Origin of the sequence: Corynebacterium sp. HMSC073B01 (genome assembly GCF_001838255.1) — a bacterium.
Classification (GTDB): Bacteria; Actinomycetota; Actinomycetes; order Mycobacteriales; family Mycobacteriaceae; genus Corynebacterium; species Corynebacterium jeikeium_D.
Genome location: NZ_KV836142.1, coordinates 1 through 54483, shown reverse-complemented (window position 1 = coordinate 54483; position 54483 = coordinate 1). Strand labels below are relative to the sequence as shown.

Annotated in this window: 46 protein-coding genes and 1 pseudogene; 37 read left to right on the top strand and 10 right to left on the bottom strand. The window is 58.7% G+C overall.

Features of this window, described 5'->3' with window-relative positions:
* Positions 1–100 precede the first annotated feature (100 nt).
* From HMPREF2849_RS02725 to HMPREF2849_RS02710, 4 genes are all read right to left on the bottom strand, one after another.
* On the bottom strand, positions 101–4147 hold the full coding sequence (locus HMPREF2849_RS02725) for a Pls/PosA family non-ribosomal peptide synthetase (protein ID WP_070862572.1): 4047 nt from the start codon (positions 4145–4147) through the stop codon (positions 101–103).
* On the bottom strand, positions 4144–4962 hold the full coding sequence (locus HMPREF2849_RS02720) for a MarR family winged helix-turn-helix transcriptional regulator (protein WP_070862571.1): 819 nt from the start codon (positions 4960–4962) through the stop codon (positions 4144–4146). The genes HMPREF2849_RS02725 and HMPREF2849_RS02720 overlap by 4 nt, the downstream gene beginning before the upstream one ends.
* A 157-nt stretch (positions 4963–5119) precedes the next feature.
* Complete coding sequence (locus tag HMPREF2849_RS02715; protein WP_016421494.1) at positions 5120–5416, bottom strand: rhodanese-like domain-containing protein; 297 nt, start codon at positions 5414–5416, stop codon at positions 5120–5122.
* Between the two features lie 153 nt (positions 5417–5569).
* Entirely contained in the window at positions 5570–6043 is a 474-nt protein-coding gene (locus HMPREF2849_RS02710; protein ID WP_005510088.1) for an inorganic diphosphatase, read from the bottom strand.
* A gap of 124 nt (positions 6044–6167) precedes the next feature.
* Here HMPREF2849_RS02710 and dacB point away from each other — a divergent pair, with 124 nt between their 5' ends.
* The 26 genes and pseudogenes from dacB (at position 6168) to HMPREF2849_RS02580 (ending at position 35748) form a co-directional block, all read left to right on the top strand.
* Positions 6168–7652 carry a D-alanyl-D-alanine carboxypeptidase/D-alanyl-D-alanine endopeptidase gene (gene dacB, locus HMPREF2849_RS02705; RefSeq protein ID WP_246822092.1) on the top strand — a complete coding sequence of 495 codons (1485 nt, stop codon included), beginning with the start codon at positions 6168–6170 and terminating at the stop codon, positions 7650–7652.
* A gap of 48 nt (positions 7653–7700) precedes the next feature.
* The gene (locus HMPREF2849_RS02700) at positions 7701–8981 is read left to right on the top strand and encodes an amidase family protein (RefSeq protein WP_016421492.1); all 1281 of its coding nucleotides are present in this window, start codon (positions 7701–7703) and stop codon (positions 8979–8981) included.
* Positions 8974–10047, top strand: coding sequence for a tRNA lysidine(34) synthetase TilS (gene tilS, locus HMPREF2849_RS02695; protein WP_246822091.1), 1074 nt, complete (start codon positions 8974–8976; stop codon positions 10045–10047). Before HMPREF2849_RS02700 ends, tilS begins: the two co-directional genes overlap by 8 nt.
* Before the next feature lie 121 nt (positions 10048–10168).
* Complete coding sequence (gene hpt, locus HMPREF2849_RS02690) at positions 10169–10753, top strand: hypoxanthine phosphoribosyltransferase (protein ID WP_016421490.1); 585 nt, start codon at positions 10169–10171, stop codon at positions 10751–10753.
* A 269-nt stretch (positions 10754–11022) separates the two neighbouring features.
* A complete protein-coding gene (gene ftsH / locus HMPREF2849_RS02685) occupies positions 11023–13701 on the top strand; it encodes an ATP-dependent zinc metalloprotease FtsH (RefSeq protein ID WP_069358994.1) in 2679 nt (892 codons plus the stop codon).
* Positions 13702–13710: 9 nt separating this feature from the next.
* Positions 13711–14286 (top strand): GTP cyclohydrolase I FolE, encoded by a 576-nt coding sequence (gene folE / locus HMPREF2849_RS02680; protein ID WP_016421488.1) that lies wholly within the window; start codon positions 13711–13713, stop codon positions 14284–14286.
* A gap of 86 nt (positions 14287–14372) precedes the next feature.
* Positions 14373–15314, top strand: a complete 942-nt coding sequence (gene folP / locus HMPREF2849_RS02675; RefSeq protein WP_016421487.1) for a dihydropteroate synthase — start codon at positions 14373–14375, stop codon at positions 15312–15314.
* A gap of 5 nt (positions 15315–15319) precedes the next feature.
* Positions 15320–15724 carry a dihydroneopterin aldolase gene (gene folB / locus HMPREF2849_RS02670; protein WP_016421486.1) on the top strand — a complete coding sequence of 135 codons (405 nt, stop codon included), beginning with the start codon at positions 15320–15322 and terminating at the stop codon, positions 15722–15724.
* Positions 15721–16233, top strand: coding sequence for a 2-amino-4-hydroxy-6-hydroxymethyldihydropteridine diphosphokinase (gene folK, locus HMPREF2849_RS02665; RefSeq protein ID WP_070429765.1), 513 nt, complete (start codon positions 15721–15723; stop codon positions 16231–16233). The genes folB and folK overlap by 4 nt, the downstream gene beginning before the upstream one ends.
* Positions 16234–16235: 2 nt before the next feature.
* Positions 16236–16742, top strand: coding sequence for a DUF3180 domain-containing protein (locus HMPREF2849_RS02660; protein ID WP_049190665.1), 507 nt, complete (start codon positions 16236–16238; stop codon positions 16740–16742).
* Positions 16739–17998: a DUF6779 domain-containing protein gene (locus HMPREF2849_RS02655; protein WP_070862569.1), complete on the top strand. Its 1260-nt coding sequence runs from the start codon at positions 16739–16741 to the stop codon at positions 17996–17998. Before HMPREF2849_RS02660 ends, HMPREF2849_RS02655 begins: the two co-directional genes overlap by 4 nt.
* 64 nt (positions 17999–18062) lie before the next feature.
* Positions 18063–18983, top strand: coding sequence for a Rossmann-like and DUF2520 domain-containing protein (locus tag HMPREF2849_RS02650; protein ID WP_070653291.1), 921 nt, complete (start codon positions 18063–18065; stop codon positions 18981–18983).
* 97 nt (positions 18984–19080) lie between these two features.
* Positions 19081–20022 (top strand): annotated as a pseudogene (gene panC / locus HMPREF2849_RS02645) (pantoate--beta-alanine ligase); the annotation flags it as partial.
* 314 nt (positions 20023–20336) lie between these two features.
* Entirely contained in the window at positions 20337–20759 is a 423-nt protein-coding gene (gene panD, locus HMPREF2849_RS02640) for an aspartate 1-decarboxylase (RefSeq protein ID WP_016421480.1), read from the top strand.
* Positions 20760–21006: 247 nt separating this feature from the next.
* Positions 21007–23184 carry a PhoX family protein gene (locus HMPREF2849_RS02635; RefSeq protein WP_049171890.1) on the top strand — a complete coding sequence of 726 codons (2178 nt, stop codon included), beginning with the start codon at positions 21007–21009 and terminating at the stop codon, positions 23182–23184.
* A 170-nt stretch (positions 23185–23354) separates the two neighbouring features.
* A complete protein-coding gene (locus HMPREF2849_RS02630) occupies positions 23355–23969 on the top strand; it encodes a DUF4178 domain-containing protein (RefSeq protein WP_168157921.1) in 615 nt (204 codons plus the stop codon).
* Positions 23970–23980: 11 nt separating this feature from the next.
* Positions 23981–24520 carry a DUF2617 family protein gene (locus HMPREF2849_RS02625; RefSeq protein WP_083280594.1) on the top strand — a complete coding sequence of 180 codons (540 nt, stop codon included), beginning with the start codon at positions 23981–23983 and terminating at the stop codon, positions 24518–24520.
* A 4-nt stretch (positions 24521–24524) separates the two neighbouring features.
* Positions 24525–24989 carry a DUF4247 domain-containing protein gene (locus tag HMPREF2849_RS02620; RefSeq protein WP_069358987.1) on the top strand — a complete coding sequence of 155 codons (465 nt, stop codon included), beginning with the start codon at positions 24525–24527 and terminating at the stop codon, positions 24987–24989.
* 2 nt (positions 24990–24991) lie between these two features.
* The gene (locus HMPREF2849_RS02615) at positions 24992–25513 is read left to right on the top strand and encodes a DUF350 domain-containing protein (RefSeq protein ID WP_083276369.1); all 522 of its coding nucleotides are present in this window, start codon (positions 24992–24994) and stop codon (positions 25511–25513) included.
* Complete coding sequence (locus HMPREF2849_RS02610; protein ID WP_070862568.1) at positions 25514–27076, top strand: polyamine aminopropyltransferase; 1563 nt, start codon at positions 25514–25516, stop codon at positions 27074–27076.
* 70 nt (positions 27077–27146) lie between these two features.
* The gene (gene lysS, locus HMPREF2849_RS02605) at positions 27147–28679 is read left to right on the top strand and encodes a lysine--tRNA ligase (protein WP_016421478.1); all 1533 of its coding nucleotides are present in this window, start codon (positions 27147–27149) and stop codon (positions 28677–28679) included.
* Positions 28680–28976: 297 nt separating this feature from the next.
* On the top strand, positions 28977–30311 hold the full coding sequence (locus tag HMPREF2849_RS02600; RefSeq protein ID WP_246822089.1) for a metallophosphoesterase family protein: 1335 nt from the start codon (positions 28977–28979) through the stop codon (positions 30309–30311).
* Positions 30312–30433: 122 nt separating this feature from the next.
* Positions 30434–31840, top strand: coding sequence for an acyl-CoA dehydrogenase family protein (locus HMPREF2849_RS02595; protein WP_016421476.1), 1407 nt, complete (start codon positions 30434–30436; stop codon positions 31838–31840).
* Positions 31841–31882: 42 nt separating this feature from the next.
* On the top strand, positions 31883–33094 hold the full coding sequence (locus tag HMPREF2849_RS02590) for an acyl-CoA dehydrogenase family protein (RefSeq protein WP_016421475.1): 1212 nt from the start codon (positions 31883–31885) through the stop codon (positions 33092–33094).
* A 219-nt stretch (positions 33095–33313) separates the two neighbouring features.
* Entirely contained in the window at positions 33314–34771 is a 1458-nt protein-coding gene (locus HMPREF2849_RS02585; protein WP_070546620.1) for a purple acid phosphatase family protein, read from the top strand.
* 149 nt (positions 34772–34920) lie between these two features.
* Entirely contained in the window at positions 34921–35748 is an 828-nt protein-coding gene (locus HMPREF2849_RS02580) for a hypothetical protein (protein WP_070862566.1), read from the top strand.
* Between the two features lie 112 nt (positions 35749–35860).
* Here the strand turns inward: HMPREF2849_RS02580 and HMPREF2849_RS02575 are convergent, their stop codons facing one another.
* Positions 35861–37579, bottom strand: coding sequence for an AMP-binding protein (locus tag HMPREF2849_RS02575; RefSeq protein ID WP_070439713.1), 1719 nt, complete (start codon positions 37577–37579; stop codon positions 35861–35863).
* A gap of 364 nt (positions 37580–37943) precedes the next feature.
* Here HMPREF2849_RS02575 and HMPREF2849_RS02570 point away from each other — a divergent pair, with 364 nt between their 5' ends.
* The gene (locus HMPREF2849_RS02570) at positions 37944–38276 is read left to right on the top strand and encodes a hypothetical protein (protein WP_070546626.1); all 333 of its coding nucleotides are present in this window, start codon (positions 37944–37946) and stop codon (positions 38274–38276) included.
* A 279-nt stretch (positions 38277–38555) separates the two neighbouring features.
* On the opposite strand, the gene HMPREF2849_RS02565 is transcribed toward HMPREF2849_RS02570, so the two are convergent.
* Positions 38556–39209, bottom strand: a complete 654-nt coding sequence (locus HMPREF2849_RS02565; RefSeq protein WP_070439709.1) for an NAD(P)-dependent oxidoreductase — start codon at positions 39207–39209, stop codon at positions 38556–38558.
* On the bottom strand, positions 39206–40105 hold the full coding sequence (locus HMPREF2849_RS02560) for an EamA family transporter (RefSeq protein ID WP_070439707.1): 900 nt from the start codon (positions 40103–40105) through the stop codon (positions 39206–39208). Before HMPREF2849_RS02560 ends, HMPREF2849_RS02565 begins: the two co-directional genes overlap by 4 nt.
* Before the next feature lie 58 nt (positions 40106–40163).
* Here HMPREF2849_RS02560 and HMPREF2849_RS02555 point away from each other — a divergent pair, with 58 nt between their 5' ends.
* Positions 40164–41078, top strand: a complete 915-nt coding sequence (locus HMPREF2849_RS02555) for a LysR family transcriptional regulator (protein ID WP_070439705.1) — start codon at positions 40164–40166, stop codon at positions 41076–41078.
* 42 nt (positions 41079–41120) lie between these two features.
* On the opposite strand, the gene HMPREF2849_RS02550 is transcribed toward HMPREF2849_RS02555, so the two are convergent.
* Positions 41121–41837, bottom strand: a complete 717-nt coding sequence (locus HMPREF2849_RS02550) for a hypothetical protein (protein ID WP_070439703.1) — start codon at positions 41835–41837, stop codon at positions 41121–41123.
* Positions 41838–41839: 2 nt separating this feature from the next.
* On the bottom strand, positions 41840–42589 hold the full coding sequence (locus tag HMPREF2849_RS02545) for a hypothetical protein (RefSeq protein WP_224784054.1): 750 nt from the start codon (positions 42587–42589) through the stop codon (positions 41840–41842).
* A 193-nt stretch (positions 42590–42782) separates the two neighbouring features.
* On the opposite strand from HMPREF2849_RS02545, the gene HMPREF2849_RS02540 reads away from it, so the two are divergent.
* From HMPREF2849_RS02540 to HMPREF2849_RS02510, 7 genes are all read left to right on the top strand, one after another.
* Positions 42783–43541, top strand: coding sequence for a hypothetical protein (locus HMPREF2849_RS02540; RefSeq protein ID WP_070546633.1), 759 nt, complete (start codon positions 42783–42785; stop codon positions 43539–43541).
* On the top strand, positions 43538–44872 hold the full coding sequence (locus HMPREF2849_RS02535) for a hypothetical protein (RefSeq protein WP_070862565.1): 1335 nt from the start codon (positions 43538–43540) through the stop codon (positions 44870–44872). The genes HMPREF2849_RS02540 and HMPREF2849_RS02535 overlap by 4 nt, the downstream gene beginning before the upstream one ends.
* Positions 44859–45773 (top strand): hypothetical protein, encoded by a 915-nt coding sequence (locus HMPREF2849_RS02530; RefSeq protein ID WP_070862564.1) that lies wholly within the window; start codon positions 44859–44861, stop codon positions 45771–45773. The genes HMPREF2849_RS02535 and HMPREF2849_RS02530 overlap by 14 nt, the downstream gene beginning before the upstream one ends.
* Before the next feature lie 115 nt (positions 45774–45888).
* A complete protein-coding gene (locus tag HMPREF2849_RS02525; RefSeq protein ID WP_016421465.1) occupies positions 45889–47508 on the top strand; it encodes an Hsp70 family protein in 1620 nt (539 codons plus the stop codon).
* The gene (locus tag HMPREF2849_RS02520; protein ID WP_016421464.1) at positions 47508–48101 is read left to right on the top strand and encodes a hypothetical protein; all 594 of its coding nucleotides are present in this window, start codon (positions 47508–47510) and stop codon (positions 48099–48101) included. Before HMPREF2849_RS02525 ends, HMPREF2849_RS02520 begins: the two co-directional genes overlap by 1 nt.
* Positions 48098–49693 (top strand): serine/threonine-protein kinase, encoded by a 1596-nt coding sequence (locus HMPREF2849_RS02515; RefSeq protein WP_016421463.1) that lies wholly within the window; start codon positions 48098–48100, stop codon positions 49691–49693. The genes HMPREF2849_RS02520 and HMPREF2849_RS02515 overlap by 4 nt, the downstream gene beginning before the upstream one ends.
* 46 nt (positions 49694–49739) lie before the next feature.
* The gene (locus HMPREF2849_RS02510; protein WP_224433510.1) at positions 49740–50540 is read left to right on the top strand and encodes a hypothetical protein; all 801 of its coding nucleotides are present in this window, start codon (positions 49740–49742) and stop codon (positions 50538–50540) included.
* On the opposite strand, the gene HMPREF2849_RS10925 is transcribed toward HMPREF2849_RS02510, so the two are convergent.
* Positions 50537–50731 (bottom strand): DUF4236 domain-containing protein, encoded by a 195-nt coding sequence (locus HMPREF2849_RS10925; protein ID WP_016421461.1) that lies wholly within the window; start codon positions 50729–50731, stop codon positions 50537–50539. The two genes, HMPREF2849_RS02510 and HMPREF2849_RS10925, sit on opposite strands and share 4 nt — an antisense overlap.
* A gap of 231 nt (positions 50732–50962) precedes the next feature.
* Here HMPREF2849_RS10925 and HMPREF2849_RS02505 point away from each other — a divergent pair, with 231 nt between their 5' ends.
* Positions 50963–51421 (top strand): hypothetical protein, encoded by a 459-nt coding sequence (locus HMPREF2849_RS02505; protein ID WP_038626607.1) that lies wholly within the window; start codon positions 50963–50965, stop codon positions 51419–51421.
* Between the two features lie 254 nt (positions 51422–51675).
* Positions 51676–54393, top strand: coding sequence for an ATP-dependent Clp protease ATP-binding subunit (locus tag HMPREF2849_RS02500; RefSeq protein ID WP_070549855.1), 2718 nt, complete (start codon positions 51676–51678; stop codon positions 54391–54393).
* The last annotated feature ends 90 nt before the right edge of the window (positions 54394–54483 follow it).

Sequence of the window (54483 nt, the reverse complement as noted above, 5' to 3'; positions counted from 1 at the left end):
CCTGAACCTACCGGCTTGAAAGTGTCATAAACTCTCACAGTTTCACATTTGCAGCCCGTTGTGCCTACCAGGCTCCTACCTAAGCCCCGCTCAATCCGGGCTACTTCTTGGCCACCACTGGCTCAATTGGGTTACCTCGCCAGGAGGTGTGCGCAGGAACGTGGTCACCGCGCATGACGAGAGAACCGGGTTCGACGCGGCAGCCGTCGTCAAGCACAGATGCCGGCAGTGCGACTGAGTGCGGTCCTAGGACGGAGCCGTGTCCGATGTGGACGGTGTCGAGCGTCATCACGCGGTCGGTGAATAGGTGCGTCTGGACGACACAGCCGCGGCCGACAGAGGCGCCCCGCGCGATGGTGACCAGGTCGGTCTCGGGCAGCCAGTACGTCTCCAGCCACACCCCGTGGCCAACGTTCGCGCCGAGCAGTCGCATTGCGCGTGCGATGCCGCCGGTGGCCATCGCCGGGTTCAGGTACCACGGCGCGGCGACCATTTCGACGAACGTATCCTGCAGCTCATTGAGCCAGACGAACTTGCTCCACAGCGGGTGATCACCCGGCTTGTGCTTGCCGACGCACACCCACTTGGCCACGACCGTGATGAGCAGCCCCAGCACACCAACAATCAGTAGCGCGGCAGGGGAGAGCAGCCACGCAACCACCAGGCCGAGCAGGGCAGCGCCAACGCCACCTGCAGTGACCAGCTCCGCGGTGAACATAACAATTCCCTGCAGGCTAAACAGCGTGATCGTCGCCAGCATGAGAGAGACCATCGGTGCCAGGACGCGCAGTGTCTCGACGATGCCGCGGGCGACCTTCAATCCCGTAGTCGGACGGTAGGTCTGCGCCGACTCATCGCTGGAGACAGTGCCCACACGGCGCATGCGCTCTGGCGGCGAACCCCACCAGTTGGAGCCGGACTTGGTCTTCTTCGGAGTAGAGGACAGCACGGCCACCAGTGAGTTCTTCGCCAGCTTGCGTTCCGGAAGCGTGATGCCGGAGTTGCCCAGGAAGGCGCGCTTGCCGATGCGGGAGTCGCCCACCAGCAGCCAACCGCCGCCGAGCTCGTAGCTGCCGACCATGGTGTCGTCAGCCAAGAAGGACTCGTCCTTGACGTGCAAGAACTTCGGAATACCAATCGCGGTGGAGACCTCGCTGTCGCGACCAATCTGGGCACCCAGCGCACGCAGCCACAGTGGAGTCAGCATGGAGGCGTAGATGAAGAACAAGTCATGACGAGCAGCGTCCATCAGGCGAATTGTCGCCCAGGACTGCCAACCCACGCGCGAACGCACCGGGAACACTCCCGACTTCAGGCCGATGCTGAACAGGCGCACGAGAATCAGCGTCAGCAGGGCATACACCGCAACACCGACGAAGGTGGCGGGAATAGCCCACAGCACGGCGCTGCCCAGCGTTGGCCAGAGATTCGAGGTGGTTAGCTCGGTGGTGCCGTCGATAAGTCCCGTGCCCCAACCGATGACAGCAGCCATCGCGACCGCAGCGGACAGCGGCACCAGCGTCAGTAACACCGCGGTAAGACCGTAGATAGCCACCCAGTGGCGACGCGCCGGCGGGACTTCCTCCGGGAAGCGGTGCTTGGACCGGCCGACCTTGCGAGCCGGGGAACCCGACCAGCGCGCACCAGCCTTGACCTTCTTTTCACCGGTGACGGTGGAACCCGCCTCGATGTGAGCGTCATTGCCGATACGCGCGCCGGGCAGCAGCGTTGAACGGGCACCGATGCGGGCGTGCTTGCCAATAGTGACCTCGCCGACGTGGACGACATCACCATCGACCCAGTATCCGGACAGGTCTACCTCCGGCTCGATCGAGCAGTAATCATCCAGTTTGACCAGACCCGTCACCGGCGGCAGCGCGTGCAGATTCACGCCCTTACCAATGCGGGCACCCAGCATGCGGGCATACCACAGCACGAACGGAGCGCCCGCCACTGAGTGGGCGCCGGAGCTCTCTGCCAGGCGTTCAGCCGCCCATAGGCGCAGATGCACCGAACCGCCACGCGGGTAGTCGCCCGGGGTGATGTTGCGCGTGAGCAGGCGTGTCGTCGCCGCGTTGATGGGCATAACCCCCAGTGGGGTCAGGAACAACAAGGCCAGTACGGCCACCAACCAGCCTGGTAGTGCCAGCGGCCCGCCAATAACCCAGTTGATAATCGCAAGCCACGTTACCCAGCGCATACCACGTGCCCACTGCAGCGGCACCATGAAGCCGACCTGCGCCCAACGGGTCTTGCGGGAGACAGGCGTCGGCTCGGGCACCTTTTCCAGGTGAGCGGTGGGGTCGCTGGCGTCGTCGGCAAGCATGTCGTCGCTGATGAAACCGCGCGCGACTAGCTCTTCGGCGAGATTGCCCAGGCGCGGGTGGTCGTAGAGGTCGCGCACGGCGACTTGCGGGGCGCGCTGACGAATGCGCGCGATGACGCTCGCCGCCGCCAGGGACGTGCCGCCCAGGGCAAAGAAGTCCGAGGCCGCGCCGGGCGCAGGTACGGACAGCACGTCCGCCCAGATATCGGACAGCCACTTCTCCACAGGGCTCAGCTTGTCGACGTCGCCCTCACCCGCACGCGCAGGCAGTGGCCACGGCAACGCCGCCTTGTCGACCTTGCCGGAGGTACGAACCGGCAGCTCATCCATGATGTGCAGGCGTGGCACCATCGCGGCTGGCATGGCATCGCGGAGGGTGTCCATGCACTTGTCGTAGTCCATGGCTGCGGCGTCGCCACCGGCGCCGACGTAGCCGACCAGGATGGAGTCGCCAGCACCGGTCTTCTGCACCACGACAGTCGCCTGAGTAGCGCCGGGGAGGGCAGCCAGGTGCGCCTCGACCTCGCCGAGCTCAATACGGCGCCCGCCGATTTTCACCTGATCGTCGACGCGGCCGGTGAAGTACAGTCCGCCCTCATCCATGATGACGTGGTCGCCGGTGCGGTACGCGCGCTCCCAGCCCAGGGCTGGCAGCGGCGCGTACTTCTCGGCGTCCTTCTCCGGATCCAAGTAGCGCGCGAGTCCCACACCGCCGATGACTAGCTCACCCTTCGTGCCCGGTGGGACGGGGTTGCCCTCCTCGTCGATAACGGTGAGGTCCCAGCCGTCCAGAGGAAAACCAATGGTCACGGGCTTGCCAGGCTTCAGCTCGATGCCGGAGGCCACGACGGTGGCCTCGGTGGGGCCGTAGGTGTTCCACATCTCGCGCTCAGGGGTGGACAGGCGCTCGACCAGCTCTTGCGGGCAGGCTTCGCCACCGACGATGAGTAGGCGCACGCTGTCGAGTGCTTCAGCGGGCCACAGGCCGGCCAGTGTTGGGACCGTGGAAACGGCCGTGATGTGGCGGGAAATCAGCCATGGGCCCAGGTCTACACCGGAGCGCACCAGCGAACGTGGGGCCGGCACCAGGCAGGCGCCATTTCGCCAGGCCAGCCACATTTCCTCACAGGAGGCGTCGAAGGCGACGGACAGGCCGGCGAGAACGCGGTCGTCCGGGCCGAGCGGCCCTTCCGGGTGGTTGGCCAAGAACCAGCGGGCCTCCGCATCGACAAAAGCGGCGGCGCTGCGGTGGGTGACCGCCACGCCCTTGGGCTTACCGGTGGAGCCAGAGGTGAAAATAATCCAGCAGTCATCGTCAGGAGTGGGCTCCTGCGAGATGATCTCGCGTGCGTTCGGCGGCGTCGGTTCCGTCTCTTCCTCGTCGGAGTCGGTGTCGGAGTCCAGCGGGCGGGGGCGATTACGCGCCGTAGAGCCAGCCAAATGTAGGCCTTCAGCATCGAAGTAACCGGCGATACCGGCCTCGCCGAAGACCATTTCGGCACGCTCGTCGGGGTCGTCCGCATCCACCGGAACGTAGGCGGCACCGGCAGCCATGATGGACAAAATTGCCAGGTAGAGCTCGCGGCTTCCCGACGGCATCCGCACACCAATGCGGTCGCCGCGACGGATGCCCTGTTCGTAGAGCCACGTAGCTGTGGAATCAATCTCGTTGATCAATTCCGCATACGTGACGACAACCTCGCCGTCATCGATGGCCTCAGCCTCAGGGAACCTTCGCGCGGTCGCCCGGACAATGTCAATGAGTGTGCGCTCAAGCGGCTGTTCCGTAGCACGTAGGAACTTCGCTTCAGTGGTTGTCACTTGAGAGCCCCCTTCTTATTCTTCTTGCGCTTTTTCTTCTTCTTCGACTTCTTCCGTTTAGGACGCTGGGAATCGCTTGACGACGTCGCCTGCGTCTTATTCTCCGCCATGTCCTTGGTGTCTGTCTCAGTGGCCGTGACCTCTGGGGTAGCGGTCTCAGGGTTTTTCGCGCCGGAGTCAGTTTCGGGGCTTGCAGCGGAGTCGTCGGCAAGCGATGCAAGCAGCGCGCGTACCTCGGGTGCGCATTCGGCGACGGCGGCGCGCTCGGCTCTGCGGAGTGAGCGTCGCAGAGATGCGCGGGTAGTGTTGCCCGTTTCTGTCAGTGCGATGAGCTGGCGGCGACGATCCTTGGAGTCTCGGGTGCGCTCGACTAGATTTGCCGACTCCAGAGAGTCAATCAGGCGAACCATGTCCGAGCGGTCCATGCCGAGCAGCGCGCTCAGCTCGGTTTGAGCCATGTCGCCGCCATCGGCGATGGCCTCCAGAACCCAATAACCGCGGATGGAAATCGACTCAATCTGAGTGCGGCCAAGAGCCGCGTTGACGCTGGCACGGACAGCCGCATCGAGCTGTGCCAGGCACCAGGACGCGGATTTGCGCAGGGCGGCCGGTGCGACGGCGGGTTCGCTTGCGGAGCCGGGCTTGCACTTGGACTTAGCGCTGGCCTTGTTTTTGGCTTTCGCTCCCTTGCGAGCCTTCTTCGCCTTGGTGCCGCTCTGTGCGTCGACAGCAGACACCTTCGCGTCTACGTCGGCTGCCACACCACCGCTGGTGTCGGCTGAGTCCGCCGAGGAAAGTACGGATGAATCAGACATACTTCCCATACTAGACAATCTGGGGAACCGTCAATAATGGGACATGGCCAACTAATAATGTCCCTGTTTGCCTGCGGATTGTTAGAAGGTCTGTGCTTTGGGGTGGGTAGATAAAAGAAAAACTGCCCTGCGGGTAGGCAGGGCAGTTGTAGTTGGTTTAGTTGGCCTTCTCCATTGGGCGGCCGAAGTGCTCCCAGTCGATCATGCCGCCGGTGATGACGATGGTGTCGATACCGTTCTTCTCCAACCAGGAAGAAACCTGAGCGGCACGTCCACCGGAGCGGCACATCAGGTAAATGTCGGAATCCAAATCCAGCTCGCCGTAGCGGGACGGAATCTCTTCCATGGGGATGTGAACGGCGCCGGTGGCGTGGCCGTCATCCCACTCCATCTGTGAGCGGACGTCAATGATCTGTGCGTCTTCGGGTACTTCGGATACGTTTACGGTTTCCATAGTGCGCACTATACGCAATCTGGCCTTATCGCCGGAAGCACAAAGGCCGCCGGAGGAAAACTCCGACGGCCGTAGCGCTGAATCACGGGAACTGCGTCAAAGGTGCGAGCCCCAGAAAGGGAGATTGGCTAGCGCAATTTTTACTTGTGGCTCTTACTTGTGGCGCTCGATAGCCTCAGCCAGGATGCGCTCAGCCTCAGCCTTGTCGCCCCAGCCCGAACCGGAAACTTCCTTGCCCGGCTCCAGGTCCTTGTAGTGGACGAAGAAGTGCTCAATCTCGTCCTTGGTGAACTGGGAAACATCGTCGATGTCCTGGTAGTGGTCGAAGCGGACATCATCCAGGACGCACAGCAGCTTGTCGTCGCCGCCGGCCTCGTCGGTCATCTTGAAAACGCCGAGCGGACGAGCCTTGACAATAACGCCCGGGAAAACCGGCTCCGGCAGGATCACGAGAGCGTCCAACGGGTCGCCATCCTCGCCGAGGGTTTCATCGATGAAGCCGTAGTCGGCCGGGTAGGCCATTGGGGTGAACAGGTAGCGGTCGAGGTAGACCTTGCCGGTCTCGTGGTCGACTTCGTACTTGTTGCGCTGACCCTTCGGGATCTCAATAGTGACCTCAACGCTCACGGCGATGACTCCTTATAATCGGTGTACACTTCTCTGACGGCTATCTTATGCGAAACCCGCTCAAAACCGTTTATTTGTGCACCTTAAGTGAGGTTTTGTTTTCAGGAAGAAGGTGTTTGTGACCGTGGGTAGTACCGACTCTGACAGCTCCAAAACCGCCGCTAAGGGCACGCAAAAATCGCCCAGTTCCGTAAAATCCGGCAAATCCAAGAAGTCGCGCGGACTGAAAATCGGCGGTGCCATCGCCGGTGTTCTCGTTATCGCAGCGGGCAGCGGCGTAGCGGTTGTCGTCAATAACAATCGTCAGATTGTTGTCGATGCACCGCCCGCGGTCAGTCATGTCTCTGCTCCTGTGACGGCGGCGCAGTCTTCGCTTGACGACGGCGCTCTGGCCCAAAAAGTCAGCGCCATCATGGACGCTGCTGCGGCCGATCCAGCCTTCGGTGAGCTGCATGGAATTGTTAGCGATGCTACTACCGGCCAGAAACTGTGGGGGATCAATGACACCGCGGTGGCCATGCCGGCGTCCAGCATGAAGATTCTCACTGCGGCTGCCGCACTGTTGGACTTAGGTGAAGATCATCGGGTTTCCACCCGCGTCTCCCGGGTTACGGGGACTAACGACATCGTTTTGCACGGCGGGGGTGACCCCACCTTAAGCAAGGACGGGGAAGGGTTCTTCCAGGACTCGGCTTCAATCGCTGAGTTGGCGAAAAAGATTTCCGTGGTCATTCCGGAGGGGGTCGGCAAGGTTTATCTCGACAACTCTCTATTCACCGAGAGTTTCCACGAGACCTGGGAGCGTGCGGGGCTGGAGGACGGCTACATCGCACCGGTGGAGTCGGTGATGATGGACGCCGGTCGTATCGATCCGACGAATGAAGAATCGCAGCGCAGCGCCACGCCCGCCGCGGATGCCGCTGATGCACTGGCCAAGGCGCTTGGTGCGGAAAACGGAGGCAGCCTGAGGGATGCGGCCAAGGATGGTCAGTCACTGCCTCTGGATCCAGACCCCGTCGCGCTCGTGCAGTCGGCACCGCTGGTTACCCGTGTGCACGAGATGATGAACTATAGCGACAACGTGCTTGCCGAGTCCATTGCCCGTGAGGTGGCTATCTCTCGCGGTCTGCCGCCGACCTTTGAGGGGGCCGCACGTGCCGTGCGTGACACTCTCTCGGAGCACGGTTTTCCTCTCGATGGCGCGGTGCTGTCGGACTCCAGCGGCCTGAGCACGGATAACCGTATTTCTCCGCAGCATCTCTCCGAGGTGCTCAATTCGGCCGCGGGTCCGGTGGAATCGGCCGAGCAGGGGGGACTGGCGGAGTCGCAGGAGTCGTCGGAAAGCACTGCGTTGCGGTTGCGCCCACTGTTGGATAGCTTGCCAGTGGCGGCGGTGTCCGGCACTCTGGCGACGCGCTTTGCTGGTCAGTCCGGGGCGGGCATCGTCCGTGCGAAGACAGGCACGCTGAATAAAGCCTCGGCGTTGGCGGGATATGTGGTGACGAAGTCGGGACAGGTACTGACGTTCGCACTGATTTCCAACGAGGCGAGCCTGTTGCCGGCAAGAGCTGCGTCCGATAAGGCAGCGAGCGCCCTTGCGGATATCTAAACTGAGATTCATTTGCCACTGAAAATAATTTGAGGAGATGAATCCGCAATGGCCTCTCACACTTCCGCGATTAGGAACTTGCCAACCGTTCACGAGATTGCCGCACAGGTTCGCGAGGGAAAGCTAAGCCCGGTGGACAGCGTGCAGCGCAGTCTCGACGCTATCGCCAGACTGGATGGAGGGATTCATGCCTTCCGTGAAGTGTGGACGGATAGGGCTCTGCAGGCTGCGCGGGAACTCGAGCAAAGCGAGAAACTCTCGGAGTTGCCGCTCGCAGGTGTGCCATTTGCGCTGAAGGAAAACACCGCTCTAGAGAACCCGTTTGTCCAGCAGTTGACTAGCGCCGGTGCAATCGCGGTGGGAACTACGGTGAATCCGCAGTTCTGTACGTGGGGGACGACGACGCTGCCGGGACTGGCCGTCGACAATCCGATTCTGCCGGGGCACACTCCCGGTGGGTCCTCCGGTGGATCCGCAGCGGCTGTCGCCGCTGGGATGGTTCCGTTTGCGCAGGGCAACGACGGCATGGGGTCACTTCGTATCCCTGCAGCGTGCTGCGGGCTATCGACTCTGAAGGCGACCCCGGGAACAATGCCGGGGCGCGTGGGCGGCAATGACTGGTACGGAATGTCTGTCCAAGGGGTGCTCACAGTCAATAACGATGACTTGCGCCTGATCACCAAGATCCTCACAAATGGCATAGTGGATGCGGAGGACCCGGCGAAGACCCTGCCTGAAAACTTCGCAGTCAGCGTGGACACCACTGCGCCCGTATTCGGTTTGAAGGCTGCACCGGAGTACGTCGATGCGGCGCAACAGGCGGCGAGAGTATTCGCGGACAAGGGCTTTGCCGTCTCGGAAAAGAACATGCCGTACCCGCTGAACCCACTGCCGATGCTCGCGCGCTGGACTGCGGGGGTGGCGGATCAGCTTCGCGACGAGCCGCGCCCTGATCACCTGGAGTGGCGCAATCGAGTCCACGCCGGCATTGGTCGCTTGCTGCGTTTCACAATCAATGGCCGCCAAGTGGCACGCGATGGCGCTCGCATCGAGCGTGAGCTACCGGGTGACACCATCTTGATTACCCCGGCTCTGGCCAAGAACCCACCGCGAATCCGCGCGTGGCATCGCATGCCCTGGATTGTGAACCTGCTGTCCAATCTGCGTTTCACTCCCTACGTCTCGACGTGGAATTACCTGGGATTCCCGGCTGGCATCGTTGTGGAACCGACCTCTGGGTTGCCGGTGCAACTGATTGCGCGCCCGACCCAGGAGCGAATTCTGCTTACCGCGATGGAAACCATCGCAAGTGGTGGGCGCGTTGGCTAGACCTTTTTGGCCGGACCGCAGCCCTCATTTCCTCATCATTCGGCAAGCTGTCCGCGCGATAGTGCAGCAGGTGGGGCAGGAATTGGGCAGCGGTGTCGTCATTGGGCTTTCCGGTGGTGCGGATTCGCTGGCCCTGACCGCCGGGGCCTGTGCGGAAGCTCTCGGGCCCAAGGGTGCGCTGGCCGGCCGCAAAGTCCACGCCGTCGTAGTTAATCATCAGCTTCAGCAGGGCTCTGCAAAAGTTGCCGAGCGCGCCGCCCACATTGCTCGGGGGATGGGGGCTACGGCCGAGGTTATCGCGGTCGATATCAACAACAATTCCGACCGTGGTCCCGAATATGAGGCGCGTTTGGCACGACACGCAGTGCTACGGGAGGTCGCCCAATCTCGAGGTGCGGCGCTGATGCTCGCCCACACCTTGGACGACCAGGCGGAAACAGTTTTGCTGCGGCTGGCCAGGGGAGGCGGTCCGCAAGCGCTGTCCGCCATCCGCGACAACCTCACGTGGTCTGACGGGACTCGGATTCTGCGCCCGCTGCTCGGTGTGCGACGCTCAGATACTCAGCTCTGCTGCGAAGAGCTGGGCTTGAAGGTGTGGCACGACCCGCACAACCATGACGACCATTACGCCCGCGTCCGGGTTCGAAAGACGATTTTGCCGCTGCTGGAGCAGGAGCTGGGTCCGGGAGTTGCGGAAAATCTCGCTAAGACTGCGGCGATTGCAGCAGTCGACAATGACTTTTTGGACGCTCACGCCGAGTCAGCTCTGCATGCGCTGCTGGGGGAGGAAGAGGCGTTGGCAAGCGGGAGCCTGTCTGTGCGAGGGGTGGCTGAGCTTGACGACGCCATCGCGGTGCGCGTCCTCGCGCGTTGGTTGAGGCAGGCGGGTGCGGAGCCCAGTAGTAAACAAATCGACATGGTGATGGCGCTCGTGCACCGCTATCACGGACAGGGCGAAGTGCCGGTGACCCGAGGTCGCGATGGTGCCGACAGAAATGCCAGGTTGGTCGTTGAGCGAAAAGATGGCACTCTACAATTGGTAATGAATCGTCCCGCGGTGCCTTAAGAAGGGTGCCGCAATCCAACTTCCGGCGGCTGAGAACAATCGGTTGCCATAACCCTGAACTTGCACTGGGGCAGTTACGCTCCATCGACACGCCGCCATAGAAGTGCGGAAAGGAAATGCGATGCATGATGTGAAGGATTTCAACGTCCCCGCAAACCCCTACGGCGATGAGGTAGAGGCAGTTCTCATTGGCGAAGAGGAGCTGCATGCTCGCATTGACGAGATGGCGCATCGTGTGAATGAGAAGTACAAGGATGCCGACAGCGATCTGATTCTGGTCGCAGTGCTGAAGGGCGCGGTGTTCTTCCTGACTGACTTCGCCCGTCAGCTCAGCATTCCCAGCCAGATGGAGTTCATGGCGGTTTCCAGTTACGGAAACTCCACCTCGTCGTCAGGCGTGGTGCGTATTTTGAAGGACCTGGATCGCGATATTGAGGGACGCGATGTCGTGATTGTCGAGGACATCATTGACTCCGGCCTGACCCTGTCCTGGTTGATGAAGAACCTGCGCAACCGTAATCCGCGCTCCCTGGAGGTCATTACGCTGCTGCGTAAGCCGGAGGCTGTGCGCACCAGCCTGGATGTTGCGGATGTTGGCTTCGACATTCCGAACGAGTTCGTCATCGGTTACGGCCTGGATTACGCCGAGCGCTACCGCGATTTGCCGTACGTCGGCACGCTTCACCCGCGCGTTTACCAGGGCTAGGTCTGTCTTCGGCGCTTATTGCACAGTGCCGATGCTTGACGACGGGCATTGCGCGCTTACCCTCCCGCAGTTCTAGCTGTCTTCTAGCTGTGAAAAGTAGGAGTTGGAAACTTTTTTCGGTTGCGATGCGTTATGCCTACTGTGGGGCCAGGTGCCATGAGCCCTGGCCCCACGTTGTGTCATTGATGTGTCTTCGAGAAGAACTCGTTGATGCGTACAATTAATAAAAGCAACTAATAGATGTAGAGAGCGAAAAGCGAACCCACTGTATGGACAAGAAAAAGGTGTTCCGGTTTGCCACCGTTGCCGGCATCATCCTGATTATCCTCTTTGCTATTACTCAGCTGGCGGATGATTCCCGGGAATACCGCGAGGTGGATACGTCCGTTGCCCTGACCCAGTTGGATAAGGGCAATGTCACGGAAGCTCAGATCGACGATCGCGAACAGCGAATTCGCCTCACCCTGAAGAAGGGCGTGGAGGTCGAGGGCACTGAGGACGTCACGAAGGTGATGACCAAGTACCCAGCGCGTGCGACCGACCAAGTCTTTGACAAGGTCACCGCCGCCGAGGGCATGGAGAAGTTCGATACCAAGGTCACGCAGGATTCCTTCCTGATGTCCACCTTGGGCTTCCTGCTGCCGATGGTGATCTTCTTCTTCGTCATCATGTACTTCTTCAGCCGCATGCAAGGCGGCAAGAACGGCATGTTCGGCTTTGGTGGCAACCGCGCCAAGCTGCTGAACAAGGAGACCCCGACCAACACGTTCGAGGATGTTGCTGGTGCCGATGAGGCCGTCCAGGAGCTCGACGAGATTAGGGATTTCCTGCAGCACCCAGCTCGCTACGAGGAGCTCGGCGCGAAGATTCCGCGTGGTGTTTTGCTCTACGGTCCTCCAGGTACCGGTAAGACCTTGCTGGCCCGCGCCGTCGCTGGTGAGGCAGGAGTGCCTTTCTACACCATCTCGGGTTCGGACTTCGTTGAAATGTTCGTCGGTGTCGGTGCCTCTCGTGTCCGTGACCTGTTTAATCAGGCCAAGGAAAACAGCCCGTGCATTATCTTCATCGACGAGATCGACGCCGTCGGCCGCCAGCGTGGTGCCGGCATGGGCGGTGGTCATGATGAGCGTGAGCAAACCCTGAACCAGCTGCTGGTGGAGATGGATGGTTTTGGTGATCGTCAGGGTGTGATCATCATGGCTGCGACCAACCGTCCGGATATTCTCGACCCGGCGCTGCTGCGTCCGGGCCGTTTTGACCGACAGATTCCGGTGGGCGCACCAGACCTGAAGGGCCGCGAGGCAATTCTGAAGGTCCACGCCCGGAACAAGCCGCTTGGACCGGATGCGGATCTGACGTCGCTGGCGAAGCGCACCGCCGGTATGAGCGGTGCTGATCTGCAGAACGTGCTGAATGAAGCTGCGCTGCTGACCGCTCGCGTCAACGGCAACATCATTACTGCGGATGCGCTGGAAGAGGCAGTCGACCGAGTTATCGGCGGTCCGCGCCGTACCTCCAAGGTGATTTCCGAGCAGGAGAAGAAGGTCACCGCCTACCACGAGGGTGGCCACACCCTGGCTGCGTGGGCGCTGAAGGACATTGAGCGTGTTTACAAGGTCACCATCTTGGCTCGCGGTCGCACTGGTGGACATGCGCTGACCGTCCCCGAGGACGACAAGGGCATGTATAACCTGCCAGAGCTCTTTGCCCGTCTGGTCTTCGCCATGGGTGGTCGCGCTGCCGAGGAGCTGGTGTTCGGATTGCCGACTACCGGTGCTTCTGCCGATATCGAGCAGGCCACCAAGATTGCTCGCGCCATGGTGACCGAGTACGGCATGTCGCCGGAGCTCGGCCCGGTGAAGTACGGGGAGGAGCAGGGCGACCCGTTCGTCGGCCGCGGTGGCAGCGGCTCTTTGGACTACTCTCCGGAGGTGGCAGCAACCATTGATCAGCAGGTTCGTTTGCTGATCAATAAGGCTCATGACGAGGCCTACGCCATCTTGAAGGAAAACCGCGACACTCTCGATGTTCTGGCTGAGAAACTGCTGGAGAAGGAGACTCTGCGTCGTCCGGATCTGGAAGTTATCTTCACCGATGTCGTTCCCCGTGAGCGCCTGAACTTCTTCGATAGCGACACTAAGCACCCGGCCGATGGCCGCGAGCCGGTGAAGACACCGGTGGAGTTGGCAATCGAGCGCGGCGAGGAACCGCCGAAGCGTGTCAACATCTTCGCGCCGGTGCGCCGCCGCGAACCGGAGAACCAGGACGCGGGCAACAACGGCAATGGTCAGGGGCCGGCAGGCTCCGCTGGTGCCGGTAATGCTAGTGTCCCGGGTTTGCCGGGCGCCCAGCAGGACCGACCGAATGTTCCGGTTTACGGTGGCACCCCACCGCCGGCTGGTTGGACCGCTCCAGGTTGGCCGCCGAAGGATACCGGCAGCACGCACAGTTCGGCTCCCGCACCGGCACCGGCGCCTGCGCCGACTCCTCGCCCTGATGGGCAGAACCAGCCGGGTTCGCAGGAAGGCCAGGGCAACGCGCGTGGCCAGCACCCGGGCACTGCTAACTACCCGGCAGGTGCGCCGGACTTCGGCTCGAAGGCAACCGGTACGGGTAGTAACGGTGGCAACGGCCCCGCGAATATCCCTGCCCCTCCGAAGATGCCGTGGGACAGGCAGGGCGGACGTCACCGCCAGGACAACTCTGGCAGCGATGCCACCCCGACTACGGTGATGCCGTCGGCAGGACAACAGCAGGAGCTGCGCGGATTCCGCCTGCCGGATAACGAGCAGCCGGAACACACAGAACGTCCGGAAAACCCGAAGAACGCCGACAATTCCGATGACAAGGGGGCACAGATGCACGATTCGGATAAGGACGGCGTCGTCAAGCGAAACGAAGACAACAGCGCCTGGCAGGACAAGCCGGACACCAACGAGGAGCGATAAGTACACATCATGGAGCGCGAATTCGATCAGGGGCGGGCCGAGGCTGCGGTTCGTGAACTGTTGATTGCCGTCGGTGAGGATCCCGACAGGGAAGGCCTGAAGGAGACACCGGCGCGAGTGGCGCGAGCCTACCGTGAGGTTTTCGCGGGCCTGTTTGAAGATCCGTCTGAGGTGCTGGCAAAGACCTTCAACGAGGATCATCAAGAACTCGTTTTGGTGAAGGACATCCCGATTTACTCCACCTGTGAGCACCATTTGGTGCCGTTCTTCGGCGTTGCCCACATTGGTTACATCCCGGGCAAGGACGGTCGTGTGACGGGCTTGTCCAAGCTCGCTCGTCTGGTCGATGGCTATGCGAAGCGCCCGCAGGTGCAGGAACGTCTGACCAGTCAGGTTGCGGATGCCTTGGTGGAGCGGCTGGATCCGGCCTCGGCGATCGTCGTCATTGAAGCGGAGCATCTCTGCATGGCCATGCGCGGTATCCGCAAACCGGGTGCGCGCACGGTGACCTCAGCCGTCCGCGGTGGCTTCAAGACGGATGCCCGTTCGCGCGCAGAGGCAATGGCGCTCATCCGCAAGAGCTAACGCAACAGTTAAATGGTCGATTGGAAAGGCTGGACAACAAGGTGACTGAATCCCCCTTGCAAGCGCAGGCAGGACAGCCGGCGGAGATGGGTATCGAGAATCAGCTCTGCAAAGTGATGGGCATTGTCAACGTCACCGAGGACAGCTTTTCCGATGGCGGCCTGTACAAGACCTTCGACGCGGCGATTGCCCATGCGCACGAGCTGCTCGCTGAAGGCGCACATATTCTCGACATCGGTGGCGAGTCCACTCGCCCCGGCGCACACCGCGTTTCCGAGGATGAGGAAATTGCCCGAGTCGTGCCGGTGGTCCGTGAGCTCGCGGCAGACGGGCACCTGATCAGCGTCGATACTATGCGCGCAAGTGTCGCAGAGGCAGCAATCGCCGAGGGCGCGGTGTTCATCAACGATGTCTCCGGCGGTCTCGCAGACCCCAACATGTACGCAGTCTGCGCCGATGCCGATGTGCCCATCTGCCTGATGCACTGGAAGACCGATCGCTTCGGCTCCGCTTCTGGACGCGCCGAAACTCACCCGGACGGCATTGTCGCCGATGTCCGTGAGCACCTGCTTCAGCTTGTCGACGGTGCCATGGGCGCCGGCATCGTCGAGGAAAATATTGTCCTGGATCCAGGCCTGGGCTTTGCCAAAAACGCCGATGACAATTGGGCGCTCCTCCACGGCCTGCCGGAGCTTATTGACCTCGGTTTCCCCGTATTGGTCGGTGCCTCCCGCAAGCGTTTCGCCGCCGCCGTCGGCAGTGAGGCTCGCGCGCCAAAGCAGGCTGATGCTGCGACTACCGCAATTTCCGCGCTGTCCGCAGCGGCGGGCGCATGGGCGGTTCGAGTTCACAATGTGGCCGACAACCTCGACGCAGTGCGGGTGGCGCAGGCATGGAACCTTGGCCGCTCACTGACCGGTTACACCGCGGCCGGCGACTATCCGGAAGGTGGCTCTAACCGCGCTGCACAGCACGATGAGTCTCCTGCTGAATCGCCAGCCGAGGCGGCTCTGGAAGGAGACGAGTAGAAACAGTGGCTGATCGCATTGAACTCAAAGGTCTGAAAGCCCGCGGCTACCACGGCTGTCTCGACTTCGAGCGCCGCGATGGCCAGGACTTCATCTGTGATGTCACCCTGTGGTTGGATTTCTCCGGTGCCGCTGCCAGCGACGAGCTGGACGACACCGTCAACTACGCCGACATCGCAGCCACAGCGCACGGAATTTTGACCGGCACTCCGCGCAACCTCATCGAAACCGTCGCGACCGAGATTGCCGAAGCAGTGCTTGCCGACGACGATGGCCGCGCCGAACGCGGATTGTCCCCACTGTTACATGCGGTGGAAGTAACCATTCACAAACCGCATGCGCCCATTCCGCTCGACTTTGATGACGCTGCGGTAACAGCCCGCCGTTCGCGGAAGAAGCGGTTGGCATGATTCGCGCCGTTCTTTCTATCGGCGCGAACATGGACCGCGCGCGAGAAAACCTAACTGGTGTGCAGGCCTTCTTCGCCGATGAATTGGTCGCAGCCTCAAAAATTTATGCCACCCCACCTTGGGGTGGGGTAGAGCAGGGTGACTTCCTCAATGCCGTGCTCATTGTCGATACGTCCCGGACACCAATGGAGCTGCTGGAAGCTGGTTGGAAACTGGAAAATGACGCTGGTCGAGTGCGCGAAATTCACTGGGGACCACGGGCGCTCGACGTGGACATTGTGCAGGTCATCGACAAGGACACCGGCGAGGAGATCATCTCTGACGATTCGACTCTGACCCTGCCGCATCCGTGGGCAACCGAGCGTGCCTTTGTACTGGTGCCGTGGCTCGATGCCGACCCGGATGCCGAATTGGGGGGAGTTCGGGTCGCGGCACTCGTCGATAAGCTGGCACCTGAAGACGTAAACGCAGTGCGTCTAGCAGACAGCGCGGATGGAGAAGAGGCCTAGAGATGAAACCGACCTCACCGATTACGTTGGCTGCATCTGCGCTGGTTCTCGCACTGGCGTCATGGATGATCGTGGCACAGTTTTTCGGTGCGCTCGGGCCACGAAGTTGGTGGGACCTGGGGTTTCCCTGGTTGCTCACAGCTGTCTGTGTGGCGGCAGCGCGGTGGATTAAGTCGGTGCTGAAAGAGGGGAAGGTCGGGCAGGATCGCAGCCAGGTGCAGCCGTTAACGTTGTCGCGATGGCTGGTGGTCGGTACGGCATCCGCATGGTTGGGGGCGATTCTCGGAGGTTTGTACGCCGGTGGCGTGCTGTGGGCTTTGCCGAAGTGGACGGAGCTTGCGGCTGCACAGGCCGACGGGCCGATCATGATTGTCGGCACAGTATCCGGCATTTTGCTCGCTGCGGCGGGGCTGTGGCTGGAAAAAGTTTGCCAATTGCCAACTGATGGCGAAAATTCTTCGCCTCCTAGCGGGGAAATGGGAACTAACTCGGTAGGGTGGGAGTTATGACTGACCTCTCCAACGCCGGTAATGACCCGAAGCGCTCGGGTGATGCCGCATATTTTCAGGGCGACGCGGCAGCTACTTCGTCGGATATGGCTGAGTCTCCGTCCCCGTCGCCTTCTTCAGCTTTCGAAAGCTACTCCGCTGGGGCTAACTCCGGGGCTGATGCGGCATATGCAGATGAGCAGAGCAATGATGTGACGAAATTTAGTTCTTCCGATGGTATGACGGAGAAAACCGCCGTCATTCTCATGGTTGTGCTGCTGGTGCTCGCGGTGATTGCCAGTATCGTCATGCTCTTTGCCAGCTCTGCCGGCTGGATGAAGGTTGCCGTGCTGCTGGCGTTGTGGTCGGCAGTTATCGGGGCTGTGCTGGTGACTCGATACCGCAAGACCATTGCGCTGGAGCGCAAGCGGTTGGAGACTATCGAGGAGCTGCACAAGGTGGAGCTTGACCGCGAGCTGGCCACTCACCGTGAGCAGGAACTGATTCTCGAGCAGAACTACTTGGATTCGCTTGAGGGCAACAATGATGACAACATTGCGGCGCTACGCGCTGAGGTCTTTGCACTGCGTGCCCAGCTTGCTGAGTTCATGGGGGAGGATTTCGACGACGAGCAAGTTGCTCTTCGCGCCCAGGCCGAGCGTCTGCGTGAGCTCGACTCGCCACATCAGGTCTCGCCGATGAAGGATCCGACCGGTCACGACCGGCCGACACCACGCGCGACTTCCCACCGCGCTGAGATGACCGCTAACGGCACTGTCGGCGCTCATACCCAGCACGGCGGCACTGGCTCCACTTCCTCCGCTTCGCCGGTTGAAGATGCCGAGGCCACCGACATGCGCCGTACATTCTCGCCGTCTGGCCAGCCGGTTGACGTCCACGAAGTCGCCGATTCCAAGGATGACGAAACCGTTTCCAAGGAGAAATTCTCCACTAACTCTTTCCGCGCCATCAACTGGCAGGAAACTCCGGCGGAGGATGCCGCAGAGGATGAATCTCAGGGCGGCGCTCACGAGGCACACGGTGCACGCCACCCATTCGCTGCACCGGAATCGGACGATGCCTCGGACTCTCCGACTCGCCAGCTGCAGGCCATTCGCGATGAGGACCTTGCAGAAGAGTCAGCTCAAAAAACGGCGCAAGAGCCTGCAAGCCACGGTCGGCGCCGTGCTGAGGACAACAAGGGCAGCCTCACTGTCGCCGAGCTGATGGCGCAGATGCGCAAGAAGAGGGAGCAGCGCGAGGACGAAGAAGCCTAGCCGCCAGCTGCGTATGCGCGGCCTACTCACCGCACATAGCTGGTTTGGTCTAACCTAGTCAGTCATGACGCAAAGCCAGCATGATTCCCATCCCCATCGGACAACCGCTCCGCGGTTGACGGTGGGGATTATTTCTGCCGGAAAAGTCGGGGTTGCGCTCGGCCAAGCGCTAGAGCGCTGTGGGCATCGTGTCACCCATGTGGTCGCGCGCTCACCAGAATCGGTCACACGAGCACATCTACGCCTCCCGAACGCCCAGGTCAGTAGCATTGCCGACACAGCTTCCACCTGCGAGCTCATCGTCATCGCCGTGCCGGATCGCGCCATCGCCGAGGTTGCCGAGGAAGTTGCCCGCCACGTCGGCCCCGGACGCATCGTCATGCATACTTCTGGATCCCTCGGGCGTGCCGTGCTCGATCCGGTCGCGCTCACCGGCGCGCTGACCATCGCAGCCCATCCCGCAATGACGTTCGCAGGGCTTGACGACGACTCCGAGCTTCTGACCGGTTGCCCATGGGGCATCACGGTTGGGGATGAGCTCGCGAAAACAGTCAGTGAACTGCTCATTGGTGAACTCGGTGGTCGTCCGGTGTTCATCAACGAACGGCACCGCGGCCTCTATCACGCGGCTATGGCCCACGGCTCAAACGGTCTCGGCGCAGTTGTGGTCGATGCAGTAGAAATGCTGGCAACCACTATCGGCGGAGATGCGGCAGCCGAAGACACCGACCTAGCTGAACTGCGTCGAGGCCAGGCCGCCGAACTGCTCCGACCACTGCTTGAAGCTTCATTGGACAATGCCTTGAGGTGGGGTTCCCGGGGGCTGACCGGCCCGGTGACGCGGGACGACCTTGGAACCGTCGTCAAGCATGAACGCGAAATTGAAGCGGTGGCGCCGGAAATGGGAACCGCCTACCTGGCTCTTGCCGAGCGCATCGCCGAGCTGCGCGGCGCCAACGAAGTTTTGCGGTACCTGCGCCGATGAGCTGAGCGGGCTGGTTGTTCTGGTCATCCGGGATGTGGCGTAAGGTATTGCCGTCGGACGAAAAGTTTGGTCCGGTAGATCTGAACGCGGAGGAAACATGACGGGGTATACCGCCGGAGAGACAACTGTTCACAGGACTATTGCGGGAATCGCGCAGGTCACCCGTGCGTTGCGGAAGACCGGGCGGCCGGTGGTGCTCGTACCTACGATGGGTGCGCTACACCAGGGGCACCTTGAACTAGTACAGGCCGCGAAGACACTGCCGCGCGCTGTTGTGGTGGTGTCGATTTTCGTCAATCCGCTGCAGTTCGGTGAGGGGGAGGACTTTGATGCCTACCCGCGGACTCTGGATGAAGACGTGGAGAAGCTCCGCGCTGTCGGTGCTGAGCTGGTCTTTGCGCCGAACGCGAAGGAGATGTACCCCAACGGTTTCCGCACGACCGTGCAGCCGGGGCCGCTGGCTACTGAGCTCGAAGGTGCTACTCGCCCGGGGCACTTCGCCGGTGCGTTGACAGTGGTTAACAAGCTTTTCAACATCACCAACTGCACTGATGCCGTTTTTGGTGAGAAGGACTACCAGCAGCTGTGCCTGATGCAGCAGATGGTCACTGACCTGAATATGCCGGTGCAGCTGCACGGTGTGCCAGTGATTCGCGAGGCCGATGGGCTGGCTATGAGCTCCCGCAACCGCTATCTTTCCGAGGAGCAGCGCAATCTCGCAGTAACCCTGTCCGCTGCGCTGACTGCCGGCGCTTTTGTCGCGGACCGTGGTGCGGATGCTGTGCTGGAAACCGCGCGTGGCGTGCTCGCCAGCCAGCCTGAGGTCGAGTTGGATTATTTGGAGCTGCGTGACGCTGCGCTCGCCCCGCTTTCCGACGAGGTGTTGCGCGGCGACGGCCAGGAGACTGAAGCTCGCCTACTGGTTGCTGCGAAGGTCGGCACTACTCGTCTCATTGATAATGTTGGCTTGATTCTGGGTGCGCCGCGCCCGGATTCGGCAAACGGTTTCGGTCAGCTCGGGCAGAAGGACGCCGAAATTGCGTCAGCGGCCCTGTCGGCTGCGGGGCTGGACGGCGAGCTGACTGAGCAAGAGGCTGCTGAGTTGGCTGAGCTGCAGGAAAAGGTCCGCGCTGCTCGGGATGCCCGCCTGAAAGATGAGTCCAGCAAAGAAAACCTGAAGAACGCCGGCTTTGGCGTTGAGCAGGACAGCGAGTAGGACGGCTTTTCGAAGTAGTTTTTCGTGGCTGGGAAGTTGTCGTATTATAGTGTGCCGACTAACAACCTGCCACGCTAAGGGGTGCCGCGGTAGGCAAGCATCCAGGGGACGAATCCAGGAAGGGACCTACCTTTTTCATGTTTCGCACTATGTTGAAGTCCAAGATTCACCGTGCCACGGTGACTCAGGCTGATCTTCACTACGTTGGATCGTGCACGATTGACGCTGATTTGATGGAAGCGGCCGACCTGCTTGAAGGTGAAGCCGTCGACATCGTCGATATCAATAATGGCAACCGGCTTACTACTTACTGCATTACCGGAGAGCGCGGCTCGGGCATCATTTCTATCAATGGTGCCGCCGCTCGTCTGATATCGCCGGGTGATCTGGTTATTATCATCGGCTACGGAATGATGGATGACGCTGAGGCGCGTACGTACAAGCCGAATGTCATCTTCGTCGATGAGGACAACAAGATTCTGGAAAGTGGCAATGACCCGGCGGATGTGCCGGAGGGTTCTGATTTGAAGAATCCGCGTAGCCCGGAGAACCAGGGCTAGTCCACGTAGCCCGCAGAGCTGGGGCTCGACTGCGTAGTTGGAGAGAAGAGTCGAGCCGGAGAACCGCAACACCAGGGTGTTCACTTTGCGTTAAAGCGCAAGTCATTAGACCGTCAGCTAAAGCTCATTGGCGAGTTGATTTTTAGAAACCGAAAGGTAACGCAACGTCCTTAGCTTCTTAGAGGATCTAAAAGTTTTAGTTTTCCATTTCCTCACCTAGTCGAAGCTATACAAAGGCGGTCTCCCCGTGGTTCGTATTGGCAAGAATCTGCTGACAAATCCTTTTGCTACCTCTCGCAGCTCTCTGACCTGCACTTACAAGTGTGGTAATGCCTGTGCTGACGATGCTCCGAACGAGTTCTCGGACAACCAGTACTTCGGTGATGTTGCGAAGGAGGCGTTCTCCCAGCGCGCATTCTCCCGTCGCGCGGCACTGAAGGTCACTGGTGCTAGTGCTCTTGCGGTCGGCGGTGGCGCCGTGCTGGCCGCTTGCTCCTCTGATGATTCGGGCAGCGCCGCAGGTGGCTCCGACGCCTCCGGTACCGCTGCTGCCGGTGACGGTAGCAAGGACGAATCGCCGGAGGGTATGCGTTTCGAAGCCGTCAAGCCGAACACGGAAGACGCAGTCGTTATCCCGGACGGCTACGAGCAGAATGTTCTGATTCGCTGGGGCGACCCAATCCACGAGGGTGGCCCGGAGTTCGACTTTGACAAGCAGACTCCGGAAAACCAGCTGAAGCAGTTCGGCTTCAACAATGACTTCGCTGGCCTGATTAAGGCTGAAGACGGCACACTGCTGTACGTTTGCTCGCACGAGTACACCACCGAGCCGATGATGTTCCGTGCCTACAAGAAAGAAGATGCCACTAAGGAGCAGGTCGACATCGGACTGGCTGCCCACGGCCAGACCATCCTTGCTGTGGAAGAGGATGACAAGGGATTCCTGAAGCCAATTCTCAGCGACAAGCGTAACCGTCGCATCACTGGCTTCACCGAATTCACAGTTGACGGCCCGGCTGCTGGTCACGATCTGCTGAAGACCAAGGCTGACCCGACCGGTATGAAGGTCGAGGGAACTTTGAACAACTGCTCCGGTGGTGTTACTCCGTGGGGTACCTACCTGTCCGGTGAGGAGAACGTTGACCAGTACTTCGGCAACGTTGGCAAGCTCAAGGACGAGGACGCAGTTAAGAAGCTCAAGCGCTACTCGGTCAAGAATGAAGAGCTGTCCGACCGCGCGTGGGAGAAGTACTACGACCGCTTCGATGTCTCCAAGGAGCCGAACGAGCCGAACCGCTTCTTCTGGCTGGTAGAGATTGACCCATCTGACCCGAACTCCACCCCGGTCAAGCACACCGCAGTGGGCCGTTTCAAGCATGAAGCCGGTCAGATTTACGTCACCGACGACGGCACGGTCGTGTGCTACTCCGGCGACGACGAGCGTTTCGAATACATCTACAAGTTCGTCTCCTCCCGCAAGATTAAGGAGGGGGACCTCAAGCACAACATGGGCATTCTGTCCGAGGGCACTCTCTACGTCGGTAAGTTCAACGGTAATTCCGAGTCCGAGATTGACGGCTCCGGTGAGCTGCCGAAGGACGGCCGTTTCGACGGTGACATTGAGTGGCTTCCGCTGATGACCGCCAAGGCAGACGGCAAGCACGAGTCCCACGTTGATGGCATGACCGCCGAAGAGGTCTGCATCTACACCCGCATCGCCGGTGACAAGGTCGGTGCGACCCGTATGGACCGCCCGGAGGATATCGAGCCGTCTCCGAAGACCGGTAAGGTCTACGCGGCGCTGACCAACAACAAGTACCGCGGTAAGGCGGGCGCGAAGGACGACAAGGGCAAGGAACGCAAGGATGGTGCAGGGCGCCCGCTTGCCGACGCCGTCGAGGTCGCACCAATCACCGAGAACAAGAATGGCCTTGTTCTGGAGATGGAAGATGACCACGCCGGTACCAAGGGCAAGTGGAACCTCCTGCTGGTCTGTGGTGACCCGAACGAGGCTTACACCTACTTCGGTGGCTTCGACAAGGAATCGGTCTCGCCAATTTCCTGCCCGGACAACGTCGCCTTTGACGAGTACGGCAACCTGTGGGTTTCCACCGACGGCAACGCGCTGGACTCCAACGACGGCCTTTTCGCCGTTGCCGTCGAAGGCGAGCGTCGTGGTGAGACCAAGTGCTTCCTGACTGTTCCGGTTGCTGCAGAGACCTGTGGTCCGCAGATCTTCTCCAACCGCGTGATGGTCAACGTCCAGCACCCGGGCGAAATCGAGACGGATCAGGGTCATCCAGTCGGCGACAACCCGGACCCGACCACCAACCCGACCTCGCACTGGCCGGACGGCGGCAAGGAGCAGCCACGCCCGGCCGTCGTTCAGGTTGTACGCACTGATGGCAAGAAGATTGGTGTGTAGGTTGCCCTTGGCAAGGAGCTAAGCAGAAACGCGCGGATTAGCGCGTAGACCTATCGCGGCGCGTCTCGAACGAAAATAATGTTCGACGGCGCGCCGCGACTGTATTCGGTAGAAAGCTAGTAATCGGGCGTTTACTTAGCGCCACCACACTATCGATGGGATTAATCCTAGTGAACAGCATTGTCATAATCGGCATCATCCTCGTTGTCATCGGGGTCATCGTCGTTGTTGTAGCGCGTCGGAATACTCAGGTTCCGGGTTCTGATCGGGAGCGCTTCGTCGACCCGCTGATGACTGATGAGTACCGTAAGTACGGTCCAACCTCTGTCGCGCCGGGCGCAATCCTGAATTACGGTGGTGCCTCCCATGTTGTGCGCGGATCCCTTGAGCTCTCTCAGGGGCCGTTCCGCTGGTGGGAACATCTCGTCGATGGTGGGGCGGATGGTTCTTGGTTCGGCGTTGAGGAAGATGAAGGTGAAGTCATCCTCACCTGGTGGCGCAAGCTTCCAGGTAGCTTCGAACCAACTAATCCCATCGTTGTCGACGGTGTGGAGTACTGGGAGGAGGAGCGGGGAACCGCCCGCTACACCGCGATTGGCACCACTGGGCTGCCGCCGGAGGGGGCTACGGACTTCGTCGACTACAAATCCGGTGACGGTCGCTTGCTCGGACTGGAACGCTACGGTGACTCGATGTGGGAAGCGTCCACCGGTATTAGGATTCTCCCCGGTGAGATTGATGTCATGGCAGCGCCGGACCATAATCCGGACGCGGACAATCGCTAGTGGCGGTCGCTATGTCGCTGGCAATTCTAGATGTGCCGTTCAAAGACACTGCTGCGGAGCAACTCCGCATTGCTTTTGACGGCCAAGTCCCGGACACCCTCTGCGAGGCGGTTATCTCTCACCCCGACGGCACAACACCGCCGCTGACGCTCGGAGTCCTCGGAGCGTCGCATGTGGTTTTCGTCGGTAAGCGGGAGAACCCGTGCTTTACCGAGGAGATTTCCTGTACCGCGGCACACGGCGTGCCCCTGAGTGAGGCGGGAGTGATGGTGAAAGCTCGTGTGGAGAACCTCTCGCCAGAAGCCTTCGTTCAGCGCGCAGATGCTTTACGACGCGAGTTCGGTACAGGGCATCCTCATTCGGTTGTCGCGGAGTTCCCCGGTTCGCCCGGCGCGCTGACTGTGTTGGCTGCAGAGCCGATTGAGCAGGGGTATCGCTGGGATACGTGGCACGGCTACCCGCCGGGGCAGCTCGTGTGGACGTCGAATACTTGGACTGCCGTCGCTGGTAACCATGGGGCCGAGGCAGACCGCGTAAAGGGAGGTTCCTGAGTCTATGGGACGCGGAAGTATTGGTTACGCACTGATCGTTGTCGGCATTGTGGTCACTCTGGCCGGTTTCTTCGTCGGCGGGAAATCTGCGGAAGAGAGGATTAGCGAGCGCTATCAGTCCGCGCCCGGAGCAGCATCTGCGACGCAGGTCAGCAGCGGAATTGATCGACGTTGGACCTGTGGCGACCGCGACCCCATTGAGGTGGGGCGTGAGCTGAAAGAAGAGATTAAGCCACAGGCTTACAACGAAGATGGCGGGGCAGCGTACCTGAGGACGAAGAAGCACCTGTTCATCGTTTCGCGTCAGACCCCTGAGGCAGGGTCAAAGGACACGTGCCTGATAACCAGAGAATCACTTAGTGGCCGCTATTCGGGTGGGCACTTCATCTATCTCGGCCCCGGTTTCGGTCCCTCCGCCCCCTCCGGCGGTTCGGGTGGATCGGCCGGATCATTCGGAGGAGCGAAATAAACATGGGACCAGTAACGTACATGGACACCACCGGGACGGCTATCCTCACGGCGCAGTCGGAGACATCGGAGCCAGCGCAGTCGGTCGTGGCCTCAACTGTGGGCGAGCATCTGGCCGTCGGAGTGCCGGCCACCGTCGGTTACTTCCTTGCGGGTGCCCTAGTGCTCGTAGTTGGATTCATTGTCCTTGATCTGATTACTCCTGGGAAACTGCGCGACCTGGTGTTTCTCGAAAACCGTGCGGGCGCCGCGATGATAGCGGGCTCACAGCAGATTGCGCTGGCCTGCATTGTCGTTTCGGTAATCCGCGCATCCGACGACGCTCTGATGATTGGCCTGGGGGAGACCCTCGTTTACGGTGCACTCGGCATTGTGTTGCAGGCAGCATCGCTGCTGGTGCTGGAAGCTCTGATTCCGGGGCGCTTCCGCGATGTCGTGATGGACGCGAAGGTACGCCCCCGAGCGGTGTTGGCCGCGACCACCTTCATTGTTATCGGTGTGATTAACGCGGTGGCGCTGTCATAAATGGAGACCACCACGACTTCCCGGCGCTGGCGGGCTCTCCTGCTGGGCTCTGTGGCGGCCTGTGCTGCCTGCGGCCTGGTTTATGAGCTGGCACTACTGGCGCTGTCGGCTTCTCTTGGCCGCGGCGACGTCGTTGCGAATTCCCTGATTGTGGCCGGTTATGTCGCAGCGCTGGGTTTTGGCGCCGTGGCGGCGAAGCCGTTTGTGCGCCGTGCCGCGGTGTCTTTCCTCGGTATCGAGTGTGCTTTGGGTTTGCTTGGCGGTGTGTCCGCAACCGCTCTGTACTGGGTATTTTCGGTTACAGGTGAGAGCCTCGGAGCATTGGTCGCCGCCACTTTCATAATCGGAACGCTGGTTGGTGCCGAGGTGCCATTACTCATGACACTTCTGCAGACCGGCCGGACGTCCTCCGCCGAGGACACCGGTCGCGTGCTGGCGAATCTCAATGCTGCGGACTACTTCGGAGCCTTGGTCGGCGGTTTAATCTGGCCATTTGTGCTCCTGCCTACGGTGGGCATGCTGAAGGCCACTGCCATCGCTGGACTGATTAACGTCACCGCGGCATTGATAATCGCCGCGCTGCTACTGAAGCAGATGTTGACCCGCCGGGCACTGGTCGCATCTGTCGCCGCCCTCGTCGCGGCACTGGTTGGGTTGGTAGCGTTGCTGGCCGGAATCCGGGACATTGAGGCGACCGCCCGGCAGTCGCTCTACGCCCAGCCCATTGTTTTCGCCAAGCACTCGAAGTATCAGGACATCGTCGTCACTCGATTTGGCGGGGACCGGCGGCTTTATCTCGACGGGGGATTGCAGTACTCCAGTCGTGACGAGTACCGCTACACCGAGTCGCTGGTCTACCCGGCGGTGGATAAAGAAACGAAGTCGGCGTTGATTCTCGGCGGAGGCGATGGGTTGGCTGCCCGGGAGCTGCTGCGGATGCCCAACATCGAGCGCATTGTTCAGGTCGATTTGGATCCGGACGTCATCGAGGTCGCCCGCACTGTGCTGCGGGAAGATAACCGTGGCAGCCTGGACAATCCCCGAGTGGAGAAGATTGCTGCGGATGCTTTCGCATGGCTCCACGAGCAGGCACGTGGTAAGGCGCAGGTGCAGAAGTTCGACGCCATCTATGCAGACCTTCCCGATCCCGACAACGCAGTGCTAGCCAAGCTCTACTCTCAGGAGTTCTATGGGGTGATCCGCACGGTGGCCGCGCCAGGCGCGAAGCTGGTGGTGCAGTCGGGTTCGCCGTTTTCGACGCCGCAGGCCTTCTGGCGCACCGACAGTTCGATTCGCGCCGCAGGCTGGTCGACCACTCCGTACCACGTGCATGTTCCCACCTTTGGGGACTGGGGGTTTGTACTCGCGCAGGCCGGGCCTGAGCCTCCTACGCTCGAGCTTTACGACGACGCCCCGCCGCTGAAATTCCTCACTCCTGACGTGGCCCGGGCTGCGACCGTGTTCGGTGCCGATAACGGTCCGCAACAATTGGAACCGTCGACACTTGCTCATCCTCGAATTGTGGAGGATATTCGTCGAGGTTGGCGGCAGGCAGGGGAGTAGCCCGCCGAGTATTTCGCAAAGGGGCGGGCGAGTAGCAGGTCGGCGGTGTAGTCGGCTAACCTTTATAGCCGTGACTGACGCGAAGAAGACCCCTGAAAACACCGCCACCGTTCCTGAGCAGCTGCGCATTCGCCGCGAGAAGCGTGACCGCCTGCTCGAGGCTGGAATTCAGCCGTACCCGGTTGAGGTTCCCCGTACTCACTCTCTCAAGGATGTCCGTGAAGAGTGGGGCCACCTCGAGGCTGGCGAGGAGACTCAGGATGTCGTGACCGTCATTGGTCGTGTCATGTTTATTCGTAACACCGGCAAGCTCTGCTTTGCCGCTCTGCAGGAGGGTGACGGCACGACCCTGCAGGCCATGCTTTCCAAGGCTGAGGTCGGCGAGGACGCCCTGGCTGCTTGGAAGTCGGACGTAGATATGGGCGACTTCGTCCTCATTACTGGCCGCGTAATTTCTTCGCGCCGCGGCGAGTTGTCTGTGATGGCTACCGAGTGGCAGATGGCCTCGAAGGCTCTGCGTCCGCTGCCGGTGTCGTTCGCTGATCTGTCCGAGGACAGCCGCGTGCGTCACCGCTACACGGACCTGATTATGCGTGAGCAGGCTCGTACTAACGCACTGACTCGCATCAAGGTCATCCGCGAGCTGCGCCACGCACTTGAGCGTCGCGGTTTCCTCGAGGTCGAAACCCCGATGCTGCAGACTCTGCACGGCGGTGCAGCTGCACGTCCGTTCGTGACTCATTCCAACGCTTTGGACATCGATCTCTACCTGCGTATCGCGCCGGAGCTTTTCCTCAAGCGCTGCGTCGTCGGCGGTATGGAGCGCGTTTTCGAGATCAATCGCAACTTCCGCAACGAGGGCATCGACTCCTCGCACAGCCCGGAGTTCGCGATGCTGGAGTACTACGAGGCATTCGGCACCTACGATGACTCCGCCCGCACCGTCCGCGAGGTCATTCAGGAAATCTGCGTCGCGGTCTTCGGTTCGACGACCGTCACGCTTGCCGACGGTACGGAGTTCGACTTCGGCGGCGAGTGGAAGCAGATTGAGATGTACCCGTCGCTGAACGAGGCACTTGCTCGCAAGTTCCCTGGTCAGCCGGAAGTCACTATTGACTCGACCGTCGAGGAGCTAAAGGCAATCGCCGATGTGATTGGCCTTGAGGTTCCGGAGAAGGGCGGCTGGGGCCACGGCAAGCTGGTTGAGGAAATCTGGGAGCTGCTCTGTGAAGACCAGCTCGACGGTCCTATCTTTGTCCGCGACTTCCCGGTCGAGACCTCTCCGCTGACTCGTCAGCACCGCTCCAAGCCTGGCGTGACCGAGAAGTGGGATCTTTACGTCCGTGGCTTCGAGCTGGCTACCGGCTACTCCGAGCTGGTTGACCCGGTTGTCCAGCGTGAGCGCTTTGAGGATCAGGCGCGACTGGCCGCTGGCGGCGACGACGAGGCCATGGTTCTGGATGAGGACTTCCTGCACGCAATGGAGCAGGGCATGCCGCCGACGACCGGTGTGGGCATGGGCATTGACCGCCTGCTGATGGCCCTGACCGGCCTTGGCATTCGCGAAACCGTGCTGTTCCCGATCGTGAAGCCGGAAGCGTAAGCGACGTTTCTTTTTAGCATGTAGTCTGCAGCGGTCAGCCGGAAAACCACGGCTGGCCGCCGAATTCATGTGTAGTTATCCCGGTGTTATCACCGGGATTATTTTTATCCCGTAATTTCTTCACCCATGACTTCGGTAAATGGGAATAAGAGAATTAATCGGCGATCCGTATTGCGCTTGGGAGCAGCAGCGGGAGCAGTAGCGAGTGCGGGTGCCGTAGCGGTGGCCGTCAGTAGCGTCGGGACGCGAGCAGTTGCATCGGCGGCTCCGAACCAGGCGCCGTTTCCATTAACAGGTTTGACCAGTGGCCTCGTGGTGACGGACCTGGAAGTCGTGACCGTGACCGATACGTCGGTGACATTTTCGTGGGCGACGTATGCAGGCCCACATCCAGCGTGGGGGAAGCTGGCTCCACTGGCGCCGGCCGACACTGAAGTTGCGCTAGTGCCAGTCGATGCCGATGAGGGCGGCGAGCTACCCGTGGTACATAAGGACGAGACGCAGGTTGGCTACCACTTTGTGACCGTCGATAAGCTGCGGCCTGGGACCACGTACCGTTTCGAATGTCGATCGAATGGGCTGGTCGCAGAGCCGGGATTAATTACCCGAAATCTCCCCAATACACCCGAGCAAACTGGACAGTTCACGACGTTGGTCGCTCCGGAAGGGGAGTACCTGACCACGATTGCCATCCTCAATGACACGCATATTGGCGAAAATGGGCATGGTATTATCACCGGCAATTTCCCCGCGCCTATCTTTTCTGAACCGGGTGCCGGACCGTACCCCGAGGTCATGCTGACAGCTGCTCTCGCCGAGCTGCGCGGGATGGGGATTGAAAAGGTTTTCGTCAACGGTGATGCCACGTCGGAAGCACGTCCGGCGGAGGTGCGTCGATTTGCCGAGATTATGAATACTTTTGGTGCTCAGGAGCGGCAGTGGTTTGTCACCCGCGGCAATCATGATCGTCCGCATAAGCCGGATGCCGATTCGTCTGCTGGCTACGACGAATTTCCGGTTTTGGAGGGCACCGAAGATCATCGCGATCCCTTCGGAGTCCTACTGGGGCGTCCGCGACAGGAACTGTGGGTCACTCAGCAGGGGCCGGTCCGCGTCATCGGTCTGGATTCATCGAAGTTGGATGAGTCCGGCGGCGAAATTAGCCCGGGACAGTTCGATGCACTAGAGCAAGAACTACAGCGCGACCCCAACAAGCCGACGGTTGTGCTGGCTCATCACCCAATTACTTCCGAGGCTGGCTGGACAAATGCTGCCGGCCCCATATTCATTCTCAATAGCGCTGATGCACGACGTTTGCAGCAGCTGCTTAACGACGCTCCGGGTGTATTCTTCGCGGGAGCAGGTCACACCCACCGTGCAAAGCGTACTCGCGGTGATTTTGGTGCCGGCGTTGATTATTTGGAGACCGGCGCGTGCAAGGCATACCCCGGTGGCTACACACTGCTGCATGTCTACTCCGGTGGTTACCAGGTTAATTTCCATCGTTTGAGCAGCGAAGATGCGCTTGCATGGACTGCGCGTGCCCGTTGGGCGATGTACGGCTTCGAGCCCGAGGCGCTGCTTGGTGAGCTCGCTGATCGCAACTACGTTGTTAACCGCGTTATCGCCTGACAAGTTAGAAACCTGAAAGTTTTCTGTTGCTTGGCAATGTTTTTTCAATTCCTGTGACAACGGTCACGTGATTCATTTATTGTTATGCCAGTAATAGTTCTGACTCGAAAGGCCATGATCACATGAGCGAGAAGAAGAACCGCGAAGATTCGACTGTCGGCCGCAATAACCCTGGTCGCGACGCTATCGGAGCGGCAATGCGGTTCATCACGTCGATTACTGGTTCGGACTTCGCCCAGAAGTACGACCTTCAGCCAAAGATCGACCGCGTGGTGTACCAGTCCACCAAGTCCGGTTTTAAGACCCTTGGTGCCGCGAACCGTCAGTTTAAGAAGATTTCCGGTTCCGGTAAGCCGGAGCGTCCGGCTGAGGAAGCCCAGGCTGCACAGGAGGCCGCAGCCGAGGAGAAGGCAAAGAAGCTCTTCGACCTCACCCCGACCGAGGATCAGCAGATGATCGTCGAGACGGTTAAGGAATTCGCTGAGTCTCGTCTGCGCGAGGTTGCTTATAAGTCCGACCACGAGGCAACTCCGCCGGAGAACCTCGTCTCTGAGGCTTCTGAGCTGGGCGTCACTATGATCAACGTCCCGGAGGCTTTCGAGGGCATCGCTACCGGCGAGGACGTCACCACCAACGCGCTGGTCGCGGAGGCTCTGTCCTACGGTGACATGGGTCTGGCTCTGGCAGTGCTGGCTCCGGCCGGTGTCGCTGCCACCCTGACCGCTCACGGCTCCGACTCGCAGCAGAAGACCTACCTGCCGGCATTCGCTGGCGAGAACGTCCCGGCTGCCGCTGTTGTGCTCGCAGAGCCGCGCCCGCTTTTCGACGCACGCAAGCCTGAAACCACCGCAAAGCGCGAGGGCGATTCGCTGGTCCTCAACGGTGTTAAGTCCTTCGTTCCGAACGCCGGCGCAGCTGAGCTGTTCATCATCGGTGTTGAGCTCGAGGGTAAGCCGGCTCTGGTTATCGTTGAGTCCGACACTGAGGGGCTCCACGTTGAGGCTGACCCGTCCATGGGTCTGCGCGGTGCCGCAATGGGGCGCGTCATCCTGAAGGACGTCAAGGTTCCGGCTGAGAACATTCTCGGCGGCGCTAGCACCTCGGCTGCAGATCGTGAAGAGGCATACCTCGACATTCTGCGTCGTTCCCGCCTCGGCTGGGCAGCTCTTGCAATGGGTACTTCTCAGGCAGTTCTCGACTACGTCATTCCTTACGTCAACGAGCGTCAGGCATTCGGCGAGCCGATTTCCCACCGCCAGGCAGTGGCCTTCATGGTCGCCGACATCAAGATTGAGCTCGATGGTCTCCGCATGATCACCCTCCGCGGTGCTTCCCGCGCTGACCAGGGTCGCGGCTTCGCTCGCGAGGCAGCTCTGGCTAAGACCTTCGCCACTGAAAAGGGTATGAAGATTGGTTCCGACGGTGTGCAGCTGCTCGGCGGACACGGCTTCACCAAGGAGCACCCGGTTGAGCGTTGGTACCGTGACCTCCGCGCAATTGGTGTCGCCGAAGGCATCGTCGTTCTGTAAACCGCTAGATACTTCAGCCGAAAAGAATTAAGAGGAAAGAAAATGATTAACCTCGAACTGCCGAAGTTCCTCAAGGCGGGCGCGTCCCAGTCGCATCAGGCCGCCGCTGAGATCTTCCGACCGATTTCCCGTAAGTACGATCTCGCTGAGCACGAGTACCCGAAGGAACTCGACACCCTTGCCTCCATGATGGACGGCATGGCAGATGGTGGCCGTGGCTTCTCCGGTGCTTCTGGTGGACGTGGCGACGATAAGAAGCCGAAGCGCACCGGTGTAAAGAACGGTGGCAACATGGCTTCGCTGCTCAACGTTATTGAGACCTGCTGGGGTGACGTGGGTCTGACCCTGTCTCTGCCGTACCAGGGTCTGGGTAACGCAGCCATCGCAGCTGTTGCTACTGATGAGCAGCTGGAGGCTTTCGGTAAGACCTGGGCTTCCATGGCAATTACCGAGCCGTCCTTTGGTTCTGACTCCTCCGCAGTTTCCACCACCGCCAAGCTCGATGGTGATGAGTACGTCATCAACGGTGAGAAGATCTTCGTCACTGCTGGTGAGCGTTCCGACTCCGTCGTTGTGTGGGCGACCCTGGACAAGTCCAAGGGCCGTGCTGCCATCAAATCCTTCCTGGTGAAGAAGGGCACTCCGGGCTTCACCGTGGAGCGTCTGGAAGAGAAGCTGGGTATTCGTTCCTCGGATACTGCAGTGCTCCGCCTGGACAACGTCCGCGTTCCGAAGGAGAACCTGCTGGGTTCCCCGGACATTGATGTTAAGAAGTCCTTCGCCGGCGCAATGGCGACCTTCGACAACACTCGTCCGCTGGTTGCGGGTATGGCCATCGGTGTCTCCCGTGCTTCGCTGGAAGAGCTGCGTCGCATCCTGGAAGAGGCTGGCATCGAGATTGACTACGATGCACCGGCACACACCCAGAGCGCTGCTGCAGCTGAGTACCTGAAGCTGGAGTCCGATTGGGAGGCTGCATACCTCCTGGCTCTGCGCGCTGCGTGGATGGCTGACAACAAGCAGCCGAACACTCTGGAAGCTTCCGAGTGTAAGGCCAAGGCCGGCCGTGCAGGCACCGAGATTTGCCTCCGTGCCGTTCAGCTGGCAGGTACCTTCGGTTACTCTGAGCGTAACCTGCTGGAGAAGTGGTCCCGCGACGTCAAGATCCTGGACATCTTCGAAGGTACCCAGCAGATTCAGCAGCTGGTCGTTGCTCGCCGCACCCTGGGCCTGTCCTCCAAGGAACTGAAGTAGTTACAGTTTCAGAGCAATCTACATACTGGTGAGCCGGTAAAAGCTCACAAAGATGCTCAAGCCACATTTCTTAAAACACCGTCCTGCCATGACTTGGTAGGGCGGTGTTTTATTTTGCGCTGTTTTGGCCGTGTGTCTCTTGTCGTTGCGTTCCTATTTTTCTGAGATTAGAGGGAGAGTTCATCTAATTTTCATCTTTAGGTTCTAGGCTTATTGGACATGAGCATTTCCCGCCGGGCCTACCTCTCTGTTGCAACTCTTGCTGCAAGTTCAATGGCCGTCGCGAAAACCTCGGGAGCGTACGGCCTTGAGTACGTCACGTCGGGTCTGGGGCTTACCCAGTCGGATTCCAAGTCGTGGCAGGTACTGGCTAGCGACTTGGAGGTCATCACTGTCACAGACACGTCAGTGGCATTTACATGGGCAACATATGCTCCGGGAGTGCAGACAGCGTATGGCTTCATTAAGCCGACCGTTCCTTCGGATGAGCGGGTGCTGCTTGGTCCTGCGGATTCAACGCAGTTAGAGCTCGTGCACGAGGGGTACTCAGAGTCGGGCTACCACCATGTGGTCATTGACGGGTTGGAGCCGGGACGGGAGTACCGCTTTGAGTGCTGGTCACACAACTGTCGCGCGGTTCCGTCGCTGAATATCACCATGAGCAAAACGGCACCGGAGAAGACAGGCGTCGTAAGTACTCTGCCAGCGTTGGCGGGTGCACATTTGGCGACGTTCGCGCTGACGAATGACACACACATTGGTAAGCCCAATCATGACGGCATTCGCATTGGCAACCTCGGTCTTTCCTCTGATCCAGGAGAGCAGCCTTTCGCCTCTATGCAATTGCAGGGTCTGGTGGACACGGTAAAGGCTGCCGGGTTAGACACTCTCGTCGTCAATGGCGATTGCACGGATAGCAACCGCCCTGAGGAGTATGACGAGCTCATCAGGGTTTTGGATACTTTCGGTGAGTTTGGGAAAAACTGGTTTGTCACCCGTGGTAATCACGATGTGCACCCGCCCGGGCTACCCAATATCAATGGTTTCCGGGGACGCGGAATCCGCAAGGGCAAGACCGCGGTTCCGGATTACTTCAGCCAGCGTCTTGTGCCGACGCAGCAGCACTGGTCGACTCGCGTCGGCGAAGTGCGCCTCATCGGTGTTGATACCGCCGAGTTTGGTTATGCAGGTGGGCGTATTAATGAGCGCCAGATGCGTGCATTGCGTGCTGAACTCGCAGAGGATCCAGAGCGTCCGACAATTTTGTTTGCGCACCACCCGTTTACTCAGGATGCGGTGCGTTCGCATTTCGGTGGTGAGGCATTCATGGTCGAGGCTCAGCAGGCCAAGGTTTTCCAGGAGATCCTGGCTGCCACGCCGGGCGCCAAAGGTGTGTTCGCTGGTCATACGCACCGCAGCCGTCGTGGTATCGCTGACTATGGGGATACGGACTTCTGTGAGCGGGGTGCTGCACTTGGCTATCCGGGTGGATACACGCAGATTCGAGTGCACACTGACGGTTACCAGATCAGCTACCACCGCACCACAACACCGCAGTCGCTGTCCTGGTCAACGAAAACTCGTTGGTCGATGTTCGGGTTGGAGCCAGAGTTTATGCTGGGAAAGATCTCCGATCGGAACTACGTCAATTTCTTCAAGAACAAAGTACCGCTCTGAGCTAGTGCTAGCTTCAAGCAGGGTACGCTGGGCAACGCATAGTGTTAATGGAAAATACGTAGTGGCAAGTTCCGCTGTGGGCGAAGTCGCACGCCACCACGTTATTGGCCGAGCACAAGTGTGGCTCTGAAGTAATAAGGAATTTAGCGATGACCGACCAGTACAACCCGCGTTCGTCCTCCCCGCAGGATTGGGAGCAGGACGGTTATGCAACATCTGCCTGGGAGCAGCCGCAGGGCGGGGCTCAAGGCCAGCACCAGCCTCAGTACCAGTACCAGTCGCAGGGGCCGAACCAGGGCGGTTACCCTCAGCAGTATCCGGCTTATCAGCAGGCTCCGGTACCTGAGCAGAAGAGCAACAACGGTCTGTTCGTGGCCTTGGGCATCGTCGGTGTTGCACTTGCAGCGGTCGCCGGTATCGGTGGCGCGTACTACCTGAATAATTCCTCCGATAATTCCCCGCAGTCTCCCGATACGGTTGCGGCAGGGGACTCGTCGTCAAGCACTGCGTCCCCGGCGCCGGTGGAGACGTACACGGAAACCTATACCCAGACCGTCGAGCCGGAAACGACGAAGCAGCCGGAGAGCAGCGCTCCTAGCACTACGCAGAGGGGAAATTTTGGTCTCCGCGCGTTCGGTATGGATCGCGATGATATCGATGCCAAAGGTTGGGTTGGCAGTACCGCTCGCTGCTCGGGTGGGTATTACGCGCGTGTGCTGGCGGAGACTTCTTCGGGTAAGGCCGTGATTTGTGAGAACTCCAATAACCGCCAGCAGCGCCATTACATTGGTGACTTCGGTGAGATTTCGGATACCCCGGATGCGTACACAGTAGATAGTTTCTCCGGGAACCGTGCTGTCGCGAAAAATGGTGGCTACACGTATACCGTCACTCCGAATGCGGTAACCGTGACCCAGGACGGCGAAGAGATTTTCCGTGAGCCCGTCACGGACTACGGTGTTTTGAACGCCGGCTAATCAGCTCTAGTTCTTCCTAGGACACGCAAAAAGGACGCGGTAACTTCCACAATGGAAGTTTTTACCGCGTCCTTTTCGTGTCTGCCGTTCGCTTTACGACGGTCCCTGCGCCCTAAGCCGCCTTCTCCTCGGCGGCGTTCTCCCACGGCTTCGGCAGGTGGCGAGGAACCACCTTGCCGACTGCGTTGCGTGGCAGTTCATCGAGGAACACGGTCTCGCGCGGAACGGCGAATCGGCTGAGGTGCTGCTTGACATATGTGCGAATCTGCTCATTGGTCAGGGCGCGACCCTCAGGGGAGTCGTCGCGGACAACCCAGGCAACCAGGGCCTGGCCGAAGCGCTCATCCGGAACACCTGCGACTGCGCACTCGCGGATGCCTTCGAGCTGGCTGAGCGCATCTTCGGTCTGACGTGGGAAGACGTTCTCGCCACCGGAGACAATCATGTCGTCCTCGCGACCGGAGATGTAGAGCAGGCCATTTTCCATTCGACCCAGGTCACCGGTACAGACCATGCCGTCAATGACCTGCTTGTCCGCGCCGGGGCGGGTGTAGCCCTCGTACAACATGTTGTTGCCCACGAAGATTCGACCGGTCTCGCCGTCAGCAACGCGGTTGCCGTCTTCGTCGAGAATCTGGACACGAGTGCCCAGCGGTGCGCGACCTGCCGTGGTCGGATTTGCCTTGAGCTCATCCGGGGTAGCAATGGTTGCCCAGCTGACCTCGGTGGAGCCGTACTGGTTGTAGAGAACCGGTCCGAAGCGCTCGAGGGTCTTGGTGACAATTCCCTCCGGAATGGCCGAACCGCAGGATGCGATGACCTTCAGTGATGTCGCACCGATGTCATAGTTGTCGGGGAGAATCTCAATCATGCGCTGCAGCATGGTCGGCACCAGGAAGATGGTGTGCGGAGAGTGCTGTTCGATAATGCGGAGGCTGTCGGCTGGATCGAACTTGCGGCGCATAATCATGGTGGAACGCAGTGCGATGCACAGCTGTGCAGTTGCGAAGCCCCAAGTGTGGAACAGCGGAGCCGCAAGGTAAGCCGGGCGACGCTGACGCAGCGGAATGCGGCTCATGATGGAAGATGCCGGCATCCAGCTGCGCGGCTCCGGGCGCTTGGCGCCCTTTGGAGTGCCGGTGGTTCCGGAAGTCAGAATAATAACGCGGCCACGGCGCGGGCGGCTTGGCAGCTCGGCGGTCGGCCACTTTGCCGGCGGTGCCGTCTTCAGCATCTCCTGCATGGAGGTCCAGCCTTCGCGAACGCAGGAGGTGTCACCGTAGTTTTCAAACCACGACACGGCGACCGGGCATTCATCGAAGTCCTCCGGCAGCATGTGAGTGAATTCCTCATCAATGAACAGGAAGTCAATCTTCTGCTCACGAATCACGGCCAGAGTCTGCTCGGCAGAGGCACCGGTGTTGAGCAGTACCAGGTCGGTGCCGAGGCGACCGTGGGCGCACAGAGCCATAATGAAACCGCGGTGATTGCGAGCCAACACACCGATGCGGTCGCGCTGCTGAATATCGCCGTGGCGGAGTGCTCGCGCCAGGGCAGTGGAGCGCTCGTGCAGTTCCTCGTAGGTCAGCGAGCCGCCGTCATCAATAATTGCGGTGTGGTGCGGATCGCGGCCGGCTGCAATGCCGAGGAGACCAGCTGGCAGGAAGTCCCAGCGGTAGATGGAATTTAATGCTTTACCAGCCGCGCCGGGTCCCATCGAGCCGAGGACACCAGCCTGCGTCACCGGTGCGAGTCCGAGGACGAGGTCCGAGGTAGCTCGCGAAGCTTTGCGCACCTTATTGAGGATCGAGGTCTGTGGGTCAGATGTCATAGTCACTCATCTTCCGTGGTTCATGTCCTGTGGTCTTCGGAGAGTCCTAATCAGGCGAAACCTCATCGGTAGGACCGCCGACTTAGTTTCTTTTACAGTAAGAATAAGTGTCCTAGGTCACTCTTGTGTAGGTTTTTGCAAAATTTTTTTATGAGAAACGAATATTTGTGAAGACCTGTATTGTGACCAGTGAAAATGGTCAAACGTGCAGATGCTCTCTTTTCCAAAGGTGGCGTCTGTTAGATAGAAGGCCCTGTATTGAAGTTGTTTTTCTAGAAAAATTCCTTCAAACATGTTCCAATCCAACTACGCCCACGTCTCCGTTGTGGAGGGCAAAGTTAGTCGATATGACTTAGGAGAATCTATGGATTCCGCTCTCAAGGCTCGAGTGTCCCTGGGGATTTTGTCAGCTCGAGTGGTAGTAGCTGGGGCAGTCGCAACCGGCGCTGCTTTCGGTCTTGCAGCATGTGGCGATAGCGATGACGTCGATCCGGCTCCTGTCCAGACCACTACGGTGACTTCGACTGAGAAGCAGGACGATGATCGCGACGACTCTGATGACGTCGATGACATGGAAGACGATCGTGACGACGATGATCGTGACGATGACATGGACGACGATGATCGCGGCGATGGTGATGACGATGACGGCGATTTGGATGGCGATCACGACGACGATAACCGTGTGAACAACTAGGTGTCCTTATTCGCACTGTTGAGTGCGTGAATTGCTAGCGGTCTTCTCAAAGCCTGAACCCCAGCTCATCGGTGAGCTGGGGTTCTTTATCAGGGGCCACTAGCTGTACTGACCGGAGACGTTGGTCAATCGTGAGAAGGGCGGCTGGTTCCCGCAAGCCGTGTGAGGCCAGTGCTGCGTAGGCGTGGAGCAAGAGCGTCCCCTTGGAATAGACGGAGGGGGCCGATAACTCGACCCCCTCACGGTTGTTAGCGAGGATTCCTCTGTGAACCGCTAACTTTAGGACAGACCCTTTGCTTGCTCGATGGCGGTGAAGTGACGTTGGGTGCTGGGCTGTTCCAGCTCATCGAGTACGGCCAGGGCCAGGTCCGCAGGGGTGATCCGCGACGTACCGTCGTGGTTGATCAGAAGCGTGTCACCGCCTCGGCGATAAGCGCCGGTTCCCTGTCCGGGCTCGAAGACTGCCGACGGACTCAGGTAGGTCCAGTTCTGGTTCGGATGTTCTGTACATGCGTTGAACTGGTCGAGGCTGGCCGATGCGACGTCACGCCACTGGGGCGGCACGAAGGTGGGGTCGTCCAGGACGCGCAACTCCCGATCGTGAGGTGAGCGTAAGGGCGCTGCTCCTCCTACGACCAGAACCCGAACCCCCGCGACAGCGGCGTGGTCGAGGACATGGCTGGTCAGCGGAGCCACACTGCTCTCATCGCCGGGGGCCATGCGCACGGCGAGCACGACGGCGTCTGAGTCGTTCAGGACGGGCTGCAGGGGTGCCTCGAGATCTGTCAGATCGAGACGAGCGACGGTAGTATGCGGGTCGTTGGTCTCCGGTGGGTTACGCGATACGGAAGTGACGTGGTGGCCGCGGCGTGTGGCCTCCTGCGCGATCGCGGTACCGGCCATGCCGGTGGCTCCGAGAATCGTGATGTTCATGAATTGTCCTTTCGATAATTGGTGGGGGCGGGGAGCTGGCCACAGACCATGGCAGCCAGGGCGATCGCGAAGCCGAGGTACTGCTCGGCTCCGAGGTGTTCATGCGCGATCAGGGCGCCGAGCAGGGCGGCGACCAACGGCGAGAGGAGTCCCAGGAGGGCTGTGGACGTGACCGGAAGCCGTCGGATGCCGGTAAACCAGAGGCTGTAGGAGACCAGCGCCCCGACCAGGCCGAGCCAGGCGTACCCAAGCCAGCCATGGACAGGAATTACCGGCGGTGGTCCCTCCACCAGCAGCGCCGGAATCGCCAGCAGCAGGCCGGCGGACGTCAGCTGCCAACCGGCCAGTGCGACGGGCGAGACACCTTCCGGGAGCTTCCACTTCTTGGTGAGGACCACGCCGGTGGCCATGGCCACTGCGCCGCCGAGTCCTTCAACCACGCCCACCGGGTTCAGGGCAGCGCTTGGACCGAGAACCACGAGGGCCACGCCCACGACACCCACGACACCCCATCCCAGACGCCATCCGGAGAGTTGCTCGTGGAGGACAGCCACGGCCAGCAGGGCAACGATGATGGGCTGTACCGCATTCAGCGTGGCCGCTACCCCGCCCGGAAGACGCTGCGCCGACAAGAACAGCAGGGGGAAGAACGCGGCCATGTTCAGACCGCCCAACACGAAGCTCTTCCACCTCCACGAACCGCGCGGCAGCTGCCTCGACAGGCACAAGGCGATGATCCCTGCCGGCAGCGTCCTCATGAACGCAGCAAACAATGGATGCCCGGCTGGGAGGAGGTGTGTGGTCACGATGTATGTCGTCCCCCACGTAGCGGGGGCCAGCGCCGTCAAACAGGTCCACAGCAACGAACCGCGGCGCCCATGAGAAGAAGTGTTCATGCATCCAGCATCAGTCGCTCACCAGTAGTGAGTCCAACACATTGTTCTCACCCAAACAATGAGCTGCTATCATGATTGGGTGGAACTCCAACAGCTCAGGTACGTCGTGGCGATCGCCGAGAAACGCAACTTCACGCGAGCAGCAGAACGCTGCTTCGTCGTGCAGTCAGCCCTGAGCCACCAGATCAAGGCCCTCGAAAAGGAACTCGGCACGGCACTGTTCGTGCGCTCATCCCGCCGGGTCGAGCTGACCCCCGCCGGCGAAGCCTTCCTCACGGAAGCACGGATCAGCCTCGCAGCCGCTGACCGCGCCGTGGCGGTCGCCGCCGAGGCCGTGGGCCAGGTCCGCGGAAGCTTGTCGGTAGGTGTGATCCCGACGGTCACAGCCGTCAGCGTGCCCGACATCGTCGCAGCCTTCCACGCCAGCCATCCCCACGTGGATCTCACCGTGCGGGGCGGGGGAAGCAATGAGTTCATGCGCGATCTCAGCAGCGGGAGACTCGACGTAGCATTCCTCGGCGTGGACGCCGACGTCACCCCAGCGTCCGGACTCACCGCGCACGAGATCGCCCGAGGGCGTCTCGTCGCTGTCATGGCGTCACAGCATCGGCTAGCACACAGGGGCACCTTAGCCCTGGCCGACCTGGCCGACGAGACGTTCGTTGACTTCCCGGCCGGGTCACCGGGCAGGCTCCAAGGCGATCGGGCATTCGCTGCCGCAGGCCTTCAACGCCGCGTGGGCTTCGAGGCGATGTCGACCGAGCTCATGCTCGCCCTCGTCGAACGCGGGTTGGGCGTCTGCCTGCTGCCCGTCGACTGTGTGCCAGCCAACCCAGCGCTGCGAGCCATTCCCGTGGTCGATGGCCCTTGCCGGACCGAGTACATCGCGTGGGGATCTTTCAATCCGAGCCCCGCCGCTCGAGCGTTCATCGAACAGGTCAAGGAATCAATCGCCCTGCACATGGTCGACTGATGCCAGATCGCGTCGATCAACGTCTCCGGTCAGTACAACTAGCTATTGCTCTGCAGTGTCCTGTTTCTTGTTGAGCTCAGCGGCATTGCTTACCTTTTCGGCAATATCTGTGGCCTTTTCCTCTGCGTCGGCCCATGGCCCAGAGTCAGAGACCCATACATTGAGCCTAAGAAAATCAGCATGGATGATTGATTTTAAGTAGCCGTCAATATCGCCGTTGGTTAATTCTCCTGTCTCGGCGTCGCTGTTTTCTCCGCTAACTAGGATGACAATCATTCCGTCGGGATCTTCGAATTCGTACGAGCATCCGATGCCTAGGGAGCCCCAGTTATACTGTCCAGCCCCTGTTTCTGCAGGCATATAGTCGCGTGCGTCGCAGACGTTAAGCCAGTCAAGCGCCTTTTTGTAGTTATAAGCGGCTGCGGCAGCTTGGTTGGACTCGAGACTCTCGCGATGAGTTTCCGAGTTCTTACTCTTCAGCTCATCAATCTGTGCTTGCAGCTCGCTTTCCTGCTCTTCTAGCTGTTGTTGTAATGAGTAAATCTCTTCATTCGCGCTTGCGAGCTCGGACTCAGCATTCTTGCCACCCATGGCAAAACCTGCCGCGCCGGCAACAATCACTCCGACTGCGCCGACAACGAGTGGCAATGTCAGCGTTCTATTCTTTCTCGGCTTGGTATCAGAAGTTTTGCTAGACGAGTCCACCGCGGAGGTTGACTGGTCGTTGTTCCATGGATCGATGGGTTCATATGTGCTCATTTCTACCCGACTACCTTTACTTTCTGTGCGATTGTGATTGGTTCGAATCCCGGTTGCTGAGCTGTCACAGCAACGATGTATTCACCGGGTTCTGTAAACGTTGCGTAGGCCTTTTCCCCAAACCGGCGAACGATTTGGCAAGGAGTATGTTGTCCAGTAACACCTGCGCTGGCACTTGCAGTCGGTTTGCCTTCGGCATCGTAGACATCCACCTTGTTTTCACAAGTTTCAGTTCCTCCGGTCTGGCTGAAATTCCACATCAACCTGACGTTTGCTTCGCCATCAACCAGGGGATAGGTCAACAGGCTATTGGACCCCTCGAAGGGAAACGTGATCCGAGCAGTGTCGAAGCCACCCAATTCTTTCTGGTGAGCAGTTGCGTCAATCTTGACGTTTTGGCGCTTGGCGCTGCCAGGTTCCATGCCACCAATTTTGGTCAGCTCCATCGAGCTGTTCAGCGTTATTGCACCGGAGTCATCGCCCGAATCCGAAAGTTCGCTGTTTGGAGAATTCTTATCCTGCGAACTGTTGGCATATTCCTGCTCTGGCTCTTCCGACTCGGTCGAGCTCTCAGTCGAGTTAGGGGGTTCGGATTGTGCATCAGAAGCAGGGGACGTTTCTGTAACTGTCACCACTGCGGGGGACTCCGGGGCAGCGTTGTTAGTGGGCATACCTGAGCAGCCAATCAGGGTCAGGGCAGTCGCGGCGGCTGCCGCAGCTAAAACGTGCTTTGAATGAAACTGGGATGACATGGGCGTTAAAAAACCTCCGAGTTAAGCGCCGAATAAGCGTTTTCTTCATCTGCTTGACGACGCTATAGCGGAGGCCTCAGAAGCGGTACGGGAGTTCTCCCGGTGACTTTCACTACCCGTGCGGGCTTAACTAAATCCTGTCGGGTTCAGCGAATTAATCGTTGGGCAGAGGATCGAGGGAAAGAACCGCTTAATGAATCTCCAACAGCTGAAAGATGCGGCCAAAAGCTACTTCTCAAAAACCACAGATATTGTGAAGGATGTTCCAGATCGCACTAAAGTTTGGCGCGGTGATTTGGAGGATCAAGGAATTATTCCGAACCGTGTTGGTGTAGATCAAGAAGGTCGTATCATTCCGCCATTTTTTGTCTGGTGGGCACCCTGGATGTTTCGAGTCGTACTCGTTATCGCCGGATTCATAATTGGCGGAGTTTTGGAATCTATCAATAGTGGCCCATATCCAGATACGGCGATGTTGATTCCATTCGCCATGGGGTTTGCGATGTGGTTCTTGCGAAATCAGACTAGTTGGATTCCCGGCCTCATTATCACGGTGCTGGCAGTCACCGCAGCATCGCTTATGTCTAAAAGCGTCCTTATTTCGCTCGAAGCATTAATCCTTTTCGCTCTCGTAGTCCTAGTGGAATATATCTACGCTCGCGCCGCATTCGACTACAGCACTGCCACAGCGTTTGAAGAGATGAAGCAGGCGCTTTCTACGTACGGCACTGCCTATGAGCTGGAAGAGCGAGAGGACGCCAATGTCAATGGAGAGACTCTGACAACTGTCTCCGCGCTTGATTCGGGGCGCCCTGCTCGGGCAATGATTCGACTGTTGCCGGAGCATGTAGTTCCCGGATGGCTTATCGCAGTAGATCCTGCCAGAAGATTCATGACAGGCCTGTCCCCAGAACAACGTGTTCGCATCAGTGAGATTCAGGAGCAGATGTGAGTCTGAATCCCGCAGTTCGAGACAACCTAGCTGAAAATCTATTTTCAACAGGCGCAGTGCCAACGGGGGCCAAGTTAGCTCAGTTGATTGCTGACATTCCCATGGGCGGAGATGCCTCTTCCTCGGATTTTTGGGAAGCGCGTGTCCGTTTAATTCGAGACTTGTTGTTCTTCGGTGAGCAGTCCCAGCGTGCACTGGACATCATCGATGAGCTGCACACCGAAGATTTCGTTGACGCGGTGCGAAAGAAGTTTGGTGTTTCCTTTCGACTTGTTCTTAAACGAGTACAGCGTCCTCAGTACTTCTTCACTGATGTGCAGATGAAGGCAGTTAAAGAGGGGTTCTTGAAGCCGTATGCAAAGGGCAGCGGAAAAGCGATTACCGAGCACGGGCTTGAAGAGTTCTTTAATCGGATATTGGTTCCAACGTCCAACCGCATGGAGCTCCGTGAATACGTCGACGTTGAAGATAGCCAGGAAATTGAGACTGGTCCGACGAACAATGCAGAGAAAAGAGTCTGGGCTGCCTTTAAAGAGGCCAGTAGTGCAAATACCGACATTCGGTCGATTGCAGATGTCATTGCGAGCGGTTTTCGTGAACAGTCCGAAGGCGCTATCGACGGCAAGTCAATCGATAACGACATGCTGAAGGGTGCAACGAAATCCATTGGTGCGAACTTTCGTACCGGTTCGCCAGAGGCTGAAACCCGCACCGTTCTCATTCGAAGGTTGCAAGCAGTCGATAATCCAGCGGATTTAGTGACTCGACATACTTTCGGTCTGCTGAATGACGAATCGTCGCTGGACCCAACGAGACTTCGTAAAGAATTGCAAATTGCTGAGGGAGCCTACTGTTCTAGTTCCGATTCGACAATTGAGAATCGTGTACTTCAAAACGTCAATCGAACGGATGCGCTCGAGAAACCACCGCTAGAAAAAGGATCATGGGGTCAACAAGCACAAGAGAATGAAAAAGATTTAATTACAAGGCGTTTGATGGTTTTACTAATACCTTTGACCGCTGTATCCGTTATCTGGTCTCTAATTAACGACTTGAAATATTATCCCAATAGCTATGCCCTTGTGCATAATGCTGGGTCGGCACTGACCTTAGGTCTATTTCTTGTGATTTTGCATAAATTGGTCAGAGCGCGGACAGCTAAAAGGTGGATAGGGGTGTTCGGCTTTGTATATGTATTCTTTGCAGCGGTAATTGGAGAAATCTTCTTCACATATTTCGATTGGGAGATGTCGTTAATAGTAATCATGGTTGGCATAACGCTTGTCTATCTATTCGCCAAGGGTAAGGAGTATAAAAATGGGGTTCTTTAATAACAAAAAGGGTGAAAATAAAAAGGCTGCCAAGCATTCGGACAGTCGTGCTGATGAGTATCAGGAACGAGATCCTAAGTATCCGGAGGTTGACTTCGGTGGAGCGCATAATTTCGCCCCGCTGCCGAATTTTGATGAGTCCTTCGACCCCCGGGGCACGGTCGACAACGGTGATACCACAGGTCAGGAGCCGGTCGAGTATTCCGGAGACCCAAAACTAGACACCGACGAAGCTGCATGGTCCAAGGTTGATTACGCCGATTCTGGCAGTGCTGATTCTGGCAGTGCCGATTCAGCTAACGGCGAAATTGATGGTGTTGGACAGGCAGCGGAAGGAACACCAACCCAGGAAGATATTCCTCCCGTTCCGGTGGAAGAGCTCCCAGAAACGGATGCTGAAAGTACCGCAGGTGTTGCGGCCGGGAACGTCGTAAAGCAGTTGGATTTGATTCAAACACGGCTGGACACAATGAACGCAGTATTGCGCTCTCAAAGTGAAGAGTTGGAAGCGCTGACTGATCGTCGTTGGTACGCCCAGTTGATGCCGCTGGCGGAAAAGTTGGCGGCCATCCATGACGGGATTTGCGCTGACCTTTCGCGGCTCGAAGAAACTACCGAAACTGATGGCAGTGACCTGTATTCGACCCTGGATTTCCTGCAGGACTCGATCGCAGATGCGCTTCAGTCCATGGGAGTGGCAATTACAGAGGCGAAGGTGGGCGATGCCTTTGATTCTTCAATTCACCGTCGTACCAAATTCGCGGATTCGGATAACCCCGCGCTGCACCGCACGCTGGCGCCATCACGACGAATCTCGCACTACTACACCTTCACCAGTTCTACCAGTCCAATTGTGGTGGCCAAGGCGCCGGTCACGGTGTACCGGCACAGCGGCAACTAGGCCAAAACTCGAGTCTGAACAGAGCACAGCTCGAGTCCGGCCAGCACACAACTAGAGCGCTGACACGGCAAAAGAAGTCAAGAATCCAACAGATTTCAGAATAAGGAGAAAAATCATGGCTGAACGTATTTACGGCATCGATCTGGGCACATCCAATAGCGCAATTTCCTACGTGGACTCACTGGGTGTTCCTGTCATTCAAGAAAACCTCGACGGAGATCTGTCGACACCAAGTGTGGTGTGGTTTGAATCGAAGGCCAATACCGTTGTCGGAAAGCTGGCACGTGAAGAGAAGCTCTTCAGCCCCAATGACGTCATCGAGCTGGTGAAGCGGAGCATCGGCACCGATAAGAAATGGAATTTCAGCGGGAAGGCGTATACCCCGGAGGAGATTTCTTCATTGATTTTGCGCTCGTTGGTTCCAGACGAAGCAGCTGACGACGAGATTTCGGCAGTTATTACTGTGCCGGCATATTTTGGTGCGAAGGAGCGCGAGGCAACTCGCAACGCAGGGCAGATTGCTAATTTCAATGTGTTGGAGCTGGTAGCAGAACCGGTTGCTGCGGCCCTCTACTACGACTCCAAGCAGCCTCTAAAGGACAAGACCTTGCTGGTGTATGACCTCGGAGGCGGTACATTCGATGCCACGATTGTGCAGGGGATTGACAACACCTTCCGGGTTATTGCCACCGACGGTGATGCTCGACTGGGCGGTGCTGACTGGGATAAGGCGCTTGGTGAATTTATCCTGGATAAATTCATTGAGCAGACTGGTGACGAGGAGGCGGAAAACGATGAGACCTTCGTCGCTAAGTTGCATGAGCAGACGGTGAACTGTAAAGAGGCGCTGAGTAATGCGGAAAGCGCCACTGTGCGACTTGCCAGTGACTCTGGTTCCCGCGCCAAGATTGCCGTTACCCGCGAAGACTTGGAGCGTGTCACGGCGCCATTGCTCGAGCAGACGGAGATTCCTTTGACCCGTGTATTGGAGACGGCAAAGGAAAAGGAGCCGGGACTGACAATTGATGAGGTCATCCTGGTGGGTGGATCTTCGCGAATGACCGCCGTAACCAAACTGGTGGAGCGTCTGACGGGTAAGAAGCCACTGTTGGTTGAGCCTGATCTAGCCGTTGCTAAGGGTGCTGCCCTTGCTGCGATGATCAGCAAGCTCGGGGGAGTGGTTAATGCTGAGTCCAGCCCTGCTGTCCAACAGCAGTCAATTGCGCAGATCGCGGCTGAGACAGGGATTGACGCCGGGCAGCTAGCCGCGCTGTCGGAGAAGAAGGTGGCAAATGTATTGCCAAAGTCGATTGGCATTCGAGTTGTCGATCATCTGAACAACCCGTACATCGACTATCTGGTCAACCAGAATGACATGATTCCCCTGTCTGAGCCGGTGGTCCGGGAGTATTCGACCGTAGCTGATGGCCAAGAGGAAGTAGATTTGACGCTGTATCAGCAGGCCAGTGACGTTCCATCCGAAGATGTCGCTCTCAATGACATCATTAGTGGATCGGAATCTATGCTGACAGGTATCCCGCCGTTGCCCAAGGGTCAGCCAATTCAGGTTAAGTTCTTTGTAGCAGCAGACGGCATGATTACCGTGGAAGGCACTCACGTTCCATCGGGTCGCTCAATCGAATCCCACGTGCGCATTGGTGTGATGAATGAGGAAGAGATTTCGGCTGCTCGCACGACGATGATGAAGGTTTCTGTCAGCCAAGGAGATAACTGATGACCGACGATCGCACTCTAATCCCGGGCGTCGATGACATTGACAGCGGTGCAAATTCCGATACTGATGGTCGAAATCGGAAGATTCTGCTGTTCGTGCTCGCCATTCTGGTTGTCGTCATCCTGGCAATGGTGGTCTGGATCCTAAATTTCCGCTCTAACCAGCAGGATAACGCCGACGGGTTGTTTGAAACCACTGAAAGCACCGAAGTGGAAGTCTCGCCGTCCTACTATGTGGGCGATGATCAGGAACCAACCTCGACTACAATCGCACCGCCTGCCGACGATCGGTTCGTAGACCCAGAGGTCTTAGCGTCGACCGTTGATCCGACGTGCCCGATGCTGCAGAGTGCCTGGTCAAACCAGGGCTCCGATATGGACTGTGAAGCATATTACGAGGTAGTGCGGGCGCTCAGTAAACAGCGGCAAGAGCAAGGAACACTGCCAAAGCAGACGACAATCGAGATTGAGTATGACGGTCAGCCACTGACGATGGAATGCCAAGAAGTTTCGCCTAATTATGATTGCCGCTCTGAGTCTGGGATTCAGATTATGGTGGGTAATCTCGATGGGTCTGGGCAACGGAACCGATGACTAATCTTCCCCAGGTAGGCGATATTTTTGAGGGCTACGAGGTTGAAGCTCTCATCGGTGCCGGCAATATGGGGACTGTTTTTCGAGTACGAAATCCCAAGCTGGGCCGAAACGAAGCACTGAAAATCGTCCCACTGCCGGAAGAGGCCAGTGCTTCTAAGCGAATGGAGGCACTGTTCCAGAACGAGGTTTCTATCGCAGCCACTGTTCACGTTCCCAACGTTGTGACCGTGTTCGATGGCGGGCGAGCCGGGAACCTGCTTTGGTTCACCATGACTCTTATTAGCGGTAATTCGTTGGGCGCTGAACTGGCCGAATATCCGCCGCGCACTTTCGATAAGAGCGAGGTCATGTCGATTGGTGTGGAGATTGCTACCGCGCTAGATCGGCTAGCAAAGCACGAACCAGCGGTGATTCATGGTGATGTAAAACCATCAAATATCGTCGTAGAGCGAGATTCGTCGGGGCTTGTGTTAAGCGCGACGCTTGTGGATTTCGGTGTATCAACCGCCACTGAAATCGACAGTGTTGGCGTGACCAATCGTGTTGCCGGCTCATTGCCCTACATGGCGCCAGAGATCTTCACTAAGGGTTGCATTAGTGCAGCTAGTGACGAGTATGCGTTTGCGTGCACGATATTCGAGCTGTTGCAGGGATATAAGGCATTTCCAGCTACTGACGCGGCCAGTGCGCGGCAATTGCACTGCGGTAAGCGACCGGTTACCAACCTCGGTGCGGTAGTTGATTCGGTCTTCGCCAAGGCGTTGGCGGTTGACGCCGATGAACGCTACGAATCCTGCAATGCGTTTATTAGCGATCTCATTGCTGCGCTAAATGGTGGTGCCGTCGAGGTTCGCAATCCGAAGAACCGGAAGAAAGCCCTTGCAGCGTTCTCCGTAGTGGCATGTCTAGGCCTTATTGGTGGTGGCATTGTTGTTGCCGAACGTAGCGGCATTGGAGATGGCGGTCTCTTTAGTGCCAAGCACTTGGCACAGCCAGTAGCTATCGGAGGTTCTGCGGAACCGATGCGACTTCGCGCTCCCGATTTGGCGAAGGGGCCTCGGATTCCGGTGGGTGACCGATGGACCCTTACGTCGTTAAGCGACGTCCCCATCGGTGAGAAGAGCTGGCAGGGGATTCAGCGGATGGGAACATTCAACGGTGCTGCATATCACGCGACGCAGTTTGCTTCGGCAGATGAATTCTTGCTGCCATTTCGCCACGGTATTGATGAGAAGAAGCCGATTGCAGAGGCTGAAAATGACAAATGGCGGGGTGAAATTCTGGATGCCGTGAGCAAGAACCGGTCAGTGGCTGAACCAGCTGGCTCTGAAGTGGTGAAACTGCGAATGGAGCCCGATGGTCGCCGGCTGGATGTCCTACAAACGTCAGGCTCATTTCAAGCTGTGAACAGCGAAGGTTCCGAGGCAACACGGCCGATTAATTACTGCTTGGTTCAGCCGGCGGAAAGTTCTGCGCCATCCAGTCCCGAAGTGCTTCGTCCGGTATTTGTCGTTTTGAGTGAAGGCGATCCTTGTCCTGCTGCCTATGACACGGTGGCGGCGTGGGCAATGCAAACCACGACGAATTAAGCGATAACGCCGAGAATATTTGTTATATTTCGGATAACTATCATGAATGCCAGTCACTTCAGCCGTCGTTGGGCGATTCCCCCAGGAGCGTTGGGTAGGGTTCCTGATTCGCGGTTGGTGGCTGGTGGTGCGAGAGAAAGGCCTGGTCAACGTGACATCGCTCCCAACACTTGTGGTTGATAATTTGTGTGGGGATGCGATTGTTGCCAATCCGAGTGAGGGATTGACCATCGGGCGTGACGCCGACCTCAAAGTGGGCGAAGATAACCGCTACATGCACCGCATAGCAATGTATGTGTATGCGGAATCCGGAATGTGGTTTCTGCTCAATAACTGCGAGCACGTGACTGCAATGGTGCACATTCCGGAGGTGTCGCGGTCATTCCGGCTGGCTCCGCAACAGCGTTTTGATTTGAGCTACCCGGAGTATTTCATCCGCTTTTCCGTCAAGGATGACCAGTACGAAATTCAGATTAAACAGGATATTGAGCACGCCGATGCGAAGGTCGTGCTGCCAACTGACGGGACTGAAACCATCTCGGTTGGGGAGCTGCCGGAGCGCCAGCGTGCTCTGATCGCTGCATATGCGGAGGATTATCTGCGCGGCCGAATCGACACCATTATGGTTTCATGCACCGATGCCGAGGCCGGCCGAAAGCTGGGAGGCAAGACCGCAAAGGCAGTCGAGCATTACCGCACCGCACTTTTTGAATCCGCTTTGAGCAAGGGGCTGGTCTCAAGCAAGGAGTGGCAACGGGTTAATCAAAAGAGCCGTCTGCAGCTGGTAGTTGTCGCTGCAATCGAAGCACGATTGGTCACTGCAGACGACTTGAAACTGCTCGCTTAACGACGGTACTTGCGATAAGTCAATCCTTTAATTGGCGTGTTCACAGTAGTGGTTCGGCCGCCACGGGCATTCTTCGTCCACCGAACGGGCCCCATGCGATAGGAATATCCGAGGCCAGAACGCGATAGCGTAACCCGGGAGTTGCGGGTGGGGCGGAAGGTCTTTCGGAAGCTGAATAGTTTGAAAGCCATTGATATAAATCCATTCTCGGTGCGTCACAGACTGCCATGCGCTCTGACCGTGCTGCTTTGGACAGCATCGCTCTCTGACTGCATTGTGCCGGTGACATAAGCGGATAAATCGTGGTGCGTTTGATGGCACCACTGTCCAGATTTGGGCAGTCCAGCATGGTTTAGCTAGGGGAGAACTCCCCGGGGAGAACTCCCGTTTCTTTTGTGTCCGAGAGTTTTTAATCTGAGATCATGTTCACCAAGAAGATTTCCGCTGTAGCCGCCGCAATCACTGCCGCCACTGCGCTTGCTGTTGTCAATCCGTCCGTCGCCGATGCAGCTACGAACTACCCCAAGATCAACCGTGACTATGTCAGCTATTCCACAGACGGAGAAACCGTAGTCTGTGGTGGGTCGGTAAATCAGGACATGTTCCGCTGCCAGACCACAGCTAAGTGGGGTAACAAGAAGAACGCCCACAATCTGGTCACCTTTGATCTCGAGGATGCATCTGGAAGTTGGGAAGCCGGAATGAGCGGTGGAAATTGGGATGCCTCGCGCCCGCCATTCCGACTGAAGGAAGGGAAGAAGTACAGCTTCCACGGGATCGTGGTCCTGAATAAGAATGGCACCCTGTACTTCAGTTCTCCGTACCACGAGGTGCGCGGTGAAGTGACTCCGTATGAGTGGGAGATTATGGAGACTGACTGATATCCCGTGCAAATACTCCTTCTTGTCTGGCGTTTGGCTTAACGCGCAGGAGTAATTCATTCCAACATTCGTTTCCTCCCGGTGGCATTGCCGCCGGGAGCTTTTGCTGCCGTACGAGCAGTGATACCTCTCTCGACCAGGCTGTTCGCTACTGGCGTACGGCTATAGGGATTAATCTGTGTCGCGTCGCGTTTAAGCTAGGTGAAACAACCTTTATTGAATTACGGCAAAAATAGACACTTGAAAGGGCAGTGATGTTCGAGAGGTTTACGGACCGAGCACGTCGCGTTGTCGTCCTGGCACAGGATGAGGCACGCGAGCTCAATCACAATTACATCGGCACGGAGCACATCCTGCTCGGCCTGATTAGTGAAGGCGACGGTGTAGCTGCCAAGGCGCTGGAGTCCATGGGTATTTCCCTGGATGCTGTGCGCTCTGAGGTAGTCGACATTATTGGTCGTGGCTCCCAGCCGCCGAGCGGTCACGTGCCGTTTACCCCGCGTGCAAAGAAGGTGCTGGAGTACTCTCTGCGCGAGGCTCTGCAGCTGGGTCACAAGTACATCGGTACTGAGCACCTGCTGCTCGGCCTGATTCGTGAGGGCGAAGGTGTTGCTGCTCAGGTCCTGGTTAAGCTCGGCGCTGACCTGCCGCGCGTACGTCAGCAGGTTATTCAGCTGCTCAGCGGTTTCCAGGGCGATGAGTCCGATGGTTCTCCGGAGCAGCGTCCGGTCGGTGCTACTTCCGGCGCTCGTGTGCAGGAGGGTAACCACCAGTCGGGTTCGCTGGTGCTTGATCAGTTCGGTCGTAACCTGACCGTTGCTGCACGTGAGGGCAAGCTGGATCCGGTTATTGGCCGCGAGAAAGAAATCGAGCGCATTATGCAGGTTCTTTCTCGTCGCACCAAGAACAACCCTGTGCTGATTGGTGAGCCTGGTGTTGGTAAGACCGCCGTCGTGGAGGGGCTTGCACTGGACATTGTCAACGGTCGTGTGCCGGAGACGCTGAAGGATAAGCAGCTTTACTCTCTCGACCTGGGCTCGCTGGTTGCGGGTTCCCGTTACCGCGGTGACTTCGAGGAGCGTCTGAAGAAGGTGCTCAAGGAGATTAACCAGCGCGGTGACATCATCCTGTTTATTGACGAGATTCACACGCTGGTTGGTGCCGGTGCCGCCGAGGGCGCAATTGATGCAGCCTCGATTCTGAAGCCGAAGCTGGCTCGCGGTGAGCTGCAGACCATCGGTGCTACCACTTTGGATGAGTACCGTAAGCACATCGAGAAGGACGCCGCTCTCGAGCGTCGTTTCCAGCCGGTGAACGTGCCGGAGCCGAGCGTGGATCTCACTATCGAGATTCTGCGTGGTGTTCGCGATAAGTACGAGGCTCACCACCGCGTATCCATCTCGGACAAGGCGCTGGTTGCGGCAGCTACCCTCTCGGATCGTTACATCAACGACCGCTTCCTGCCGGATAAGGCTGTTGACCTTATTGACGAGGCCGGTGCTCGTATGCGCATCAAGCGCATGACTGCCCCGGCTGACCTGCAGGAGATTGACTCCAAGATTGCCGATGTGCGCCGCCAGAAGGAAGCCGCCATCGACGAGCAGGACTTCGAGAAGGCAGCTGGTCTGCGCGACAAGGAGCGCAAGCTGGGCGAAGAGCGCCGCGAGCGCGAGAAGAAGTGGCGTGCGGGCGAGTCCGACACCATCGCTGAGATTGGCGAGGAACAGATTGCGGAGGTCCTGGCTTCCTGGACTGGCATTCCGGTGTTCAAGCTCACCGAGGAAGAGTCCTCGCGTCTGCTGCGCATGGAGGATGAGCTGCACAAGCGCATCATCGGTCAGGAAGAGGCTGTCAGTGCTGTCTCCCGCGCTATTCGTCGTACCCGTGCTGGCCTGAAGGACCCGAAGCGTCCGTCCGGTTCGTTCATCTTCGCTGGTCCGTCCGGTGTTGGTAAGACCGAGCTGTCGAAGGCTCTGGCCGAGTTTCTCTTTGGTGAGGAAGACGCACTCATTCAGATTGATATGGGTGAGTTCCACGACCGCTTCACTGCTTCTCGTCTCTTCGGTGCTCCTCCCGGATACGTCGGCTACGAAGAGGGCGGCCAGCTCACCGAGAAGGTGCGCCGCAAGCCGTTCTCCGTCGTGCTTTTCGACGAGATTGAGAAGGCCCACAAGGAGATTTACAACACCTTGCTGCAGGTCCTGGAAGACGGTCGTCTGACTGACTCGCAGGGTCGAGTGGTGGACTTCAAGAACACGGTTCTGATCTTCACCTCGAACCTGGGTACCAGCGACATTTCCAAGGCTGTTGGTATGGGCTTCTCGGGTGTCGGCGAGGCCGATGAAGATGGCAAGTACGAGCGGATGAAGGACAAGGTCCACGACGAGCTGAAGAAGCACTTCCGTCCGGAGTTCCTGAACCGTATCGACGAGATTGTGGTCTTCAGGCAGCTGAGCCAGGCTGAGATTGTCCAGATGGTCGACCTCATGCTGGCCCGCGTCAGCGACCAGCTCGACGAGAAGCGCATCACCATGGAGATTTCCGACCGCGCCAAGAACCTGCTGGCCAAGCGTGGCTTTGATCCAGTGCTCGGTGCCCGTCCGCTGCGTCGCACGATCCAGCGCGAGATTGAGGATCAGCTCTCCGAGAAGATTCTCTACGGTGAGGTTGGTCTCGGCGAGACCGTCTTCATCGATGTCGAAGGCTGGGATGGCGAGTCCAAGGACGTCGACAAGGCGAAGTTCACCTTCACCAACAAGGGCAAGGCCGGTAACGTTGATGCCGACGGCGGTGCTCTGGCTGACTCCGAGGAAGACAAGGACGTTCTCGGAAATGCTGACGGCACCCTGAGCGTTGAAGCCGACGACATCGAAGGTGCTGCTGACCAAGCCGCTGCCGAGGCAGAGGTCGACTCCGATGACGACGGCCACAACCCGCCACCGGCTGGTGCGGGTGCTGGCCAGCCGCTCTAAGAGGTTTAGCCGCTAGCAGTACCAACGAACACTGCCGCCCCAGTTCCGACTCCATTATGGGGTTAAGTGACAAAAAGTGTGTCTGATTTT

Excerpts from the sequence above, each read along its gene's own strand:
- HMPREF2849_RS02720 (WP_070862571.1), bottom strand. The coding sequence starts at position 4,962 with ATGTCTGATTCATCCGTACTTTCCTCGGCGGACTCAGCCGACACCAGC.
- HMPREF2849_RS02715 (WP_016421494.1), bottom strand. The coding sequence starts at position 5,416 with ATGGAAACCGTAAACGTATCCGAAGTACCCGAAGACGCACAGATCATT.
- HMPREF2849_RS02700 (WP_016421492.1), top strand. The coding sequence starts at position 7,701 with ATGGCCTCTCACACTTCCGCGATTAGGAACTTGCCAACCGTTCACGAG.
- hpt (WP_016421490.1), top strand. The coding sequence starts at position 10,169 with ATGCATGATGTGAAGGATTTCAACGTCCCCGCAAACCCCTACGGCGAT.
- ftsH (WP_069358994.1), top strand. The coding sequence starts at position 11,023 with ATGGACAAGAAAAAGGTGTTCCGGTTTGCCACCGTTGCCGGCATCATC.
- folE (WP_016421488.1), top strand. The coding sequence starts at position 13,711 with ATGGAGCGCGAATTCGATCAGGGGCGGGCCGAGGCTGCGGTTCGTGAA.
- folP (WP_016421487.1), top strand. The coding sequence starts at position 14,373 with ATGGGTATCGAGAATCAGCTCTGCAAAGTGATGGGCATTGTCAACGTC.
- folK (WP_070429765.1), top strand. The coding sequence starts at position 15,721 with ATGATTCGCGCCGTTCTTTCTATCGGCGCGAACATGGACCGCGCGCGA.
- HMPREF2849_RS02660 (WP_049190665.1), top strand. The coding sequence starts at position 16,236 with ATGAAACCGACCTCACCGATTACGTTGGCTGCATCTGCGCTGGTTCTC.
- HMPREF2849_RS02655 (WP_070862569.1), top strand. The coding sequence starts at position 16,739 with ATGACTGACCTCTCCAACGCCGGTAATGACCCGAAGCGCTCGGGTGAT.
- HMPREF2849_RS02650 (WP_070653291.1), top strand. The coding sequence starts at position 18,063 with ATGACGCAAAGCCAGCATGATTCCCATCCCCATCGGACAACCGCTCCG.
- panD (WP_016421480.1), top strand. The coding sequence starts at position 20,337 with ATGTTTCGCACTATGTTGAAGTCCAAGATTCACCGTGCCACGGTGACT.
- HMPREF2849_RS02625 (WP_083280594.1), top strand. The coding sequence starts at position 23,981 with ATGTCGCTGGCAATTCTAGATGTGCCGTTCAAAGACACTGCTGCGGAG.
- HMPREF2849_RS02620 (WP_069358987.1), top strand. The coding sequence starts at position 24,525 with ATGGGACGCGGAAGTATTGGTTACGCACTGATCGTTGTCGGCATTGTG.
- HMPREF2849_RS02615 (WP_083276369.1), top strand. The coding sequence starts at position 24,992 with ATGGGACCAGTAACGTACATGGACACCACCGGGACGGCTATCCTCACG.
- HMPREF2849_RS02610 (WP_070862568.1), top strand. The coding sequence starts at position 25,514 with ATGGAGACCACCACGACTTCCCGGCGCTGGCGGGCTCTCCTGCTGGGC.
- HMPREF2849_RS02595 (WP_016421476.1), top strand. The coding sequence starts at position 30,434 with ATGAGCGAGAAGAAGAACCGCGAAGATTCGACTGTCGGCCGCAATAAC.
- HMPREF2849_RS02590 (WP_016421475.1), top strand. The coding sequence starts at position 31,883 with ATGATTAACCTCGAACTGCCGAAGTTCCTCAAGGCGGGCGCGTCCCAG.
- HMPREF2849_RS02585 (WP_070546620.1), top strand. The coding sequence starts at position 33,314 with ATGAGCATTTCCCGCCGGGCCTACCTCTCTGTTGCAACTCTTGCTGCA.
- HMPREF2849_RS02580 (WP_070862566.1), top strand. The coding sequence starts at position 34,921 with ATGACCGACCAGTACAACCCGCGTTCGTCCTCCCCGCAGGATTGGGAG.
- HMPREF2849_RS02575 (WP_070439713.1), bottom strand. The coding sequence starts at position 37,579 with ATGACATCTGACCCACAGACCTCGATCCTCAATAAGGTGCGCAAAGCT.
- HMPREF2849_RS02570 (WP_070546626.1), top strand. The coding sequence starts at position 37,944 with ATGGATTCCGCTCTCAAGGCTCGAGTGTCCCTGGGGATTTTGTCAGCT.
- HMPREF2849_RS02565 (WP_070439709.1), bottom strand. The coding sequence starts at position 39,209 with ATGAACATCACGATTCTCGGAGCCACCGGCATGGCCGGTACCGCGATC.
- HMPREF2849_RS02560 (WP_070439707.1), bottom strand. The coding sequence starts at position 40,105 with ATGAACACTTCTTCTCATGGGCGCCGCGGTTCGTTGCTGTGGACCTGT.
- HMPREF2849_RS02555 (WP_070439705.1), top strand. The coding sequence starts at position 40,164 with ATGAGCTGCTATCATGATTGGGTGGAACTCCAACAGCTCAGGTACGTC.
- HMPREF2849_RS02550 (WP_070439703.1), bottom strand. The coding sequence starts at position 41,837 with ATGAGCACATATGAACCCATCGATCCATGGAACAACGACCAGTCAACC.
- HMPREF2849_RS02545 (WP_224784054.1), bottom strand. The coding sequence starts at position 42,589 with ATGTCATCCCAGTTTCATTCAAAGCACGTTTTAGCTGCGGCAGCCGCC.
- HMPREF2849_RS02540 (WP_070546633.1), top strand. The coding sequence starts at position 42,783 with ATGAATCTCCAACAGCTGAAAGATGCGGCCAAAAGCTACTTCTCAAAA.
- HMPREF2849_RS02530 (WP_070862564.1), top strand. The coding sequence starts at position 44,859 with ATGGGGTTCTTTAATAACAAAAAGGGTGAAAATAAAAAGGCTGCCAAG.
- HMPREF2849_RS02525 (WP_016421465.1), top strand. The coding sequence starts at position 45,889 with ATGGCTGAACGTATTTACGGCATCGATCTGGGCACATCCAATAGCGCA.
- HMPREF2849_RS02520 (WP_016421464.1), top strand. The coding sequence starts at position 47,508 with ATGACCGACGATCGCACTCTAATCCCGGGCGTCGATGACATTGACAGC.
- HMPREF2849_RS02515 (WP_016421463.1), top strand. The coding sequence starts at position 48,098 with ATGACTAATCTTCCCCAGGTAGGCGATATTTTTGAGGGCTACGAGGTT.
- HMPREF2849_RS02510 (WP_224433510.1), top strand. The coding sequence starts at position 49,740 with ATGCCAGTCACTTCAGCCGTCGTTGGGCGATTCCCCCAGGAGCGTTGG.
- HMPREF2849_RS10925 (WP_016421461.1), bottom strand. The coding sequence starts at position 50,731 with ATGGCTTTCAAACTATTCAGCTTCCGAAAGACCTTCCGCCCCACCCGC.
- HMPREF2849_RS02505 (WP_038626607.1), top strand. The coding sequence starts at position 50,963 with ATGTTCACCAAGAAGATTTCCGCTGTAGCCGCCGCAATCACTGCCGCC.
- HMPREF2849_RS02500 (WP_070549855.1), top strand. The coding sequence starts at position 51,676 with ATGTTCGAGAGGTTTACGGACCGAGCACGTCGCGTTGTCGTCCTGGCA.